General features: G+C 65.9%; 30 protein-coding genes (1 of these 30 only partly in view). 22 read left to right on the forward strand and 8 right to left on the reverse strand.

The window, feature by feature from the left end; genetic code table 11:
• Together guaB and KF785_13080 are read left to right on the forward strand one after the other, a co-directional pair.
• A protein-coding gene (gene guaB / locus KF785_13075; GenBank protein MBX3147691.1) for an IMP dehydrogenase crosses the window boundary here: on the forward strand, positions 1-70 show its 3' portion. 1388 nt of this gene lie to the left of the window's left edge; 70 of the gene's 1458 nt are visible here — the last part of the coding sequence; its start codon lies beyond the left edge, outside the window; the stop codon is at positions 68-70.
• 135 nt (positions 71-205) lie between these two features.
• On the forward strand, positions 206-1660 hold the full coding sequence (locus tag KF785_13080) for an amino acid permease (protein ID MBX3147692.1): 1455 nt from the start codon (positions 206-208) through the stop codon (positions 1658-1660).
• A 79-nt stretch (positions 1661-1739) separates the two neighbouring features.
• On the opposite strand, the gene KF785_13085 is transcribed toward KF785_13080, so the two are convergent.
• Positions 1740-2966 (reverse strand): cation:dicarboxylase symporter family transporter, encoded by a 1227-nt coding sequence (locus tag KF785_13085; protein ID MBX3147693.1) that lies wholly within the window; start codon positions 2964-2966, stop codon positions 1740-1742.
• A gap of 133 nt (positions 2967-3099) precedes the next feature.
• Between KF785_13085 and KF785_13090 the strand changes: the two genes are divergently transcribed.
• From KF785_13090 to KF785_13115, 6 genes are all read left to right on the forward strand, one after another.
• The gene (locus KF785_13090; GenBank protein MBX3147694.1) at positions 3100-4119 is read left to right on the forward strand and encodes a bifunctional oligoribonuclease/PAP phosphatase NrnA; all 1020 of its coding nucleotides are present in this window, start codon (positions 3100-3102) and stop codon (positions 4117-4119) included.
• 188 nt (positions 4120-4307) lie between these two features.
• The gene (locus tag KF785_13095) at positions 4308-7073 is read left to right on the forward strand and encodes an ABC transporter permease (protein MBX3147695.1); all 2766 of its coding nucleotides are present in this window, start codon (positions 4308-4310) and stop codon (positions 7071-7073) included.
• Positions 7074-7193: 120 nt separating this feature from the next.
• Positions 7194-7541 (forward strand): PadR family transcriptional regulator, encoded by a 348-nt coding sequence (locus KF785_13100; protein ID MBX3147696.1) that lies wholly within the window; start codon positions 7194-7196, stop codon positions 7539-7541.
• 1 nt (position 7542) lies between these two features.
• Positions 7543-10311, forward strand: coding sequence for an ABC transporter permease (locus tag KF785_13105; protein ID MBX3147697.1), 2769 nt, complete (start codon positions 7543-7545; stop codon positions 10309-10311).
• Positions 10308-12302, forward strand: a complete 1995-nt coding sequence (locus KF785_13110) for a beta-lactamase family protein (GenBank protein ID MBX3147698.1) — start codon at positions 10308-10310, stop codon at positions 12300-12302. Before KF785_13105 ends, KF785_13110 begins: the two co-directional genes overlap by 4 nt.
• A 66-nt stretch (positions 12303-12368) precedes the next feature.
• Positions 12369-13139, forward strand: coding sequence for a CPBP family intramembrane metalloprotease (locus KF785_13115; GenBank protein MBX3147699.1), 771 nt, complete (start codon positions 12369-12371; stop codon positions 13137-13139).
• A 60-nt stretch (positions 13140-13199) separates the two neighbouring features.
• Here KF785_13115 and KF785_13120 read toward each other — a convergent pair whose 3' ends face one another.
• Positions 13200-14483 (reverse strand): OmpA family protein, encoded by a 1284-nt coding sequence (locus KF785_13120; GenBank protein MBX3147700.1) that lies wholly within the window; start codon positions 14481-14483, stop codon positions 13200-13202.
• 191 nt (positions 14484-14674) lie between these two features.
• On the opposite strand from KF785_13120, the gene KF785_13125 reads away from it, so the two are divergent.
• The 4 genes from KF785_13125 to KF785_13140 all read left to right on the forward strand — a co-directional run bounded on the left by KF785_13125 (position 14675) and on the right by KF785_13140 (position 19933).
• Entirely contained in the window at positions 14675-17776 is a 3102-nt protein-coding gene (locus KF785_13125) for a hypothetical protein (GenBank protein MBX3147701.1), read from the forward strand.
• Positions 17773-18429 carry a response regulator transcription factor gene (locus KF785_13130; GenBank protein ID MBX3147702.1) on the forward strand — a complete coding sequence of 219 codons (657 nt, stop codon included), beginning with the start codon at positions 17773-17775 and terminating at the stop codon, positions 18427-18429. Before KF785_13125 ends, KF785_13130 begins: the two co-directional genes overlap by 4 nt.
• A gap of 65 nt (positions 18430-18494) precedes the next feature.
• Complete coding sequence (locus tag KF785_13135) at positions 18495-18725, forward strand: NifU family protein (GenBank protein MBX3147703.1); 231 nt, start codon at positions 18495-18497, stop codon at positions 18723-18725.
• Between the two features lie 95 nt (positions 18726-18820).
• Positions 18821-19933 (forward strand): Mrp/NBP35 family ATP-binding protein, encoded by a 1113-nt coding sequence (locus KF785_13140; protein MBX3147704.1) that lies wholly within the window; start codon positions 18821-18823, stop codon positions 19931-19933.
• Here the strand turns inward: KF785_13140 and KF785_13145 are convergent.
• From KF785_13145 to KF785_13160, 4 genes are all read right to left on the reverse strand, one after another.
• On the reverse strand, positions 19923-21140 hold the full coding sequence (locus KF785_13145) for a cytochrome P450 (protein MBX3147705.1): 1218 nt from the start codon (positions 21138-21140) through the stop codon (positions 19923-19925). The genes KF785_13140 and KF785_13145 overlap by 11 nt on opposite strands.
• Before the next feature lie 45 nt (positions 21141-21185).
• Positions 21186-22397 carry a hypothetical protein gene (locus KF785_13150; GenBank protein MBX3147706.1) on the reverse strand — a complete coding sequence of 404 codons (1212 nt, stop codon included), beginning with the start codon at positions 22395-22397 and terminating at the stop codon, positions 21186-21188.
• 2 nt (positions 22398-22399) lie between these two features.
• Positions 22400-22891: a hypothetical protein gene (locus KF785_13155; protein ID MBX3147707.1), complete on the reverse strand. Its 492-nt coding sequence runs from the start codon at positions 22889-22891 to the stop codon at positions 22400-22402.
• A gap of 117 nt (positions 22892-23008) precedes the next feature.
• Positions 23009-23617: a sigma-70 family RNA polymerase sigma factor gene (locus KF785_13160; GenBank protein MBX3147708.1), complete on the reverse strand. Its 609-nt coding sequence runs from the start codon at positions 23615-23617 to the stop codon at positions 23009-23011.
• Between the two features lie 47 nt (positions 23618-23664).
• Here KF785_13160 and KF785_13165 point away from each other — a divergent pair, with 47 nt between their 5' ends.
• The gene (locus tag KF785_13165) at positions 23665-24399 is read left to right on the forward strand and encodes a class I SAM-dependent methyltransferase (GenBank protein MBX3147709.1); all 735 of its coding nucleotides are present in this window, start codon (positions 23665-23667) and stop codon (positions 24397-24399) included.
• Between the two features lie 38 nt (positions 24400-24437).
• On the opposite strand, the gene KF785_13170 is transcribed toward KF785_13165, so the two are convergent.
• Together KF785_13170 and KF785_13175 are read right to left on the reverse strand one after the other, a co-directional pair.
• Positions 24438-25760 (reverse strand): DUF445 domain-containing protein, encoded by a 1323-nt coding sequence (locus KF785_13170; protein ID MBX3147710.1) that lies wholly within the window; start codon positions 25758-25760, stop codon positions 24438-24440.
• A gap of 7 nt (positions 25761-25767) precedes the next feature.
• Entirely contained in the window at positions 25768-27252 is a 1485-nt protein-coding gene (locus KF785_13175; GenBank protein MBX3147711.1) for a sodium:solute symporter, read from the reverse strand.
• A gap of 136 nt (positions 27253-27388) precedes the next feature.
• On the opposite strand from KF785_13175, the gene KF785_13180 reads away from it, so the two are divergent.
• The 9 genes from KF785_13180 to KF785_13220 all read left to right on the forward strand — a co-directional run.
• Positions 27389-28810: a hypothetical protein gene (locus KF785_13180; protein ID MBX3147712.1), complete on the forward strand. Its 1422-nt coding sequence runs from the start codon at positions 27389-27391 to the stop codon at positions 28808-28810.
• Positions 28811-28993: 183 nt separating this feature from the next.
• Positions 28994-30472: a menaquinone biosynthesis decarboxylase gene (locus tag KF785_13185; GenBank protein ID MBX3147713.1), complete on the forward strand. Its 1479-nt coding sequence runs from the start codon at positions 28994-28996 to the stop codon at positions 30470-30472.
• Positions 30469-31383, forward strand: coding sequence for a putative 4-hydroxybenzoate polyprenyltransferase (gene ubiA, locus KF785_13190; GenBank protein MBX3147714.1), 915 nt, complete (start codon positions 30469-30471; stop codon positions 31381-31383). Before KF785_13185 ends, ubiA begins: the two co-directional genes overlap by 4 nt.
• A gap of 23 nt (positions 31384-31406) precedes the next feature.
• Complete coding sequence (locus KF785_13195; GenBank protein MBX3147715.1) at positions 31407-32627, forward strand: hypothetical protein; 1221 nt, start codon at positions 31407-31409, stop codon at positions 32625-32627.
• The gene (locus KF785_13200) at positions 32624-34891 is read left to right on the forward strand and encodes a penicillin acylase family protein (protein ID MBX3147716.1); all 2268 of its coding nucleotides are present in this window, start codon (positions 32624-32626) and stop codon (positions 34889-34891) included. The genes KF785_13195 and KF785_13200 overlap by 4 nt, the downstream gene beginning before the upstream one ends.
• A 28-nt stretch (positions 34892-34919) precedes the next feature.
• The gene (locus tag KF785_13205; GenBank protein ID MBX3147717.1) at positions 34920-38204 is read left to right on the forward strand and encodes a PD40 domain-containing protein; all 3285 of its coding nucleotides are present in this window, start codon (positions 34920-34922) and stop codon (positions 38202-38204) included.
• A 174-nt stretch (positions 38205-38378) separates the two neighbouring features.
• Positions 38379-38963 (forward strand): UbiX family flavin prenyltransferase, encoded by a 585-nt coding sequence (locus KF785_13210; protein MBX3147718.1) that lies wholly within the window; start codon positions 38379-38381, stop codon positions 38961-38963.
• A 1-nt stretch (position 38964) separates the two neighbouring features.
• Positions 38965-39459, forward strand: a complete 495-nt coding sequence (locus KF785_13215) for a metallophosphoesterase family protein (GenBank protein MBX3147719.1) — start codon at positions 38965-38967, stop codon at positions 39457-39459.
• A 21-nt stretch (positions 39460-39480) separates the two neighbouring features.
• The coding region (locus KF785_13220; GenBank protein MBX3147720.1) for a PD40 domain-containing protein at positions 39481-41048 on the forward strand (1568 nt) is incomplete at its 3' end.

Genomic DNA, 41048 nt, shown 5'->3' on the forward strand with positions numbered 1-41048 from the left:
GGCGGGCTTGCGAGAATCCCATCCGCACGATGTGACCATCACCAGGGAAGCACCCAATTACAGCAAGTAAGGCTCGTCGCTGGTCCGCTGGTCTGTAGGGTTCGTCAGTTCACTCGAATGTTGAATGTCCGTGCCGCCGGATCGGGTCTCGCTTGACCCGTCCGAGCGGCTTATGCGTGGTCTCATCACTGCGAGTACTGCCTATATGTCGATTTTTCGTCGGAAAGCGATTGCCGACTTACAAGCGGAGGCAAGCGCCGAACACGGGTTGCAACGGGTCCTCGGACCCCTCAACCTCACGTTCCTGGGTATTGGCGCCATCATCGGAACCGGGATATTCGTCCTGACCGGTACGGTGGCGGCGAAGAACGCGGGACCGGCCATCATCCTGTCGTTCGTGCTCGCAGGGTCGGCGGCCATCTTTGCCGCGTTCTGTTACTCGGAGTTTGCGGCATTGGTTCCGATCGCGGGCAGCGCGTACACCTACGGGTACGCAACCCTGGGTGAGATTTTTGCCTGGATCATCGGCTGGGACCTCGTACTCGAGTATGCGCTTTCCGCGACAACAGTGGCCATCGGCTGGTCCGGCTATCTCGTCTCATTCCTCAACAACATAGGAATACACATACCAGCCGCATTCTCCGCGGCAGCCGGCACTCAGGTGACCATGGCTGATGGCTCCCAGGTCACGGCCATCCTCAACCTGCCGGCCATCTTCATCGTGCTCGTGGTGACCGCGATCCTGGTTCGCGGCATCAAGGAGTCGGCCACGCTGAACAACATCGTGGTGTTCATCAAAGTCGGCGTCATCCTGCTCTTCATCCTCTTTGCCTGGCGGGCCATCGACCCGGCGAACTGGCAGCCGTTTATCCCGGCCAATCTCGGCCATCGGGAAGAGTTCGGCGTCACCGGTATCATTGCCGGCGCTGGTATCGTCTTCTTTGCGTATATCGGGTTCGACGCGGTGAGTACCGCAGCGCAGGAAGCCAAGAATCCGCAGCGCGACATGCCGATCGGCATCATCGGATCGCTGCTCATCTGCACCATCCTCTACATCGTAGTCTCCGCGATTGCGACCGGCGTCCTTCCCTACCAGGAACTGGACGTGCCGGATCCGATTGCCAAGGTGGCGACGGCAGCTGGACTGGGTTGGATGGCGCGCCTGATCGAGCTCGGTGCGATTGCTGGGCTCTCATCGGTCATTCTGGTGCAGCTGATGGGTCAGGCCCGCGTCTTCTGGTCGATGTCCAACGACGGTCTGCTGCCGGCGGTGGTCAACAAGATCCACCCCAAGTTCAAGACCCCCTGGATCACGCAGATCGTTCTCGGCGTCGCGGTGGCGATTCCTGCCGGGTTCCTCAATGTGCGTGAAGCCGCGTCGCTGGTGTCGATCGGGACTCTGCTGGCCTTCGTGATCGTGTGCTCAGCGGTGTTGGTGCTCCGAGTCCGTGAACCAAACCTTCGTCGCCCGTTCAAGGTTCCGGCGGTGTGGATCATCGCGCCCGCGGGTATTCTTTCGTGCGCGTACCTGATGTACTTCCTGCCGTGGCGAACCTGGGAGCGTCTCCTGATCTGGCTCGCCATTGGTGTGGCGTCGTATTACCTGTATGGCTACCGCAACTCCAAGCTCGCCAAGCGGGCGCGGGGTGAGCAGGTCTGATCCCTGACGCGGTTCGGAAGGACAATAGGCCGGTGGAGAGCTTCCACCGGCCTTTGTCACTTGCGGCAGCGGACGCGTGTCACGTCTGTTCTTCCAGTGCGCCGTCCCAGCGGGCCACCACGGCCGTCGCCAGGCAGTTGCCCAGCACGTTGACTGCGGTGCGGGCCATGTCCATGAAGACGTCGACGGCCAGGATGACCGCAATGCCCTCGAGCGGCAACCCGAACTGCGACAGGGTGCCGGACAGGATCACGAGCGAGGCGCGGGGTACGCCGGCCACGCCCTTGCTCGTGAGCATCAGGGTCAGCACCATCGCGACCTGGGTTCCGAACGACAGGGTGATCCCAGCCGCTTGCGCCACGAAGACCGAAGCAAGCCCGAGATAGAGTGTGGAGCCTGCCAGGTTGAACGAGTAGCCGGTCGGCAGCACGAACGATGCGATGCGGCGGGGCACCCCGAATCGTTCCATATTCTCGAGCGCACGCGGCAGGGCCGCTTCCGACGACGCGGTGGTGAACGCGATCAGGGTGGGCTGCCGGCTCCAATGCCAGAACCGCCCGATCCTGAGCCGGGCAATGAGGGCCGCGGGGAGCATGACACCGAGCACGAAGACGAGCAAGGCTCCGTACAGCGTCAGGACCAGCTTGCCGAGGCTCACCACCACGCCAAGACCGTTGGTGCCGATCGCGACGGCAACAGCCGCTGCCACGCCGACCGGAGCATAGAGCATCACGAGCCCGGTGAACTTGAACATCACCTCTGCCAGGCTCTCGCACATTTCCAGCATGACTTCGCGTGGCCGGCCGCGGACCTGCGTCAGGGCCGCGCCGAAGATCAGGGCAAAGAAGACGATCTGCAGGGTTTCGTTGCGCGCCATCGCTTCGACGATGCTGGCCGGGACGGCATTCTCCAGGACCCCCTGCCAGGTGGTTCGGGTACTGGCCAGTCTCTCGCCGGCTTCGGCCGATCCAGTAAGGCTCAGGCCGGCGCCCGGCTGGCCGAGATGCGCGGCAACCATCCCGATGATGAGGGCCACGGTCGTGACGATCTGAAAGTAGATCAGCGCCCGGAGGGCCACCCGCCCGATCTGGCGGACGTCGTCTCCTTGGCCCGCGATGCCGATGACGAGAGTGGCGAAGATGAGGGGGGCGACCAGCGACTTGATCAGCCGGATGAAGATCGTTGCAAACGGACGCATCACGGCCGCGAGGTCGGATCCGAGCCAGACGTAGAAATCCAGGTAGCCGATCACGGCGCCGACCAGCGTAGCAATCAGGATCCAATGCGTCAGGGTGAGACGGCGCATCTGTCACCATGGTTCGTAGAGGCGGTGCTGGGCGCGCCGGAGTGGCGCAAAGGTGGTCAAAGATGCTGGAAGGCAAGCGGCACCGAAAGAGGCGGGCTCGCCAAGCGATAATGGGTCGGTCTATTTTGTTCCAATGCCTATCAATTTGACCGACGACAAACGGTCCGCCGCTCGCGAATTGGCGCAGGCCCTGACGCCCGGCGCATCGGTCTGCCTCACGACGCACGTCAATCCGGATGGTGACGGCCTTGGCAGCGAAATTGGCTTGGTGCACCTGCTGCGGGGCATCGGTGTCTCGGCCACCATCGCCAACCCGACTCGCACGCCAGCCCGCTTCAACTTCCTTTTCGAAGGACTTCCCGGCGTCGATCGCAGCGAAGAGGCGGTCAAGGCCTTGCGCCGAGCCGATTTCATCGTGGTGCTCGATATCAGTGACATCGAGCGCCTCGGGATGCTGGCGGATACGGTCAGAGAACGGGGCGTACCGGTCGGCTGCATCGATCATCACGTCAGTCAGGGAACCCTGCCTAACGGTCCCCGTTATGTCGATCCGTCGGCTGCGGCCACCGGGGAACTGATCGTCGAGATTGCCGCAGCCAACGGCTGGCCGCTCACCCATGCAGTGGCCCGCGCCCTGTACGTCGCCATTCTAACGGATACCGGCGGCTTCCGGTTCAGCAATACCCACCCGCGCACGCTCCGTATCGCGGCGGAACTGCTCGATCAGGGCATCGACCCGGAGGCGATCTACCTCGACGTCTACGCCGGCGCGCCCGAAGGGCGGGTTCGGCTGCTTGCCGAGGTGCTGCAGACCCTGGTCGTCGAGCCGGACACCGGTTTGGCATGGGTCACTGTGCCACCAGGCGCCGTCGAGCGCCATCGCGTCAGCTCGGACGACTTGGACGGCATCATCGAACATGCCCGGTCGATCGCAGGCGTCCGCATGGCGCTCCTCTTCCGCGAGATCGGGCAGGGACGGATCAAAGTCTCGCTCCGGTCCGTCGGGCCCGTCGATGTCGCCGGCTTTGCCAAGCCCTTTGGGGGGGGAGGACACGTCAAGGCCGCAGGTCTGTCGCTCCCGGGGGCCCTCTCCGAAGTGCAAGCCCAGGTTCTCTCGGCCGCGAGGGGCTATCTGGAGGCTTATCGGGGCTGACGGTCCCGACGATGTAAGGCCTCTGCCGGCCGGCTCGGATTCGAGTCGGCCGTTTCATTTATTGACGTTTTAGTGCCTGCATGCTACTATGCTGGCCGAGGTATCATTGGACGGATGTGCCGGCAGGAGCTGTTCCAAGCCAGGTTCGGCTTCGGCCTGGTCTGGCCGGGACGCGCGGAGAGCTGATCATGCGATTCAGAAATGCTGGATTGTCGGGGCGGCTCGACCGCCTGAGCGTGGAACGGCTGGCGTGTGCTGCCGGCCTGCCGCGCCCGCTGGCTGCACGGGTAGCGGAGGTCATCGTGGAGAGCCGGCTGCCGGATGAGCGCAGAGAAGAAGTCTTTCGGGAGCTGGTTGCGCACTTCGAAGACGGCATTGCCGCCGGACGGACACCCGAGGAACTCCTGACGGCCTTCGGCGACGGCAAGCAGGCGGCCGCCCTGATCGGTCGTTCCAAACGCACCGTCACGCCGGAGCTGCTGGGTGGGTCGGGCCCGCGGGATAGCTGGGCTCACCAGGCCGTTCGGGATCTCCGCTATGCCGTCAGGCGCCTCGCGGCTCGGCCGGCTTTCACCGTGATCGCGGTGCTGTCGCTTGCGTTGGGCATCGGGGCCAACGCGGCGGTCTTCACCCTGGTCAACGATGTGATCTTCCGGAAGCCTCCCATCGAACGGCCCGAGCAAGTCGTCGAGATCTACCGGACCGATGCGGAGAACGACTTTCTTCCGATCTCCTATCCGGATCTGGAAGACCTGAATCGCCTCGATGCGTTCGAGGGGGTCGGGGGCTTCCGCATGGCCTACGCATCGATCGTCGGCCAGCCAGAGCCCGAACGCATCACGCTGCAGCTCGTGTCGGGCAACTTCTTCTCGATCCTGGGCATCAAGGCCGAGCGGGGGCGGATGATTCAGGCCGCCGATGCCCCCGCGCCGGGGGTCGGCTCGGTGGCGGTGCTCAGCGACCGCTACTGGCGCCGCGTCTTCGGAGCGGACCCGTCCGTCATCGGCCGCACGCTCTCGCTGACGGCGGGTGACTATACGATAATCGGTGTGGCAACCCCGGCCTTCGAAGGGAGCCTGCGCGGCATCTCGACCGACGTCTACATCCCGCTGACCAGGACGGTCGATCTGACGCCGGGAAGCCGCAACGAAGCCACCGACCGCGCCAACCATTCGATCTTCGTCCGGGCTCGCCTGCGGAGCGGTGGTTCGATCCCTGAAGCCGAGGTGGCAACCCAAGGGCTGGCCGCCAGCCTTCGCGAGCAACGGCTCGAATCGTGGGAAGGCAAGGCAGACTTCACCATCATACCGGCCGCAGACGTGATCTTCTACCCACCTGTCGACAGCATGCTCCGACCGTTGATCACGGTCCTGATGGTTGTCGTCGGCCTCGTCCTGGTGATTGCCTGTGCTAACCTGGCGGGATTTCTGCTGGCGCGAGCTATCGATCGCCGGAAGGAAATCGGCGTCCGGCTGAGCCTTGGTGCAACGCGCGGCCAGTTGGTGCGGCAGTTGCTGGTCGAAACCGTGCTGCTAGGTGCGGTCGGTGGCGTGCTCGGTGTCATTGTCGGCCGCCTGTCACTCCGCGCCGTGCTGGCGGCCGACTTACCGCTCCCGGCACCCGTGACGCTCGATTTGCCGCTGGATTGGCGCGTTTTGACCTTCACAACGGCCGTTTCGATCGTCGCCGGCCTTCTGGCCGGACTCGCGCCGGCTCTGCAGGCAACCCGTGTCGATCTTGCCGGCGTCATTCGTGAGGAAAGCGCCGGCGGCGGGCGCCAGAAGAGCGGGCTTCGCAATGCGCTGGTGACTGCGCAGGTGGCGGTATCCGTCGTGCTTCTCCTGGCGGCTGGGCTGTTTGTCCGGAGCCTGAGTGCGCTCCGGAGCGTGGACCCCGGGTTCGGCAAGGACCCGGCCGCGCTCGTCTGGGTCATGTTCGGCGGAAGCAATACGCCAGAAGGGATTCGGCAATCGGCCGCTCGGATGCATGAGGCGGTTCGGGTGCTGCCTGGTGTGACGGCGGTCGGAGTTGGGCAGAATGTCCATCTCAACCTGCTCAACCGGAACATGGCCACTATCACCGTCGACGGCGTCGAACCGCCTCCGGGTGAGGTTGGATTTGCCCTCGACCGTATGAGCATCGACACAGGCTATGTTCGCGCGGTCGGCCTGCGCCTCACGGCCGGCCGCAACCTGACCGCGACCGATCTGCTGCCCGGCGCATCGCCTGTTGCGCTGGTCAACGAGGCCTTTGCCGGCAGATACTTTCCTGGCGTCGATCCGATAGGTAGGCATTACCGGGTCCAGGGTCGGGCAATCGAGATCGTCGGCATCGTTGCCAACGCCAAGATCCGCGACCTGGCCGAAGCGCCCAGGCCTTTCGCCTACGATGCGCTGGGAGTGATGAACGAGTTTTCTGAGGGCTGGTTCGTCGTCTCGGCACCGGGAGACGCGTATGGCTTGCTGCGTTCGGTAGTGCGCACGATACGCCAGGTCGATCCCAACGTCCTGATTATGGAGCAGCGGACTATGCGGCAGCACCTCGATGTGACTGCCCTCCCGGTCCAGCTCGGCGCAGGCGCTTTGACCGGGTTTGCCCTGTTGGCCCTAGTCATGGCATCGCTCGGCCTCTATGGCTCGGTCAGCTACTCAGTGTCACAGCGGGTTCGCGAAGTGGGCATTCGCCTCTCACTCGGCGCGGATCGGGGTGCCGTGATCCGAATGCTGATGTGGGGTGGGATTCGCCTGGCCCTCATCGGGATCGGTATTGGACTGGTCGTTGGATTGGCCTTCGCGCGCGTGATCGAGAGCACCCTCTACGCGGTTCGAGCGTTCGACCCGGTCACCCTGCTGATCGTTCCCGTCGTGCTGCTCGGTGTGACTGGCCTCGCTGCCTTTGTGCCTGCGCGACGAGCGGGCACCGTCGATCCGGTCAAGGCGCTGCGACAGACCTGAGGCTGAACGGCGTCGACTTCTTCCCGAAACTGTCTGGAGTTGCCGAGCCCTGCATGCCGATTGTCACCGAATGGATGCTGATCGATCCTGCTGTAGCGGCTCAGGTACAAGGAACATACGATGGAACTGCGACGAGAGTTGATCCGAGGGGCCGGTCCTGCCGCGGTGCTGCAATTGCTCAAGCACCGCGACCGCTATGGCTACGAGCTGGTGGAGGCACTCTCCGCCCGATCGGAGGGCGTGCTCGCGATGGGACAATCGACCCTGTACCCCCTGCTGTATAATCTCGAGTCGAAGGGACTCGTTCGCAGCCGCTGGGTCGAGCTTCCATCCGGTCGTCGGCGCCGGTACTACGGGATCACCGATGCGGGGCTCGCAATGCTCGAAGATCACCGCGCGCGCTGGCAGGAACTCTTTCAGGCGATGGTGAGTCTCGGCCTCGTCGCCCCAGACAGTGCGGAGGCCTGACATGCGCAGCAATCCCAGGGCAGGACTGGTGGGCCGGCTCGACCGGCTGGGGGTCGAGCGTCTGGCGCGGGGAGCCGGATTGCCGCAGCCGCTCGCGGCCCGCGTTGCCGAGGTGGTGGTCGGCAGCGGGTTGGCGGACGTTCGGCGCGACGAAGTCTTTCGGGAACTGGTGGCCCACTTCGAAGATGGCCTTGCGGCAGGTCGGACCGCGGAAGACCTCCTGGCCTCGTTCGGCGACGGCGGCTACACGGCTGAGCTGATTCGCCGCGAGAAACGGATCGTCACCCCAGCTCCGCTCGGAGGTACCGGTCCCCGGGACAGCTGGATCCGCCAGCTGCTGCGAGACACGCGCTACGCCATCCGACGCCTGACGGCGCGGCCGGCGTTCACCGCCATTGCCGTTCTTTCTCTCGCCCTCGGCATCGGTGCCAACACCGCCATCTTCACGCTCATCAACGATGTGATCCTCCGGAAGCCACCGCTGGTCCGCCCGCAGGAGCTGGTGGACATCTACCGGTCGGATGCGGCCAACGACTTCGTGCCCTTGACGTATCCGGATCTCGAAGATCTCGCGCGGCGCCGGGATGTCTTCGCCGACGTGGCCGGGTACCGGCTGTTCTTTGCCAGCGGTGTCGATCAGGAGGCCCCGACCCGCATCACCGCCCAACTGGTTTCGGGCAACTACTTCCATGTCCTGGGTCTGACAGCTGCGCATGGGAGACTGATCGAGGCCGCCGATGCGCCGGCGCCGGGAGCCGGGGCGGTTGCTGTGCTCGGCTATCGATACTGGCAACGTGCCTATGGGTCGGATCCCTCGGTGGTGGGGCAGACGCTCCGCCTCTCGATCGGCGAGTATACCATCATTGGCGTCCTGGCCCCCGGATTCGACGGTGCCGTCCGCGGTGCCGTCTCTGAGCTGTACATCCCCCTCACCCGGCTGGGTGACGTTGCGCCCGGAATGCAGCAGGAGTTCACCACCCGGAGCAGCCATTCAATTTTCGTGCGGGCCCGGCTCAACCCGGGTGGGTCGGTTCCCCAGGCCCAGGCGGCGGTCAGCGCCGTGGCCGCGAGCTACCGCGAGCAGGGCCTCGAGGGGTGGCAAGGAAAGGGCGACTTCGTCATCGTGCCATCCGCCGATGTGATCGTCTATCCCCCGGTCGATGCGCTGCTTCGGCCGCTCATGGTCATGCTGATGGTGGTCGTTGGCATGGTGCTGATCATTGCTTGTGCCAACCTTGCGGGATTCCTGCTGGCACGCGCCATCGATCGCAAGAAGGAGATCGGGGTCAGGCTGAGTCTCGGCGCCACCCGACTCCAACTGGTGCGGCAACTCCTGGTCGAGACGGTGCTGCTCGGTACGATCGGCGGGGTGGTCGGTGTGCTGCTTGGCCGCGCAGGGTTGCAAGCCGTCCTGGCCGCCGACCTTCCGCTCCCCATTCCCGTGACGCTCGACCTGTCGCTCGACTGGCGGGTGCTGGCCTTTACCACGATCGTTTCGATCGCGGCCGGCGTCCTGTGCGGTCTGGTGCCGGCGTTGCAAGCCACCCGACTCGATCTCGCGGGCGTGATTCGCGACGAGAGTGCCGGCGGCGGCCGAAACAAGAGTGTGATGCGGAGCGCGCTGGTCATGGGCCAGGTGGTGGTGTCCGTCGTGCTTCTGGTCGTCGCTGGGCTCTTCGTGCGAAGTCTGGACGCCTTGCGTACCGTCGATCCGGGCTTCGGTTCCCGTCCGGCTGCGCTCGTCTGGGTGATGTATGGAGGCAATCGAACGGCCGACGAGGTGAAGCGGAGTGTCGATCGGGCCAGAGACCACCTGGCCGCGTTGCCCGGCGTAGAGTCGGTGGGCCTGACCGAGAACGTGCACCTGAACCTGCTCAACAGCGAGACGGTGCGGATCACCGTCGATGGGGTCGAACCACCCCCTGGCGAGGTGGCGTTCACGGTCGACCGTGCCGGCATCGACACCGGATTCATTGCCGCCGCCCGTCTTCGGATGGTTGCTGGGCGGAATCTTACAGCGTTCGATCTGGACAGCGCCGCCCCGCCCGTGGCCATCGTCAACGAGGCCTTCGCTGCGAAGTTTTGGCCGGATCGCGATCCGGTCGGTCGGCGTTATCGAGTCGGCGGGCGCGAAGTCGAAGTCGTCGGGGTCGTCGCTACCGCCAAGATCCGAAACCTGGCGGAAAACTCGCGCCCCTTCATCTACGACGCGAGCGTCGGTAACGGCTTTACCAACGGCTGGTTCGTCGTGTCCACGCGCGGCGATGCCGATGCCATGCTGGCGGCTGCGGTTCGTGCAGTGCGGCAGGCCGACCCGAACGTTCTGATCATGGAGCAGCGGACCATGGCGCGCCACCTCGAGATCACGGCGCTGCCGATCAAGCTGGGCGCCAGCGCGCTGACCGGGTTTGCGCTGCTGGCGCTGCTCATGGCCGCGATCGGCCTCTACGGATCGGTCAGCTATGCCGTGGCACAGCGGAGCCGAGAGGTCGGAATTCGGCTCTCGCTGGGCGCCGACAGGCAGTCGGTGATCCGGATGCTGATGTGGGGCGGGCTCCGTCTCGTCCTGATCGGGACCGGGCTCGGCATGGTGCTTGGGTTTGCCTTTGGGCGGATCATGGAAGCCTCGCTGTACGGTGTGCCGGCGCTCGATCCCGTCACCCTGCTGATCGTGCCGACCGTCCTGCTCGGCATCACAACGCTGGCGGCTTATCTGCCGGCACGGCGGGCAGGAAAGGTGGATCCGTCGATCGCGCTCAGGCAGGCGTGACCTTGTCCGCGCCACGGCTCCGGTGGCACCGGTCCGCACGTCGACTGGCGCTTCCGATCCTGCTGATAGGCGGCGTCGCGCCTGCAAATGCGCAGCAACAGCGACCCGACGGAGACACTGCGTCGGTTCCGCTCGAGGGCGTCGATCTCGAGCGCTGGCTCGACAGGGTCGTGCCGGACGCCCTGCAGCGCGGCGACATTGCCGGCCTGGTCGTGGCCGTCGTCAAGGATGGCGTGGTCCTGCTCGAAAAGGGCTACGGCTATGCCGACGTGGCCCGCAAAACTCCAATGGATCCCGCTCGCTCGGTCATCCGGGTGGCATCGGTCTCGAAGCTCCTGACGGCAACAGCCGTGCTTCAGCTGGTGGAGCAGGGAGTGCTCGAGCTCGACCGCGACATCCGCAGCTACCTTGACTTCGACCTGCCGGCGGGCTCGGGTCCGCCTATCACCCTTCGCCACCTCCTGACTCACACGGCCGGCTTCTCGGAAATTGCCTACCCGCGCTACCGGCCACCGCGCACCCTCCGCGAGCACGTCGTCAATCCGCCGCCCCGGATCTACCCGGCCGGAACCGTGCCTGCGTACTCCAACTACGGGTTCAACCTCGCAGGATACCTCGTCGAGCGAATGGCTCAAATGTCGTTTGGCGACTACCTCGAACACCGGATCTTTCTGCCGCTCGGCATGCAGCACTCGACCGTGCGAATGGTGGAGCCTGGCCCCCTCGGTGCGCTGATTGTGCCGACCTACCAGCAAGCCTCCGCTAAGGAGCCCTACCCACCCGGGCTGATGGCGGAGATGTTGCCCACGGATTCGCCGTCCGGTGGCCTGGCCACGACCGCGCACGACATGACCCGGTTCATGCTGATGCAGCTGCAGGGCGGTCGCTACGGCGAGACTCGTCTGCTGCTGCCGGAGTCAGTCGCGGAGATGCAGGCGCCGGCGTTCATCCCGATCCCCGGTGCGCAGCCCCTCGGTCTCGGCCTGTTTCGCAGCGACTATCGTGGCGTTCGTGCCATCGGGCATTCGGGTGATGGTGAAGGTGCGCACGCCGAGTTGAAGCTGTTTCCCGAGCAGGGTATCGGCGTCTTTGTCGCGGTCAACAGCAGCGGGGCGGCCGATCCGCTGCTTCCCGCCGCTTTCTCGTTGCGGGCTCGGCTCTTCCGCCAGTTCGCCGATCGCTACCTGCCGGTCACCAGTCGGCCCGACGAGCCGACTGCGGCAACCGCGTCGGAGCATGCACTGCTGGTGGCCGGGGAGTATGCCTGGACCCGCCGGACGGTCGGTGACTACCGAGAGGCCTTCGAGTTGATCGGGCGGTCCTTCTTTCGGCCGGCCATCCGCGCCAACGCCGATGGTACGATCGAAACGACCCCGGCGCTTGCCTTTCAGTCGGAAGGGCGGACCCAGACCTGGCGGGAGATAGCACCCTTCGTCTGGCGCGACGTCGACGGCGACGCCCGGCTCGTCATGAGCGTGCGCGACGGCGGCGTCCAGGCGGTCTGGTCCGATGCGGCACCCTCGGTCTGGGTCAGCACGCCAGTACCCTGGCACCGTTCGACCGCGCTCCACCTGCCGCTGCTCGGTCTGGTCGTGGTAGCATTCACCCTCGTATCCTTCGGTTGGGCGGTCATCTCGATCATCGCTCGCCGCGCTCGATCAGCGGGATCCACCATTGATCAGAACGAGCGATCGGGACACTGGACCCGCGTTGCCGCGGTCGTTGGCCTGGTCTATCTCGCCGGGTGGGCCATCGCGTTCGTCCTCGACGCGCCCTCGCACCTCGGCAGCCAGCCCTGGATCCGCGGCCTGCAGCTGATTGGGCTCATCTGTATAGCTGGTGCTGCGCTGTCGCTGCGGGAGGCATGGCGCTCCTGGCGCCGACCGAAGCTCGCATGGACGCTGGTCGAGAGCACGGTGACGGCGATGTCGTTGCTCTATCTGGTGTGGTTTTCGTTTGCCCTTCGTCTGCTGAGTCTTCGGCTGGGTTGACCGTTCTGCATCTGGCTGTACCCGTTCCCGATCGTTGCGTAGCTACCACCCGTGTCGGAGGTCTGGATGTCCAGTCCCGTCGCCCGTCCAATGCGCCCCATAGGCGTCATCGGATCGCTGCTCTACTTTGCCATTCCCGCAGCACTGTTCTCAGCCAGCCTGCTGGGCCTGCTGCCGTGGATGGTCCGCCAGGGCTACGACGGCATCATCGTCTTCAGCGTCACCTTTGCCGGACCGCTTGCCCTGATGCTCGTGGCGGCGCTGGTGGCCTATCGGCTCGAAGGACACCCCTGGACGTGGGAGGCATTCCGTGACCGGATGCGGCTCCGGAAACCGACCGGGCGCGATTGGCTCTGGACCGCAGGCCTCGTGGTAGTCTCGATGGCAGGAGCGTCCCTGCTCGGCCCGCTGGCTGAACCGCTCAATTCCGTTCGCCTGTACAGCGCCCCTCCCGAGTTCACCAGTTTCATGGGCGACATGCGCAACGGGGTTTTGAGTGGCGCCTCACTCGAAGGACGCTGGCTGGTGGGCCTGTGGCTCGTCATGGGCCTCGTTGTCTTCAACATCGGAGGAGAAGAACTCTGGTGGCGTGGCATCATCCTGCCTCGGCAGGAACTGGCGTTCGGAAAGTGGGCCTGGCTGGTCAACGGCCTGCTCTGGGATCTCTTCCATATCTTCTACCACACCACGCTCGGCGGCATCATCGCCTACCTGCCTATCACGGTGCCGCTTGCGTATGTGGCCCAGCGAACGGGGAGTACCTGGCCAGGCATCGTTGGCCATCTGGCCACCAACATTGCCTTTGCCATCTTTGTAATTCGCGCTGTCCTGGGCTAACGAACCGTGCCCATCGCCGTTGCGGCGATGGGCACAGCCCCTTGCAGCTAGTCGGCGAGATCAGTTTCGCTTGATGATGACGACGCGACGGTTCTGCTCTCGTTCTGCTTCGGTGGCGTTTCCCCCCACAGGTTCGCTCTCCCCTTTCCCGACGGCCTGGAGCCGAGTCGGGGCAATTCCCCGTTTGGTGAGATAGGCTGTGACAGCCGCCGCACGCCGCTCTGAAAGCTGCTGATTGTAGGCGGTACCTCCCAGCGCATCGGTGTGACCTTCGATGGTGATCTGGAGATCAGGGTGCTGCTCCAGGGCCTGGTAGAGTTGCTCCAGCGTTGGTGTCGATTCGGGGCGCAGTCGGTCGCTGTCGAAGTCGAAGAGGATGCCTCGGGTCGTGACCGACCCGTCCCGATCGAGTGCCTGGTAGAGGGGGGCGCCGTGAACGGCCACCACCAGCCTGCTGATGTACGCAGGCCGGCCCTGCGTGGCGGGAACATGAATCTCGATGGCGTCGCCACGGGCAAACTCACCGGCAGGCAGTTGGGCGGCCCGCTCGGTGCCGGCATAGAGAATGGCGTAGTCGTCGGCGGGGTCCGGACCGCCGTCGACCTGGAACCGGTAGGCGATGGGCTCCGTCGCGATATGCCAGAAGCCGGCCGTGCTCGATCGGTGCTGTCCCTTCTCGGCGATTCCCGACACCTGATACAGGTAGAGATACGGCCCATGGTAGGTCCGCATGTTGCGCGACTCGGTCCTCGACGTCGTGAGAACGAGTGCTGCGTTCGGAGCCGAAGCCTGGAAGTCGAGCTCGATCGTGAAGTCGTCTGGCAGCGCCTTGCCGAGGGGCACGACGATCGTCGTCGGAGCAGTGAACTCGAGCACCCGAGCACTGTCCCGTTCGACCGTCTGGGCGTTGCCGGAGACAAAAGTCAGTTGCTTGGCAGGGAATCGACCGATCGGCTCGCGTGCGAGGTCGAGCGCATACCAAACGGTGTTACCCGGCACATAGTCGTAGTTTCGCCACACCCCGCTGCCCGGCTGGTCCGCAGCTCGGCTCGCGTCTCTGGCGTCCGTGACCGGCCGTCCTTTATCGTCGAGGATCACCTGGCCCTCGGCGTCAGTAAAGACGGCCGTCTTGCCATCCTTCCTCGCCTTCTCCGCACACGCCGCGTCGCCGACGACGCAGCGAACCGCGTTCCTCGTCATGGCCTCGGCCTTCCGGCCGACCTCGTCTTCCGCAGCGCGCTGGACCCGTCGACGAATCCGGTCGAGCTGCCCTTCAACCGGTCCTGCGCCGCCAGCCATCAGGAGCAGGAGCAGAGAGCTGTGGCGGAGCGAAGGAGGTCGCATGTTCCCGTCCGATCGGTGGTGTCAGATGATGTGCGAGACCGATCCAACGGTAGGGAGCCCGGGCTCGACCCACAATCGGCCGTTTGGGTGATGGCGGGCGAATGGAGGGCCATCCATGTTGCCGCCGGGTCGCGCGACCGGTAGTCGCACGGTACCTTCTCGAACCCGTTACCCTGGATGCTGACACCTCGATGGAATGGCCCCTGTTCTGGTCCGGCGGATCTGGCCCTCGAGTTCCGGCTGGTCTGGCGGCGGTGCTTGCCGTTTCGCTGGTGGTGAGGCTCTCGGCTCAGGGGCCGGTCGATCCCGTGTTCCGCCCCGCCAGCGACGTCGAGCGGCTGCTGCCGCAGAGTTCCGTTTACGACATTCTCGAGGATCGAGCCGGATTCCTGTGGTTCGGGACGCGCGAAGGCGTGGTCCGCTGGGATGGCTACCAGGTACGCACCTGGAAACATGATCCTTTCGATTCGGCATCGGTGCCCGGCAACGTGATCCGCTTCCTCGATCAGGATCGCTTCGGCCACATCTGGCTCCTGGCACACAGCTACCTCGATCGCCCTGCCGGGATCGCGCGGTTGGTCGGCCCCGACTATCAGCGCATCGAGCGGTTCGGCGCCGATGGTCATATCGTCCTCGATCAGAATCGTTCTCCGGTACTGGTGTTGTCTGATTCGATCCTGATCTTCGATTCGGTGACGGCCCGGTTCGGAGCCGGCTTCTCCAGAGCTCCTCCGCTCGTCCGGTCTGCAGGCACATTCCTTCCTACCGGGACTGCCGCACGCGATGGCTCGCTTTGGCTGCTCTCGCCGGAGCGCGGGCTCGAGCGCTGCGATCTTGCGGCGGGTCGTTGCGCAGCAGTCCCGTTGCAGGGCGCTGGCTGGCACGTTGCCGGGCGTCTTCGCCAGGACCGGGATGGGTCGGTCTGGATTCCGCATGGACGCGAGGTGTACCGCTGGGGAGACCAGGGACTGCATCATGTCATCACGCTCGGTCCGGATGACAGCGCCGTCGACTTCGGCTGGAGTACGGACGGTACGCTGTGGATTCTCGGCCGCGCAGGCGTTACCCATCTCAGGGCGGGCCGTCCCGGCCGGGCTCCACTGCAGGTTCTCGGCGGAGCAGCGAACCTGGCGCCGGTCGTCCTTCGTGTCGACCGATCCGGTGCCGTCTGGGCTGGAACCGTCTGGGGTCTCTACCGCCACCACCCCGGTGCGCCGGTCTTTGGCCACCGGGAGCACGACCCCCGCAACGACAACAGCCCGAGCGCCGGACTCGTGGTCTCGCTGGCGGAGTCGGGCGACGGCGCGGTCTGGATCGGGACCATTGGCGGTGGTCTCAATCGCTGGAACCGTTCGACCGACACATTCCGCCGCTTCCGGAGCACAGCCGGCGAGCCAAGGTCTCTGACCAGCGACGTGATCTGGTCTCTCGCTGCGGATCCGCAAGGTGCGGTCTGGGTCGGCACCGATCGCGGGCTCAACCGGATTTCGCGGGAGGGCCAGGTGGGACGGCTCTTTCGAGTCGATCCGTCCCTGGATCAGCCGCTGGTCGGGTCGCCCAACTCCGTCAGCGATCTGGCAATCGATCGAGCGGGGCGGGTCTGGATGGCATGCGGCATCTATTGCGGCGACAGTCTGTTCTTCTACGATCCGCAGCGGCGGCGGTTCGGCGGAGTAGCGACTCCGGGCGTAGTCGGGGCGGGCTACCTCCACCCGGCGGACTCATCGACGCTCCTGATCGGAGCACTGAGCGGAGTGCACCGTTTCAACCCGACGGCCGGGCAAATCCTCTCGTCGCCGGAATCGGGACAGAGCAACCTGGACGGGATCCTTGCGTTTCTCCCGGCGCGCGACGGCGGCCTTTGGCTCGGAACCAACAGCGGCTTGTATCGGTTCGATGCTTCGGGGCGGATGCGCGCGCGGTATACCGAGCGGGATGGCCTGCCAGGCAACGCGGTGTACGGCCTGCTCGAGGATCGGCGAGGGCGGATCTGGGGGTCGACCAACCGCGGACTGGTTGCGGTCGAGCCGGATTCGCAGGGCATCGCGGTGCGGACCTACGATCAGTCGAACGGCCTGAGCAACACGGAGTTCAACCGCAACGCTGCGTTGGCCACCCGCGACGGCACCTTCCTCTTCGGCGGAGATCGGGGCCTCACCTTCTTCGATCCGGAAGGAATCGAACCCAACCGCTATCGGCCACCCGTCGTCATTACCAGCGTCAGGCGCTCGACCCAGAGGACTACCCGCGTCGTCACCGATCCGGGTTCGGAGCCGCTGCGCATCGCGCCGGATGACTACACATTTACGATTGAGTTTGCCGCCCTCAACTATCGCAATCCGCACCGCAACCGCTATCAGGTCATGCTGGAAGGGTTCGATGCCGAATGGCGCTCACAGGGGCATGAGCGCCGGACCACCTACACCAACGTGCCGCCTGGCAGCTACCGCTTCATGGTGCGTGGCTCCAACGACGACGGTATCTGGAACGAAACGCCAGCCGTTCTCGCCGTCATCGTCGAGCCGGCCTTCTGGGAAACGGCCTGGTTCCGTCTGGGGCTCGGCGCGGCGGTCGTCGGGCTGATCGCGTTTGCGACGTGGTACGTGTCGCGAAGTCGTTACCGACTCCAACTCCAAACGGCGCGGGCCGAGCATGCCCTGGCCCTCGAGCGAACCCGGATCTCGCGCGACATGCACGATGAGGTGGGCGCTAACCTGACCGAGATCACGATTCTGAGCGAACTCGCGCTGGCCGATGGCGACGACCGCACTCGGTTGGAGCGGATCGGAGCGAAGTCGCGCGCCACGCTCGACTCGATTGCCGAGATCGTCTGGGCCACCGATCCGCGGAACGACGACGGCGATCGCTTTGTGGCCTACCTGCGGGAGGTCGCGGCCGAGTACTTGGAGTCGGCAGGCCTCGATGCGCAACTCGATTTCCCGGTTCCCGGCGCCCTGGGCTCTGCGGGGCCCGACTGCCGGCGGACCGTCCTGCTCGTGATCAAGGAGGCCTTGGCCAATGTCGTCAGGCACGCTGGAGCTCGCAGCGTTGGCGTCTCGCTCGAGGTGTCGGCTACCCGGATCCGTGCCATCGTTCGAGACGACGGGCGCGGCATCGGACCCGACGCAGGCGCGGGCGGCGGCAACGGGCTGCGCAACATCCGCAGTCGCGCGGAAGAAGCAGGCGGCTCCGTGATTCTGGAGTCGCTGCCTGGGGGCGGAACGGCAGTGACGGTCGAGCTGCCGATCACCGGCGGGTCAGCCGACCGGGGAGGAGGCGCGGGCAGCCCATGACGCTCGTTCGGGTGGTAATCGTCGAGGATCGTGTCGAGGTGCGCGATGGCCTTGCCGCGCTGGTCAATCGTTCAGAGGCATGTCAGTGCGTTGCCGCCTACCCATCGGCGGAAGCTGCGCTGATCGGATTGGCGCAGGGGAATGCGGATGTTGTCCTGATGGACATCGAGTTGCCGGGCATCTCGGGCATCGAGGCGACGCGCCGTATCAAAGAACGCTGGCCAGCTGTGCAGATCATGATCCTGACCGTCTATGAAGACGACGACAGGATTTTCCGGTCGCTCGAGGCGGGCGCAACCGGCTACATGCTGAAAACGACGCCGCCGGCCCAGCTGCTTCGTGACATCCTCTTGCTTCACACCGGCGGGTCGCCGATGTCGAGCGGGATCGCTCGCCGGGTGGTGGAAACCTTCCACGGAGCCGGTCGGAGCGCCGAGGAGGTCGATCCCCTCACCTCACGCGAGCGAGAGACCCTGTCCCTGCTTGCCCGGGGGTACCGGTATCGCGAGATCGCAGAGCAGCTCGGAATCACCTTTGACACCGTCCGCACCCATATCCGCCACATCTACGAGAAGATGCAGGTTCGCTCCCGAACCGAGGCGACCGTCAAGTTCCTGAAAGGGGCCCCCCGTCCTGCGCCGGACAAGGAGTGAGGCAGGCGACCGACCAATGTATATTCCGAGCAGCGTAGTCCCATTCGGTCTCTGGCTGGCAGAAAATGGACATTCTGGCGCGTATCGAACAAACCCTGGACTCCCTCCGCCCCTACATCGCCTCGCATCGGGGGTCGGTGGAAGTGGTCGATTTCGATGATGCCGACGGCATCCTGACCCTCCGCCTCGGCGGTACCTGTCATGGCTGTGCCGCATCCACGATCACGCTGCGCCAGGGTATCGAGGTCCGCCTGCGGGAGTATGTCCCCGAAGTGAAGGTCGTCCAAGCCGTCTGACCCCCCTTTATATTGCCGAGCACATCGCGCTCGCCTGATGACCGATCCCCGGTCGGCGTCGGAACGGGTCCATACGGTTTTCGGCTGAGGTGTTCGTGTCGGAGTCTATTGAAGCGCTGGTCGGAGCTGCCCTGTCCCGGATCATCAATCCGCGTCTCGAAAGCGACGTGCTGTCCGCGGGGATGGTCCGAGACCTGACGGTGCATCAGGACGGGCGGGTCGCCTTTACCTTCCTGCTCGGCCGTTCGGATCCTGCCACGCTGGTGCGCGAAACTCGCTCGGCCCTCAAGGCCATTCCCGGCGTCACCGAGGTCAAGATCAGCGTGGTAGACCCTGCCGGCCCGGCGCCGACCACGCACGCCGCGCCCGGTGGCGCCGCGCCGCAGTCCACCGGGATGCCGGCTCCACCCGCTCCGGTCGAGTTTCCGCACCTGGGCCGGGTCATCGCCGTGTCGTCCGGCAAGGGCGGCGTCGGCAAGTCCACCGTTGCTGCCAACCTGGCGGTGGCCCTGGCGCAATCGGGCAGGCGGGTGGGCATCATGGACGCCGACATCTACGGGCCCAACATCCCTCGGATGTTCGGCCTCTTCGAGCGCCCTCCGGTCCGGGATGGGCGAATTCAGCCGCTCGAGGCGCACGGCGTCAAGCTGATGTCGATCGGGTTTCTGGTCGACCGCGATGCCCCCGCCATCTGGCGCGGTCCGATCATCATGAAGGTGATTCAGCAGTTCCTGCGGGATGTCGAGTGGGGCAACCTCGACTACTTCGTCGTCGACATGCCCCCGGGTACCGGTGATGCGCAGCTGTCACTGGTGCAGTCGGTGCAGGTGTCGGGCGCGGTCATCGTCACGACCCCGCAGGAAATGGCGGTCGGTGACGCGTTGCGGGGCGCCAAGATGTTCGAAAAGGTCAATGTGCCGGTCTACGGTATCGTCGAGAACATGAGTGCGTTCGTCGATCCCGCCACCGGACAGCGCTTTGCCCTCTTCTCGTCAGGCGGCGGTCAGCGCCTGGCCGACGAAGTGGGAGTTCCCCTCCTGGGCGAAATCCCGTTGCAGCCCGGCCTTGCGGACCAGGCGGATCAGGGGCGTCCGATCGTGATGTCGCTGCCCGACAGTCCGGCAGCGCAGGCGCTTCGGTCCGTGGCGGCGGCCGTCGAGGCCGCAGCCCGCGCGTCGACCATGTCGCTTCCCGTCATCAACCAGTAACGGTCCAGCGCACCTTGAGGTGGCTCGGCCGCCGGAACTCGTATCCGGTGGGCCGAGCCGGATGCTCGGCGTCGAGGCGCAGCTCGCGGAGACGCGCGAAGATCGTCGGCACCACCGCCATCGCCTCGGCGCGGGCAAGATGGGCTCCGAGGCAGAGGTGCCGCCCGATCCCGAACGAGAGGTGCTCGTCGGCGTTGGCGCGCGCGATGTCGAAGCGGTCCGGATCGGGAAACCTGGCCGGGTCGCGATTGGCGCCGCCGATCATACACTGCACGGTTTCGCCCGCTGGAATCCGGATGCCGGCAATGTCCGTATCGCGAGTGGCAGAGCGGGTGCAGCTCTGCACCGCCGGCTCCCAGCGCAAACTCTCCTCGATGGCGTTGGGCCAGAGCGAGGCGTCGTCGCGGAGCCGATCGAGCGACTCACGGTCGGTGAGCAGCGCGTAGGCCGCGTTGGCCATCATCGAGTCGGTCGTTTCGATGCCCCCGAACAGAATGATCAGCGCGTTCGAGAGGATCTCCTCGTCCTGGAGCCGGTCTGAGGCGTGCACCAGCGTCGAGAAGAGGCCGGCATCGGGCTCGGCAGCCGCGCGCTGAAGCAGTGGACGCATGGCCGCCCGGAACTCCGCGGCGGCGGTCTGTCCCCGGATCCGAGCGTCGGCATCCTGTGTAAAATTGGCGAGCGCGCGCGCGAAGTGTTCGTACCAGTGATAGATCATCCCATGAAACTCATCCGGGATCCCCAGCACTCGGGCCACGCTGTAGACCGAGAGCGGCCCGGTCAGTGCCGTCCGCAAGTCGGCCTGGCCTTGCCACTCGAACGACAGCAGCAGCCGGTCGACCTTGCTGACGACCACGGCGTCGAGTCCGTCCTTGATGCTCTTCTTGGCAAAAGGATGGATGCAGGCCGCCTTGTAGCGCTTTTGCAGGTCGCCGTCGATGCTGAGCATCTGGCGTCCGAAGATGTCCTGAATCGGCGAACCAGGATGGTCGGTGGTGAAGGTCTCGGTGTCGCGCAGCACCGCGAGAACGTCGTCATACCGTGTCACCAGCCACATGCCCGTATCGGGAAACCACGCAACCGGGGCGCGCTCTCTGAGTCGCGCCAGGTGCGGATACGGGTCGTCACTCAGCTGGTACAGGGTGCAATCGGCCAGCGGCGCCTTGGGGCCGGTCCCGGCAGGGTGCGAGAGTGTCTGATGTGGCATGTCCGGAAGATAGCCGCAGCAGGGATCCAGAGGCGGGCTCGGGCGTCAGCGGCCTTTGGCGGGGCGCTTCACGGCCGGAACGCCATGCTGCGGCGTGGCCCAGAGGTATTCGTCGGTCAGCATTTCCTCCGGCAGGTACCGGCCCGCAAACGCCGGCCGGATCCCGGCGCGGCTCAGGACGGACGCGCCGAGCCCGACCGTGGCCAGGAGCCAGGTGGTCAGCGCGGCGCCGCCGAAGATCAGCGACCCCGCAAAGGGCACCCAGCCGAACAGCACCCAGGCCAACCACACGGCCGCCACGGCCCCGAGCCCGACGGCCAGATAGCGGAAACTGTTTGGTGAGATTCGGACGCCGTGGGCCATCCGGCGCCGAGCATGGGTCTCGCCCATGGCGTGCGCCACGGCCAGGAACCCGCCAACGATCCCGGCGATGACCAGCAGGGCGTAGACCGCAATCACGAACGGAACCAGCAGCACGCCCACTACGCTCAAGACCAGCCCCACGACCAGCATCCCGAAGGTCGGCACGATCAGGATCTGCGACAGGAGGCCGACCAGGAACGACCGGAAGAAGCTGTGGCTCACGGTATCGGAGACAGTCTCGAGGTTGGGCTTGCCGAAGAGCACCAGGCCAAAGCCGATCAGACCCAGGGTCAGGAAGGTGCCGATCACACCGGCTGCGTGCGTGGCGGTTCGGACGACCGGGCTGACCGGGGGCGAGACCGTGGTGGCCTGGACCGTGGGGTAGGTCAGGCTCCGCCCGCCCACGTTGCCGCCCCGGTTGGTGATCCGGCCGGCGTAGGCAATCACGTCGCCGGTCACCGCACTGCCGCGGTGCAGCAGCACGTTGCCGTCGAGGGTGACCACGTTACCGGAGACTTTGCCGTAGACATCGGCCCGACCGCCGATGACCAGGACATTCGATTTGAGCGATTCGCTCGACCCGACGCTGAAGTTGCCCACGTGGGCGTAGCCGTCGGGCGTGCGCAGACGAACCGCGGCGTAGGGCGCCTTGACCAAGCTGCGGAGCTGGCGTTCGAGCGCCAGCGGGTCCTCGATCGAGCCGAGCTCGACGACCGGCGCGGAGGGGTCGTCGGCCACGGGTTGCGGAGCGACTTCTCCCCAGGAGAGGCCGAGGTTTGGCAGCAGTTGTTCCCGAACGTAGTCGACGAACCGCCCGGCGCCCTGGTCCGGCACGGCATGCAGAGTCGAAGCATGCGTACCGAGCACGGCGAGAAGGGCGAGAACGCGCAGCACGATCAGGCGGAGCCGTTGGCCGGGGTGACCAGTCGGCGGAGCGCGGCAAGGCCGGCCCCGTACAGCATCAGCGTCGCGACACCGATCAGGGCGAGCCGAGCTGGCGTTCCGGACACGATGCGCAGGGTCTCGAACCACGGCTCCGAGGTCAGCAGCGCAACCCCGCCGTTCCAGCGCTCGAGGCCCCAGGCAATCAAGGCATCGCCGGTCCGGGTCAGCCAGCCGTCGAGGAGGGGCCGGTTGACGCTGGCCCAGGCCACACTCGCCGCCATACCGACGACCGTGGCGGCAATCGCGCCCAGGCGGCGCCGGGTCAGGGCAGGGTACGACAACACCGGCACCGACCGCGTCGAAACGTCGACCCGCGCCATGATCCGATCGGCCAGCTGCGCCGAGGGAGCCAGGCTGGGCACCGCCGCCAACAGATCGAGAAGGCGCCGATCGAGTGCGACCAGCTCCTGACACTCGACGCACGTTTCGAGGTGTAACTGCATGTCGTGCGCGGACGATCCAGAGTGGAACGCGTCCAAGTCGTCTGCGGTGAGGTGCTTCGTCGGCCACGTCATAGTCGACCTCTGTACGGCCCCATCGCGGGCGGAGTTTCAGCGTTGCTATTCGTTACGTAGGTCTTTGAGTGAAACCCGCAGTTCGTTGCGCGCGCGATGGATGTACGTCTTCACCGTACCCAGCGGAAGGTTCAAAATCTCGGCAATTTCTTCGTAGCTGCGCCCTTCGACATGGCGCAGCAGAATGCAGGAGCGATACTCGGGCCGAAGGTTGCCGATCGCGATTTCGATGGTGCCGCCGAGCTCGCGGTTCTCGACTTCCTGCAGCTGATTCTCGCCTCGCTCGGAAATCTGCAGCGCGGTCGCTTCGACCAGTTCCGGCGTATCGGCGTGCGGGGAGCCTTCGAGCGAGAGGGTGTCGAGCTCGCGCTTGCGAAGGTGATCGATGGCGGCGTTGTTCGCGATCTTGAAGACCCAGGACGAAAACTTGTACTCGGGTCGATACGACTGCACCGCGTTCAACACCTTGATGAATGTTTCCTGGCAGAGGTCTTCGGCGAGCTCCCGATTTCGGACCATCCGGAAGATCAGGGAAAAGACCGGGCGCTCGTAGCGACGGATCAGTTCGCGGTAGGCCTCGTCCCGTCCCTCCTTGGCAAGGGCGACGACCTCCTGGTCGGTGTGCTCACGTAGCGAGCCGGGACGGAGCGTCACGGGCGGCCGGTTGCGTTCACGTTCCCAGCCGACGAATTTGCCACGCTATGGTCGTCACGGACAAAGAATTACCCGTCTCCGGCGGGGCCGAAAAGCGTGCCTACGTTCGGGGCATCTTCACGGCCATCGCGCCGCGCTACGATCTGCTCAATCACCTGCTCAGCCTCAATATCGATAAGCGGTGGCGCCGGTCCGCCGTGGCGGAGCTCGGGTGGGAATCTGTCCCGGCCGGGACCTATCTGGATCTCTGCGCCGGAACGCTCGATCTGGCCGCTGCTCTCGGCAACCACCCCGGCTTCGGGGGTCGGGTCGTCGGCGCCGATTTCGTCAAGCCGATGCTCGAACGGGGGCGCGATAAATCGGCCGCGGTCGTTCCGGTAACGGCCGACGCTCTGGAACTGCCGTTTCCCGATCGGGCGTTCGACGGTGCCACAGTCGGGTTCGGGGTCCGCAACCTGATGGACCTGGACGGCGGCCTTCGTGAAGCCGCCCGCGTCCTCAAGCCCGGCGCCCGGCTGGTGATCCTCGAGTTTACCACGCCACCGCGCCAGCCAATGCGGGGCATGTACTTCTTCTACTTCCGACGCATCCTCCCGCTGATCGGACGCCTCATCTCGAAACATAGAGATGCCTACACCTACCTGCCAGAGTCCGTTCTGGCGTTTCCAGAGCCGCCTGAGCTCGCCGCCAAGATGGAACAGGCTGGTTTTGGCGCGGTCAAAGTCAAACTGCTCCTGGGCGGTATCTGCGCCATTCACGCCGGCGTACGGCAGGATCGCTGATCGGGGGCCTGCCTGCTGATGGGTCAGTGACCCACTCCCTATTTGAGCAGGCCCTTGACCGTGTGGATCAGGAGACCGAGCAGTCCGCCAACCAGCGTGCCGTTGATGCGGATGAACTGCAGGTCGCGCCCGATGGCCAGCTCGATCCGTCGGGAGGTCACCACCGGATCCCATTTGGCGACCGTCTGCGCGATCAGATCGGCGGCGTCACCGCGATACTGCTCGACCGCGCCTAACGTCCGCTCGACCAGGAAGTCGTCGATCCGGTCCATCATGGCCTGATTTCCGAGCAGCGATCGGCCGAAGGCCTCGATGCCTCGCTCCAGCGCCGACGGTGATTCGGGGTCGGTCGCCTTGGACACCGCAGCTTCGCGAAGGTGCTCCCAGAGCCAGGTCGTGAACTCCTCGACCACCGGACCTGTGAGCAGCTGCTCTTTGAGGGCCTCTGCCTTGGCAATCGTCTCGGGCGAGGTCTCGAGCTGATCGACGAAACGGTCGAGGGCCTCGTCGAACTTGGCCCGCAGCGGATGTTCCGGGTTTTCGCGAATCTCATCCAGCATGGTCTCGACCCCGACCACGATGCGGCCGTAGATCTTGTTGTCGACTACACCCGGTATCCACCAGGGACTCTTCGACTTGACGGAGTCGCGGATGCTCTCGCGATTCTCGTCCAGTGCCCGCGCGGCAATCCGCACCGCTTCGCTCAGGAGGTCCTGGTGCCGGTTGCCGCTGCGGACCAGCGTCAACGCGCTGCCCAGCAGAGGCGCAACGTGCATAGCCCGCAGCCGACCTACCACGGCCCGATGAAGCAGAGCTTTGATCTCGGCGTCTGGCAGCGCCTCGACGGTTTTACCGAGGCCGCTGGCAACCTGTCGGGCAATCTGGCGACTGTTCTCGGGTTCGGAGAGCCAGCGTGCCGCCCGCTCGGCCAGACGCAGCGAGCGGAGCCGATCCGACAGCACGTCGCGCGAGAGAAAGTGGTTCTGGACGAAGGTGCCGAGGGTTCGGCCCAGGCGGTCCTTCTTACTGGGCAGAATGGCGGTGTGGGGAATCGGAATCCCGAGCGGATGCCGAAACAGCGCGGTCACCGCAAACCAGTCGGCCAGGCCACCGATCACCGCGGCTTCGGCCGCGGCGCGCACGTAGCCGATCCAGGCGGCCCCGTTCTCGAAATAGCTGGCGACCAGAAAGATCGCGGCCGACACGACGAGCAGCGCCGATGCGCGCCACTTCATTTGGTCGAGATTGCGCTGCCGGGTGGCGTCGTCCAGCACCGGCGGCAGCACGGGCGTGACGGGTACGACCGCCGCTGAGGGCGGCTCGCGTTCCGGGCGCGGCGACTCGGGAGGAGAAACAGTCATCGCGGAGCTATCCGGTGGGAGCGGCGTGGCGGTGTGGCAGCTTGCTGAGCAGCGTGCCGACGATGATGGTCAGCAGGGTGCCGATCGGTACGTACCAGGGCCACGCGAGCTTCCCGAGGGTGGCCAGCAGGGCGGAGCCGGTCGCGGCCCCGATCGGTCCGGCAAACACCACCATCAGCATGACTCCGACCGTGACGATCAGCGCGCCGATCACATCACGACCCTGCACTCCGGGGCTGGTGCCGGCCAGGATGTAGGTACCGAGCAGACCCCCGTAGGTCACCGAGGCAATCGACAGCGCCAGGACCACGACGGGTGAATCGTTGCGCGCGGTGTAGGCATAGAAGAAGAACGCGCCGATGATCAGGAGCACGCCCCAAGTCGCCGAGAACAGCTTGCCCACGCGGAGCAGGTGATGCGGGTCCGACCGTCCCGTCAGGCCGGCGTAGAGGTCGTGCGTGGTCGACGAGGCCATCGAATTGATCGAAGAGCTGATCGTGCTCATGGCCGCGGCAAGGATCCCGGCAATCATCAGCCCCGCCAGCCCGGTCGGGAGATGCTGCACGATGAACCGCGAGAACAACTGATCGGCAGGCTGGTCGGCAGGCGCCAGGTTCGCAGACCAGATGGCAACCCCGATCAGCAGGAAGAGCAGGAACTGGGCGATGACCATGATGCCCGAGCCGACCAGTGCCTTCCTGGCGGCGCTGAGCGAACTCGAAGCCAGCAAGCGCTGGACGATGAGATGGTCGGTGCCGTGCGACGCCGCCGACAACAGCGAGCCACCGACCAGTCCCCCCAGAAAGGTGTAGGTGGCCGAGAAGTTGATCGAAAAATCGAAGAGCCGGAGCTTGCCCGCGTCGGCGGCGAGCGCCAGGGATGCCACCGGGCCACCCGCCAGAGTCCAGGCGATCCACAGCGCGGCCACGCCCCCTGCCAGATAGACCGACAGTTGCATCACGTCGGTCCAGACCACCGCTTTGAAGCCGCCAACCCAGGTATACATCAGGGAGATGACCCCGATGGCCAGGATCGATGCCGGGATGCTCCAGCCCGAGACAACAGCCATCGGAATGGCAGTCGCAAAGACCCGGACCGAGTCGCCGAGGGCGCGGGTGATCAGAAAGACCGACGAGGCCACCTGCCGGGTCCGGCGGCCAAACCGGTTCTCGATCCGCTGGTAGGCCGTGTCCTGGTCGCCTCGGAAATAGCCCGGCAGCAGCCAGGCAGCGACCAGAAACCGGCCGACGAGATAGCCAAAGGCGAGCTGCAGGAAGGTCAGATCGCCGCGGGCCCCGATGCCCGGCACCGAAATGACGGTCAGCGCCGACGTTTCAGTCGAGACGATGGACAGCAGGATGGCCCAGGTCGGCAGGTTCCTGGCGCCCAGGAAGTACTCGCCGGCGGTCGTATGGGACCTGGCAAGCCACAGGCCGATGCTGATGGTGGCCGCAAGGTAGACCAGGACGACGACGAGATCGATCGATGACACCGAGCGGGCTCCGGATTCGGGTCGGGACCGGCGTTGCGGATCGCCAAAACTAGAGCAACTTAATCTCGCGGTCGGCAGGTGGGCGACGGCGCCTGCGGGTCGACACCCGGAGTATCACGTCTACACGGAGCAGGGAATGGCGAGATCGCGCCTGCGTGGTTGGGTCGCGGCATTGGTGTGTCTTGTGGTCGTCTCGGTGGCGTCCTGGACCCTGCCCGGCATGACCGGTCGAGGCATGACCTCGCTGGCCGGGCAGCTGGAGCCGGTCACGGTGACATCTCACCTGATCCAGCCGTCCGAAACGGCGGTACCGGTGGCGACGACCGCGACAGTCCCCCTCGCCACCCGGCTGATCGGCATCCTTGGCATCATCGTGATTCTGGCGATCGGGTACGCCATGTCTTCGCAGCGGCGGTCGATTCGCTGGAAGGTGATTGCCTGGGGCTTCGGCCTGCAGGTGATCTTTGCCATCTTCGTGCTGCGGGTGCCGTTTGGCCAGGATCTCTTCCGCCGGCTGGGCGACTTCGTCACCTCGATTCTCCGCTTCTCCTATGCCGGATCCGAGTTCGTCTTCGGCGAGCTGGGCAAAGCCAACTCGAGTCTCGGAGTCATCTTCGCGCTGCAGATTCTCCCGGCCATCATCTTCGTCTCGGCGCTCTTTGCCATCATGTACTACCTGGGCGTGATGCAGCGGATCGTCCGCGCCCTGGCGGTGGTGATGAGTCGCTTCCTCGGTGCCAGCGGTGCCGAGAGCCTGAACGTGGCGGCCTCGATTTTCATGGGACAGACCGAGGCGCCGCTCACCATCCGACCCTTCCTGGCCCGGCTGACCCGGTCGGAGCTGATGACGGTGATGACCTCGGGCATGGCGAGCATTTCCGGCTCGATCATGGCGGCGTACATCGCGTTCGGAATCGAAGCGCGCCACCTGCTCACGGCCGTGATCATGACCGCGCCAGGCACCATCATGATGGCCAAGCTTTTCGAGCCGGAAACCGAGACGCCGGAGACCTACGGTACCACAGAGCTCGACATCCCGGTGACGGATGTCAACGTGGTCGACGCCGCCGCGCGCGGTACCAGCGAAGGTCTGCAACTGATGCTCAACGTCATTGCGATGCTGATTTCATTCATCGCGCTGATCGCGCTCGCCAACGGCGGCATGGCTGCCATCCACGGCTGGCTGCCCTGGTTCCCCGAGAACATCCAGACCGTGCTCTCCTGGGTCGGTCGGCCCATCGCCTGGGTCATGGGAGTGCCGTGGCAGGACGCCGGCACGGTCGGCGGCTTGCTGGGCACCCGGACCGTGCTGAACGAGTTCGTCGCCTTCTCGCAGCTCGGCGCGCTCAAGGAGACGCTCGATCCGCGCTCCTTCGTGATCGCGTCCTTTGCGCTGACGGGCTTTGCCAACATCAGCTCGGTCGGCATCCAGATCGGCGGCATCGGCGCCCTGGCGCCGACCCGCAAAGCCGATCTCGCCCGGCTGGGCTTCCGCGCCATGCTGGCGGGCACCCTGGCCAACTTCATGTCGGCAACGATCGCAGGTCTGCTCTACTGAGTGTGCGAAGCAAGCACGTCGACGCTGATCCCGAGCCGGTCCGGCAGGTCGGCCCGAACGGGCCTCACCGTGCTCCACGGAGTTTTCCCGGGTGCTCCGGGGCCCTGACCGGGCCTATATTGTCGGGTGATACCACCACTCCGGATCACCATCGAATAGTGCCGGCTGCCGGCAGGGCGATGCATGACGATAGACACGTTGCGGGACTTCGTACGAGAGATCGAGCGCGCCGGTGAACTGGTGCGGGTCGCCCACCCGGTCGATATCAAACTCGAGATCGCAGAAATCACCGATCGGGTCATGAAGAGCCCTGGTGGCGGCCCGGCGCTGCTGTTCGAGAAGCCGGTGCTGGCCAACGGCAAGACGAGCCCGGTTCCGGTCGGCATCAATCTGTTCGGCTCGATGCGCCGCATGGGCATTTCGCTCGGCGTGGAGCGCCTCGACGAAATCGGCGGCCGCATTTCCGAACTGCTCAACCTCAAGGTGCCGGACGGCCTGCTGGGCAAACTCTCGATGCTGCCGAAGCTGGCCGAGGTGGCCAAGTTTCCCCCGCGGACCCGGAGCGGCAAGCCGGCATGTCAGAGCGTCGTCCTGCAGGGCGACGAGGTCGACCTCGCCTCGCTGCCGATTCTGACGACCTGGCCCGATGACGGCGGACCATACATCACCTTCCCGATGGTGATCACGGAAGACCCCAGCAAGGGCATCCGCAACGTCGGGATGTACCGCGTCCAGGTCATCGGCAGGAACACCGTCGCGATGCACTGGCAGCGCCATAAGGTCGGTGCGGCACACTGGCGCGAAATGGCGGAGAAGGGTGAGCGGATGCCGGTCGTGATCGCGCTCGGCGGCGATCCCGCCGCGATGTACTCGGCCTCGGCGCCGCTGCCGCCGATGATCGACGAGTTTCTCTTCGCCGGCTTTCTGCGCAAGTCACCGGTGGAACTCGCCAAGGCCGTCACCTGCGATCTCGAAGTGCCCGCCGAGGCCGACATCGTGCTCGAGGGGTACATCGATCCCTCTGAGCCGCTGGTGCTCGAAGGCCCCTTCGGCGATCACACCGGCTTCTATTCGCTGGCCGACTACTATCCCAAGGTGCACATCACCTGCGTCACTATGCGGAAGGATCCGATCTATCCCGCCACGCTGGTGGGCCGCCCGCCGATGGAAGACTACTACCTCGGGCACGCGACCGAGCGAATCTTTCTGCCGCTCCTCAAGCTGACCACGCCGGAAGTCGTCGACTATCACATGCCGGCCTGCGGCATCTTCCACAACCTGGTCTTCGTCTCGATCGACAAGCAGTACCCGGGCCACGCCTATAAAGTCATGAATGCCATGTGGGGCGCCGGGTTGATGTCGCTCGCCAAGGTCATTGTCGTCGTCGACAAGCATGTCAACGTCCAAGACCCTGACGAGGCCTGGTGGATTGCGCTCAACAACATCGACCCCGAGCGCGACGTGCGGTTCAGCATGGGGCCCGTCGACGTGCTCGATCATGCCAGCCGCTCCTTCAGTTTCGGCAGCAAGATGGGCATCGACGGCACTCGTAAGTGGCCGGAGGAAGGCTTTACCCGCGAGTGGCCGCCGCTGATCGAGATGGATCCGGCCACCAAGCGGAAGGTCGATGAGATGTGGCCCAAGCTGGGCATCAAGCTGTGAGCGGTATCCAGCCCGAGGCGGGTGGACGGGAAGGTCAAACCTTCGCGGGCGGCTCGCTCGCGATCCGGTATCTCAATTTCGTCAAGCTGCCGCACACCCTGTTTGCGCTGCCCTTTGCGCTGCTTGGTGTGCTGGCCGCGTCGTTTCAAACCTCGATTCGGTGGCAGACCGTCCTGCTCGTGGTCATCGCTTTCTCGGCGGCCCGCTGGGTGGCGATGGGCTTCAATCGAATCGTCGACCGCGAGTTCGATGCCCAGAACCCGCGAACCCGCGCGCGCGAGTTGCCCAGCGGAGCCTTGACGCTGCGGCAAGCCTGGGCGTCGGTCATCGTCGCCGGGGTCGTGTTCGTCGCGGCGGCGGGGTCGCTCAATTCGGTCTGCCTCTGGTTGTCGCCCGTGGCGCTGGTCTGGATCATGACCTACAGCCTGGCCAAGCGCTTCACCTGGTGGCCCCACCTCTGGCTGGGGATGAGCCTCGCCATTGCGCCGGTCGGCGGGTATCTCGCCGTGACCGGCGCCTGGAGCGACCCCTGGTGGGTGCTGCTCGCGGTAACCGTAGGGGTGGCCACCTGGGTTGCGGGCTTCGATATGTTTTACGCGTTGCCGGACGAGGCCTTCGATCGAGTCACCGGCCTCCGCAGTGCCGTGGTCAGGCTGGGCGAGCGGCGCGCGATCCTCGCGGCCAAGCTGCTGCATGGACTCACGATTCCGGCGCTGGCGGCGTTCGGGTACGGCGCCGGGTTTGGGCTCTGGTTCTACTTGGGCCTCGTGGCCGCGGCCGGCATTCTGGCCTATGAGCACCAGCTCGTCAAACCGGGCGACCTGTCCCGGCTCGACGCCGCCTTCTTCACCATGAACGGTGTCATGAGCGTTACCGTGTTTCTGTTTGCACTGCTCGATCGGCTCGTCTAATCCCTGCTCGGCCGGAGGCTCGCATGTGGAAGAAGGTCGTCAAGATTGCGATCGTCGTGCTGGCACTCGTCGTCGTGGCCCTCGGCCTCTACGTCCGCCGAATGATGCCAAGGTTTCCCGAGCAGCTGTTCGTGCAGCCGAGCGGGCCCTATGCGGTGGGCACTCGGGAGTATTCCTGGACCGATTCGAGTCGTGCTGAGCCGTACACCAAAGATCCGTCAGACCATCGCCGAGTCGTGGTGCAGGTCTGGTACCCCGCGGTGCCGGGGGGAGCGGACACCGCGCGATACCTGCTGCGGCCGGATGAGTTCGCGAGCCGGTCGGGTGGTCGTGCCGCCAGCAAGTCGAAGACCCACGCCGTGCTGAATGCGCCGGTGGCCGAGTCGGGCGGAGCATTTCCGGTTCTGGTCTACAATCACGGCGGTGCCTGGACCCGCTGGAGCGCCACCTTCACGACCCAGTGGCTCGCCAGCTACGGATATGCTGTCGTCTCGATCGAGCACTTCGGCTTCAATCAGACCGTCAAGTATCCTGACGGCACCCCGTTCGCGCCCGATACGCTGACGATGCCGAAGGAAACCGGCGATGGCCGCGCCGATGCGCTCGCTTCCTGGGCATTCCTGGACGACCCGGTCTTTCCGATCTGGGTGGCCGATGCGCGTTTCGTGCTCGATCAGATCGAAGGGCTGGCCCGTGACCCGGGCCCCTTCCAGGGACGGCTCGACCTCGATCGGATCGGAGCGTTCGGTTGGTCCTTCGGAGGGGCCACCGCGGTCCAGCTCACCGCCGACGACCCGCGGGTCAAGGCCGCGGTCGATCATGACGGACAGCTCTTCGGCGCTGTGCGCGAGCGGGGAACCACCCGTCCCATCATGCAGCTGCACAACGCCACGGACTACGAGAAACTCTATCCGGAAAAGCAGCGCCCGGCGGTTCGCGAGCTGATGGCCATGACGGCTGCCTGGGACAGCACCACGCGTGAGCTGTCGTCGGGCGACTGGTACAACGTCACGATTGCCGGCACCGACCACGGCGATTTTTCGGACCTGGCGCTCTTCTACAAGCGGTCCAAGGAACGGATCGATGCCCGAAGGGCCCATGAGATCATCAATGCCTACACGCTCGCGTTCTTCGACCAGTACCTCAGAGGTCAGCCCTCGACGCTGCTCAGCGAGGAACCGTCGCCGTTCTCGGAGGCGACCTTCCGGGCCCGGATCCGGACGCCCGTCCCGGCGGCCCCGTGAACGGCCGGCCAGGCATCATCCGGGTCCGTGGCGGCGCCGGGCCGAATCGACTCGCAGCCACGGCGGCGCGGCTCGCCAGGGTGTCGGTGCTGGTTGGTGCGCTTGCCGTACTGGTGCCTGCTCAGATAGCGTGGGGGCAGGCGGGTCAGGCCACGATCTACCGTGACACCTGGGGCGTTCCCCACATCTACGCCGACCGCGAAGATGAGGGATATTACGCCTTCGGGTATGTGGCCGCCGAGGACGAAGGCGAGTTTCTCGGCCGAATCGTGTTGGCGGCGCGGGGTACCGCGGCCGCGGCGTTCGGTCCCGAGATGGTCGAGTCGGACTATACCTCGCGACTCTGGCGCCATCATGCCGAAGCCCGCGTCGGCCTGACCCGTCTGAGCCCTGAGCTCCGGCGCAACTACGAACGGTGGGCCCAAGGGTTCAATCGGTACGTAGCCGACCACCGCGCCGCCGTGCCTGCCTGGATGCCGACCGTAACGGCAACCGACCTGGTGGCCGTGTCGCGCTGGCTCTTGTGGCTGGCCTACCAGGCCGGCGATGGCCTCGCCAAATGCCGGGCCTCAGGCGTGCAGCTCTCGGCAGCTGCGGAGGACGGGCTCGCGAATCGGGCGGTGGCGGCGTCCAACGAGTGGGTCCTGGCCCCCTGGCGTACGGCCGGAGGCAACACCATCGTGCTGAGCGATCCGCATGGTGAGGTGGACGGCCAGTTCGTCTTCGAGGTCCGGCTCCATGCCGGGCGGCTCTCGTTTGCCGGGTTCACCGTGGCGGCAATGCCGTTGCTGGTGCAGACACGGCGGGTGTCCTGGGGCATGACCACCGGCGCACCCAGTGTCGCCGATTGCTACGAAGTGACGCTCGAGCCTGGTCGCACTGATCGGTACCGCAGCGACGGTGCGCTCCAACGGCTGATCGAGGAGCCAGTACGGATCGAGGTTCAGGGCGCCGGGCCGGTCCGACGGACCCTGACCTACACTCGGCACAACGGCATCCTTTCGCCGGTGGTGGGGCGGAAGGACGGCAAGGTCTGGGTCGTCAGCACCAGCTATATGGACCGCGCTGGTGACTTCGACGAGGAAGTGTACCGGATGGTGCTCGCACGCAACGTCGCCGAGCTCAAGGAGGCGATGCGGTTGCAGGGCATGTTCCCGCAGAACGTGATGGCGGGTGACGTCGATGGCGCGACCTTCTACGTGCGCGCCGGGCGGACTCCGCGCCGACCCTCGGGCGTCAACTGGCGACGTGCGCTCGACGGCAACACCGCGCGCACCGCCTGGCTCGGGATTCATCCGTTCGAAGATCTCGTTCAGATCGAGAACCCCTCGACTGGCTACATGCAGAACAACAACATCGGGCCCGATCGGATGTTCGAGGGAAGCCCGATGACGCCGGATCGCTACCCCGACTACATCTACAACGACCGGGAGGGACGCACCAATTCGCGCGGCCGTCGGGCCGTCGAGGTGCTCTCGAGCGCGGTCCGGTTTACGGTGGATGACGCGATCGAGTTGGCGCTCGATGAGAAATGGATCGACACCGAGCAGTGGCGGGAGGCGCTCAGGCGGAGCGTCGCGGCCGATCCGGATCGGCTCCGTCGCCTCTCACCGGCAGCTCGGCAACTGGCCGATGGGTTGCTCCGCTTCGACGGTCACGCGCGGGCCGAATCGAAGGCGGCGCTCGGCTACTGGTACTGGCGAACCACTTTGCTCGAGCAGGCTGGTGCAGCCGGTACCCGCGCGGTGCTCGAGGCGGGCGGCCGGCCGGATCAACCGCTCGAGCCTGGCGTCGCGGACCGGGTGGTCGACGCGCTCGAGGGCGCCGTGGCGCGGATGGCCAAGGAAGGGCGCACCGATGCGCGGCTCGGCGACGTGTTTCGGATCGGTCGGCCGGGTTCACCGTCGTATCCGCTGGGCGGGGTGGCACTTGCTACGGACGACCGCCGTCACTGCGAAAGCCTCGCGTCCTGGGATCTGCTCTGCGTGCACACCCAGCGCGCGTTCACGGCGGTGGCTCCGGATTCGAGCGGTCACCGGATGGCGCAGATCGGCTCGCGGCTGCTCCGGCTGACCGTCTTCAGCGATCCGATCCAGTCGTTCACACTGCACAACTTCGGTCAGACCTCGCGCGCGGGCTCGCCGCATCGCGATGATCAGGCACAGCTCACCAGTGAGCGCCGCCTCAAGCCGGTGCTGTTCGAGAAAGCCGAGTTGCTGCCGCACGTCACCTCACAGATCACGCTCGACGTTCCGCTCCCCTGACGACGGCCCCTTCTGGAGATTCGAGCCGATGCGATGCCGCCCCCCGCTCGTTGTCGCGCTTCTCGCCTTCCTGGCTGGTCCGACTGCAGCCCAGCGTGCCAGCGACTGGTCGGTTACTCAAGCCCGGGGCACGACCAGAGTCATTGACTTCACCGTCGATCAGGGCACCTATCTCTCCGTCGATCTCGCGCCGGATGGCCAATGGCTCGTCTTCGACCTGCTGGGCCACATCTATCGCCTGCCGGTAACGGGCGGTACGGCGGAGAACCTGACCGCAGCAAGCGGTATCGCCCTCAACTATCACCCGCGAATCTCGCCCGATGGTCGTGAGATCGCGTTCGTGTCCGACCGGGGCGGTCAGGACAACCTCTGGGTCATGGGAGCGGACGGTTCGAATCCTCGGCAGCTCTTTGCCGACGACGACTCACGTGCCGCCGAGCCGGCGTGGACGCCTGACGGGCAGGCGATTCTGATCTCCCGGAAGATGAAGTCGCCGGCGGGATTCTATCGCACCAACGACGAGATCTGGAGCTTTCCACGCGCGGGCGGACCCGGGACGGCGCTGGTCAAGCTGCCTCCATCGGCGTCGTCGGTGCCCGCCCGCGCCGGCTACTGGGCAGGCCAGGATCGGGCGCAGTGGCCCTCGATGTCGCCCGACGGCCGCTACCTCTACTTCCATTCGTCGCTGTTTTCAGGGGCCGATCGCCGGCTCCGCAGGCTCGAGGTCCGCTCGGGTCGAATCGACGACCTCACCGAAACCAAGGATCGGTACCTGACCTGCTGCGGCCGGACCACCTACCCGGCTCGGCTCGGTGAGATTGCGCCGGAAGTCTCGCCCGACGGCCGCTGGCTCGCGTATGCCCGGAAGATTCCCGGCGCGCGCACTTCCTATCGCGGGCATCAGTATATCGGTCGGACGGCGCTCTGGCTCCGCGATCTCGAAACCGGAGTCGATCGCGTCATCATGGACCCGATCACGGGCGATGCCATGGACCTCCACCCGGCGTGGGACCACCGGGTGCTGCCTGGCTACTCCTGGGCCCGGGACGGCAAATCGATCGTGATTACCCAGGGGGGCCGGATCCGACGGCTCTGGATCGAATCGGGTCGAGTCGAAACGATTCCGTTCGAGGCCCGGGTCCGCCGGGAGATTTCGGAAATGGCCCGCCACCAGGGCGCGATCGACGACCGGGTCTTTCGACCCCGGGCCATCCGCTGGCCCGCGTCCTCGCCCGACGGTGGCCAGCTCGTCTTCGAGGCGGCGGGCCGGCTCTGGCTGCGGAGCTTGCCAGATGGCGCCATGGCGCCGCTGCTGGAGCCCGGACCCGGCGGATTCGAGTTGACGCCCGACTGGACGCCCGACGGTGGTACCGTGCTCTTCACCACCTGGAGCGACGACGAGGGTGGTGCGGTCTGGAGGGTGCGGCCCGGCGGAACGCCGGAGCGGATTACCCGGCTAGCGGGGCGGTATCTCTACCCTCGTGCTGCCGCTGACGGGCAGAGCATCGTGGTCAATCGATGGTCGCCGGCACTCAAATACCTTCCGAACGCCGCCGGCTGGGAGCTGGTAACGATCGATGGATCTGGCGCTGTGACGGTGGTCCGTGGACCGGGGCCGTTGGACGCGGCTGCCAATACCGCGGGTCTCACATACCGGGTCCACGGCACGACACTGGTGGCGACTCGGGCGTCGACGCAGGACCCGTGGGTGCACCCGGTCGTGGCCGGTGCGGTCGCTACCGTGGCGCCGTCACCCGATGGCCGCTGGCTCGCCATTCGGCAGAAGCACGATGTCTACCTCGCGCCGCTACCTGCGGTGGCCGTGGGAGATTCCTTGACCGTCAGCCTCGCAGACGGTGCGCCCGCGCTCCGCCGGTTGACCCGTCACGGCGGCATGTTTCCCCGGTGGCGCAACGCGACCACGCTCGAACTGGTCAGCGCCAACACCTACCTGAGCTATGATGTTGTCCGCCAGCGAGTCGATTCGATACCGCTCGACTTCGAGATTCCGAGGGATCACGGCCTCGGCACGGTGGCGCTCACCGGCGCCCGGATCATCACGCTCGACAACCGGCGGGTCATCGAGCGAGGCACTGTCGTCGTCCGCGACGGCAGGATTGCCTGTGTGGGCGTCTGCCCGCTGACCGGGGTAACCGATCGGATCGATGTGACCGGCAAGACGATCATGCCTGGCTGGGTCGATGTCCATGCGCACCATACCAACGACGAGGTCGACGGCATGATCCCCGAGCGGCGCGCCTCGTCGGCCCGCTATCTGGCCTGGGGGGTCACGACGACGCACGATCCGGCCACCGCAGAGCAGGTCAGTTTCCCGCTGTCGGAATTGATCGAGGCTGGTCGCGTGGTGGGGCCTCGAACGTACTCGACCGGTGTCCCGCTCACTTGCAGCGATTTCGACGACTTGCGTGAGATCGATAGCTACCAGGAAGCGCTCGATCATGTTCGCCGACACGCCAAGCTCGGCACGCTCTCGATCAAGGACTATCGCCAGTGTACCCGGGTCCAGCGCCAGATGCTGGCGGAGGCTGCCAGGTCCGCAGGTGTCACCATCACGTCCGAGGGATCCGACCCGCTGTACATTCTCGGCCTGATCATGAACGGCAGTACCGGGTGGGAGCATCCGATCCAGTATCACCCGCTCTACGCCGACTACACCCGGTTCCTGGGCCTGGCCGGGGCCCACTACTCGGCTCAGCTCTTCATTTCGGATTACCCGCACGGCGCGGCCATCGACTACTGGCTCGGCCAGGAGGACCTCTGGGGCAATCCGAAAGTCCGGGAGTGGACCCCGTGGCCGGAGCTGGCGCTGCGCCGAGGGTTGACCAGCAAGCCCCTCTCCGAGTTCATCTTCCCGATCCTGGCGGAGGGCGCCGCCGACATCAAACGCGCCGGTGGCCGCCTGGCCGTAGGCGCGCACGGTGAGCAGGATGGGCTTGGTACGCACTGGGAAGTCTGGAGCTACGCGCAGGCGCTGTCGCCGATGGAGGCGCTCGAAGCGGCGAGCCTCGACGGGGCGCATTTCCTCGGCCTGGAGCGGGACCTCGGATCGATCGTGCCCGGCAAGCTCGCCGACCTCGTGGTGCTCGACGCGAACCCGCTGACCGACATTCGCAAGACCACCGAGATCCGCTACGTCATGAAGGCCGGCCGGCTCTACCAGGCGCGGACCATGGCCGAGGTCTGGCCGAGACAGCGGGCATACGGTCGAAAACCGTGGGACCAGGCCGAGATGCACCGTACTGATATCCGCGCGGATGATTACTGGGACCGACCGGCTGCTCGACTGCGGTAACGCTTAGATTGCGACGATGACCCCTCGGATCACTGACAAGGGCCGGCCCGGCCCCGTCCCGGCGACGAAACGGCCGGATCGACCCGGCGCGCCCTCCCGCCCGTCGCGACCGGCCCCGGTCGGGCCGCCGAAGCATCCCGTGCGCACCCCCACGCCCAACCGGCGGGGCCGCTGATGTCGAGCCCCCTGGTGGTGGCGATCACGGGCGCCTCGGGCGCGCCGTACGCCGTGCGTATTCTGGACGCGCTGGCACGGCACAGGGTGCCCGTCTGGCTCATCGTCTCCGGCCATGGCTGGCGCCTGCTCGAAACCGAGGCCGGCCTTGCCGACATCGATGCACTCCGCAGCGCCACCGGCGGCGACTGGAGCAGCATTACCCTCTTCGACGATGGCGATCGCGGCGCCAAGCCGGCGTCGGGTTCGCAGCGGACGGCGGGCATGCTGATCTGCCCCTGCTCGATGGGCACGGTTGCGGCGGTGGCACACGGCACCAGCCGCTCGCTGGTCGAGCGGGCCGCCGATGTCACGCTCAAGGAAGGGCGCAAGCTGGTGCTGGTGCCGCGAGAGACGCCATGGTCGCTGGTGCACCTTCGAAACCTGACGGCAGCTGCGGAGGCAGGCGCGACGATTCTTCCGGCGGCGCCCGGTTTCTACCATCGACCGACCACGGTGGCGGAGCTGGTCGACTTCGTGGCGCAGCGTGTGCTTGATCAGTTCAATCTCGATCTGACCGGCGCGCCGCGCTGGCAGGAGGAATAGGATGCGGCTCGGCATCATTTCCGACACCCACGGCATGCTGCGGCCGGAGGTGTTCGACGTCTTCAAAGAAGTCGATTTGATTCTGCACGCCGGCGACATCGGCCCACCGGAGCTGCTCACCGAGCTGGAGGCGATTGCTCCGGTGCTGGCTGTCTGGGGCAACACGGATGATTTCGACATCCGCGCCCGGGTGCCCGAGGTAGTCGCGACCGAGATCGACGGGTTTCGCTTCGTGATCGTACATGGGCATCAGCTCGATCGTCGGCCGACGCCCGAGGGCTTGCACCAGGCATACCCCGACGCCGAGGTCATCATTTTCGGGCACACGCATCTGCCTCTGCTGACGACGGTCGACATGGTCGTGACCGTGATGAATCCCGGTGGGGCGGGGGCGCGGCGACACGATCTGCCCGCGTCGGTCGGGATCATGGAGTTGGAGGCGGGGATTCCGCCGCGGGCCCGCCTGGTTCCTCTCACCGCTGCAGACGAGGACTGACCGGCACCGGAGAGGATCCGAATGGCGAAGTACCTTCTGATTGCTGGACTCTTGCTTCCGCTGGTCGCGGACCTCGAGGCGCAGGTCTCCCCGACAACGCATCCTTCGGCCGATCCGCCTGGTGCGCTCTCCTACGAAACGGCGTTCGACACCCGGGAGTTTCTCTGGAGTACGGTTCTGGCCGTCTCGGCCGGCGGGCGCCTGATTGCCTTCGACTATCGACGCCAGCCCGCCGACAGCAACCTGAGCGAGCGCTACTTGCGCAACGGAACCCCGACCTCTGTGGTCGGAAGCCGGATCGTCATCCTGGATCGCGGCACGGATCGGTCGGTCGAGATCTGCCCCGGCGGCAACTGCTGGCGCCCGGTCCTCTCGCCGGACGGTGCGCAGCTGGCTTTCTACTCGGATTCCGGCGGCCCGCCGCAGCTCTGGGTCTACGATCGGGCCCGTGGCCGCGCTCGACGCGTCATGCCTGACGCCATCAAGGCCAAGCTCTGGGCGGGTGACGAGCCCAGGTGGAGTCCCGACGGCCGGACCCTCTACGTGCCCCTGGCGCCGACCGAGGGAGAGTATCGATCGCCGGCGCGTCCGCAGGCAGCCCCCGGGCCGGCCAACCCGGCGAGCGTGACCGTCCAAACCAGCGGGTCAGAAGTCGCCGCTGCTGCGACGGGGACGCCTGCGGCCTCACCGCTGGCTGCCCATATGCTGCGCGAGAATCTGGCGTCGATGGCTGCGGTCGACCTGGCGACTGGCAAGGTTCGGATCCTGGCTCCTGCCGACGGGCACTCGCGACCGAGCGTGCTTCGTCTCTCGGCCAGCGGTCGCTGGCTCAGCTTCCTCTCGGTTTTCAAGGAGCAGGGGCCGACCAGTCAGGTCGCGCTGCTCGACCTCGGTCTGGTACGGGCGGATGGCGGCTCAGTGCAACTCGTCGCCGAGGATCTCCCGTCCTTCAACGACTACCATCGGCTCAACTACGCCTGGCACCCGGTCGACGATCGCCTCGTCTACACCAAGGATGGCAAGCTCTGGCTCGTCGAGGTCGCTCCAGACGGCGCGATAGCTACCCGTCAGCTCGGCAGCGAGCTGGGCCGGCTGGTGCCGACCGTGCACTGGTTCACCCGCGATGGCAGCGCGGTGGTCGTGGGCGTCGACCCCAGGGATGACAGGGACTACGGCGAGATCCGGCCGGCGGGCATGGCCGTGGTTCCGCTGGACGGATCGACTCCTGTCAGGTTCGCATGGCCCGACAGTGTCTGGACCTATCAGAGCATTCTCAAGGCGGATGAGCGGACGGTCTGGCAGCCGGACGGTCGATCGGTCGCACTGATGCTCCTGGAAAAGAGCTCGGGCCAGCGCGTGGTGGTGCGCTTCGATCCTGCGACTGGCGCCTCGCAGGTGCTGTGGAAGGGAATGGCCAGGATCGACCATCTGACGGGCGGGTTGGATGGCGGGTTGGTCGGCGTCTACCAGGATCTGGCCACGCCGCCCGACGTCTATGCCTTCGGAGCCGACTTCGGCGGCAGGCGCCGTCTCTCGGAAATCGATCCGCGCCTCTCGGCCGTTGCCGCCGGAACGGTTGAGGTCTTCGA

It is taken from the genome of Gemmatimonadales bacterium, from assembly GCA_019637315.1.
GTDB lineage: Bacteria > Gemmatimonadota > Gemmatimonadetes > Gemmatimonadales > GWC2-71-9 > SHZU01.

Bases quoted from the DNA above. Each gene is read 5' to 3' on its own strand.
- KF785_13210 (MBX3147718.1), top strand. From the start codon at position 38,379: ATGTCGAGCCCCCTGGTGGTGGCGATCACGGGCGCCTCGGGCGCGCCG.
- KF785_13120 (MBX3147700.1), bottom strand. From the start codon at position 14,483: ATGCGACCTCCTTCGCTCCGCCACAGCTCTCTGCTCCTGCTCCTGATG.
- KF785_13215 (MBX3147719.1), top strand. From the start codon at position 38,965: ATGCGGCTCGGCATCATTTCCGACACCCACGGCATGCTGCGGCCGGAG.
- KF785_13170 (MBX3147710.1), bottom strand. From the start codon at position 25,760: ATGACTGTTTCTCCTCCCGAGTCGCCGCGCCCGGAACGCGAGCCGCCC.
- KF785_13100 (MBX3147696.1), top strand. From the start codon at position 7,194: ATGGAACTGCGACGAGAGTTGATCCGAGGGGCCGGTCCTGCCGCGGTG.
- KF785_13165 (MBX3147709.1), top strand. From the start codon at position 23,665: ATGGTCGTCACGGACAAAGAATTACCCGTCTCCGGCGGGGCCGAAAAG.
- KF785_13180 (MBX3147712.1), top strand. From the start codon at position 27,389: ATGGCGAGATCGCGCCTGCGTGGTTGGGTCGCGGCATTGGTGTGTCTT.
- KF785_13155 (MBX3147707.1), bottom strand. From the start codon at position 22,891: ATGCAGTTACACCTCGAAACGTGCGTCGAGTGTCAGGAGCTGGTCGCA.
- KF785_13135 (MBX3147703.1), top strand. From the start codon at position 18,495: ATGGACATTCTGGCGCGTATCGAACAAACCCTGGACTCCCTCCGCCCC.
- KF785_13145 (MBX3147705.1), bottom strand. From the start codon at position 21,140: ATGCCACATCAGACACTCTCGCACCCTGCCGGGACCGGCCCCAAGGCG.
- KF785_13115 (MBX3147699.1), top strand. From the start codon at position 12,369: ATGTCCAGTCCCGTCGCCCGTCCAATGCGCCCCATAGGCGTCATCGGA.
- KF785_13125 (MBX3147701.1), top strand. From the start codon at position 14,675: ATGGAATGGCCCCTGTTCTGGTCCGGCGGATCTGGCCCTCGAGTTCCG.
- KF785_13130 (MBX3147702.1), top strand. From the start codon at position 17,773: ATGACGCTCGTTCGGGTGGTAATCGTCGAGGATCGTGTCGAGGTGCGC.
- KF785_13205 (MBX3147717.1), top strand. From the start codon at position 34,920: ATGCGATGCCGCCCCCCGCTCGTTGTCGCGCTTCTCGCCTTCCTGGCT.
- KF785_13195 (MBX3147715.1), top strand. From the start codon at position 31,407: ATGTGGAAGAAGGTCGTCAAGATTGCGATCGTCGTGCTGGCACTCGTC.
- KF785_13080 (MBX3147692.1), top strand. From the start codon at position 206: ATGTCGATTTTTCGTCGGAAAGCGATTGCCGACTTACAAGCGGAGGCA.
- KF785_13105 (MBX3147697.1), top strand. From the start codon at position 7,543: ATGCGCAGCAATCCCAGGGCAGGACTGGTGGGCCGGCTCGACCGGCTG.
- KF785_13090 (MBX3147694.1), top strand. From the start codon at position 3,100: ATGCCTATCAATTTGACCGACGACAAACGGTCCGCCGCTCGCGAATTG.
- KF785_13085 (MBX3147693.1), bottom strand. From the start codon at position 2,966: ATGCGCCGTCTCACCCTGACGCATTGGATCCTGATTGCTACGCTGGTC.
- KF785_13095 (MBX3147695.1), top strand. From the start codon at position 4,308: ATGCGATTCAGAAATGCTGGATTGTCGGGGCGGCTCGACCGCCTGAGC.
- KF785_13185 (MBX3147713.1), top strand. From the start codon at position 28,994: ATGACGATAGACACGTTGCGGGACTTCGTACGAGAGATCGAGCGCGCC.